The 57,671-nt window shown below is 38.3% G+C and carries 56 protein-coding genes, 1 pseudogene and 1 riboswitch (2 of these 58 cut by a window edge); of the genes and pseudogenes, 10 read left to right on the top strand and 47 right to left on the bottom strand.

Annotated features, from left to right (window positions below; genetic code table 11):
• Together DYD17_RS05970 and DYD17_RS05975 are read left to right on the top strand one after the other, a co-directional pair.
• A protein-coding gene (locus DYD17_RS05970) for an ECF transporter S component (RefSeq protein WP_003050916.1) crosses the window boundary here: on the top strand, nt 1–447 show its 3' portion. It extends 132 nt beyond the left edge of the window; the window shows 447 of its 579 coding nt (coding positions 133–579); the start codon falls outside the window, past its left edge; the stop codon is at nt 445–447.
• 162 nt (nt 448–609) lie between these two features.
• Nucleotides 610–2,328 carry a phospho-sugar mutase gene (locus DYD17_RS05975; RefSeq protein WP_115246018.1) on the top strand — a complete coding sequence of 573 codons (1,719 nt, stop codon included), beginning with the start codon at nt 610–612 and terminating at the stop codon, nt 2,326–2,328.
• 168 nt (nt 2,329–2,496) lie between these two features.
• On the opposite strand, the gene DYD17_RS05980 is transcribed toward DYD17_RS05975, so the two are convergent.
• The 8 genes from DYD17_RS05980 to DYD17_RS06015 form a co-directional block, all read right to left on the bottom strand.
• Nucleotides 2,497–3,453 (bottom strand): ABC transporter permease, encoded by a 957-nt coding sequence (locus DYD17_RS05980; RefSeq protein ID WP_003050920.1) that lies wholly within the window; start codon nt 3,451–3,453, stop codon nt 2,497–2,499.
• Between the two features lies 1 nt (nt 3,454).
• Nucleotides 3,455–4,519, bottom strand: a complete 1,065-nt coding sequence (locus tag DYD17_RS05985; protein ID WP_003050922.1) for an ABC transporter permease — start codon at nt 4,517–4,519, stop codon at nt 3,455–3,457.
• Entirely contained in the window at nt 4,512–6,044 is a 1,533-nt protein-coding gene (locus DYD17_RS05990) for an ABC transporter ATP-binding protein (RefSeq protein WP_115276403.1), read from the bottom strand. Before DYD17_RS05990 ends, DYD17_RS05985 begins: the two co-directional genes overlap by 8 nt.
• 131 nt (nt 6,045–6,175) lie before the next feature.
• Nucleotides 6,176–7,228, bottom strand: coding sequence for a BMP family lipoprotein (locus tag DYD17_RS05995; RefSeq protein WP_003050926.1), 1,053 nt, complete (start codon nt 7,226–7,228; stop codon nt 6,176–6,178).
• Between the two features lie 93 nt (nt 7,229–7,321).
• Nucleotides 7,322–7,711, bottom strand: coding sequence for a cytidine deaminase (locus DYD17_RS06000; protein WP_003050928.1), 390 nt, complete (start codon nt 7,709–7,711; stop codon nt 7,322–7,324).
• Nucleotides 7,698–8,360, bottom strand: coding sequence for a deoxyribose-phosphate aldolase (gene deoC / locus DYD17_RS06005; RefSeq protein WP_115252900.1), 663 nt, complete (start codon nt 8,358–8,360; stop codon nt 7,698–7,700). Before deoC ends, DYD17_RS06000 begins: the two co-directional genes overlap by 14 nt.
• A 15-nt stretch (nt 8,361–8,375) precedes the next feature.
• A complete protein-coding gene (locus DYD17_RS06010; protein WP_003050932.1) occupies nt 8,376–9,653 on the bottom strand; it encodes a pyrimidine-nucleoside phosphorylase in 1,278 nt (425 codons plus the stop codon).
• Nucleotides 9,640–10,239: a class I SAM-dependent methyltransferase gene (locus DYD17_RS06015; protein WP_037584951.1), complete on the bottom strand. Its 600-nt coding sequence runs from the start codon at nt 10,237–10,239 to the stop codon at nt 9,640–9,642. The genes DYD17_RS06010 and DYD17_RS06015 overlap by 14 nt, the downstream gene beginning before the upstream one ends.
• A 268-nt stretch (nt 10,240–10,507) precedes the next feature.
• Between DYD17_RS06015 and coaA the strand changes: the two genes are divergently transcribed.
• Together coaA and rpsT are read left to right on the top strand one after the other, a co-directional pair.
• The gene (gene coaA, locus DYD17_RS06020) at nt 10,508–11,428 is read left to right on the top strand and encodes a type I pantothenate kinase (RefSeq protein WP_003050936.1); all 921 of its coding nucleotides are present in this window, start codon (nt 10,508–10,510) and stop codon (nt 11,426–11,428) included.
• A gap of 53 nt (nt 11,429–11,481) precedes the next feature.
• Nucleotides 11,482–11,730, top strand: coding sequence for a 30S ribosomal protein S20 (gene rpsT, locus DYD17_RS06025; RefSeq protein ID WP_009881183.1), 249 nt, complete (start codon nt 11,482–11,484; stop codon nt 11,728–11,730).
• 157 nt (nt 11,731–11,887) lie between these two features.
• Here the strand turns inward: rpsT and DYD17_RS06030 are convergent, their stop codons facing one another.
• The 20 genes and pseudogenes from DYD17_RS06030 to DYD17_RS06125 all read right to left on the bottom strand — a co-directional run bounded on the left by DYD17_RS06030 (nt 11,888) and on the right by DYD17_RS06125 (nt 33,171).
• Nucleotides 11,888–13,198: a sensor histidine kinase gene (locus tag DYD17_RS06030; RefSeq protein ID WP_115252901.1), complete on the bottom strand. Its 1,311-nt coding sequence runs from the start codon at nt 13,196–13,198 to the stop codon at nt 11,888–11,890.
• Nucleotides 13,191–13,865 (bottom strand): response regulator transcription factor, encoded by a 675-nt coding sequence (locus DYD17_RS06035; RefSeq protein WP_003050941.1) that lies wholly within the window; start codon nt 13,863–13,865, stop codon nt 13,191–13,193. The genes DYD17_RS06030 and DYD17_RS06035 overlap by 8 nt, the downstream gene beginning before the upstream one ends.
• A gap of 204 nt (nt 13,866–14,069) precedes the next feature.
• Nucleotides 14,070–16,607: a M1 family metallopeptidase gene (locus tag DYD17_RS06040; RefSeq protein ID WP_003050944.1), complete on the bottom strand. Its 2,538-nt coding sequence runs from the start codon at nt 16,605–16,607 to the stop codon at nt 14,070–14,072.
• A gap of 199 nt (nt 16,608–16,806) precedes the next feature.
• Nucleotides 16,807–17,460, bottom strand: coding sequence for a phosphate signaling complex protein PhoU (phoU, locus tag DYD17_RS06045; protein WP_003050946.1), 654 nt, complete (start codon nt 17,458–17,460; stop codon nt 16,807–16,809).
• A 77-nt stretch (nt 17,461–17,537) separates the two neighbouring features.
• Nucleotides 17,538–18,296 carry a phosphate ABC transporter ATP-binding protein PstB gene (pstB, locus tag DYD17_RS06050; RefSeq protein WP_003050947.1) on the bottom strand — a complete coding sequence of 253 codons (759 nt, stop codon included), beginning with the start codon at nt 18,294–18,296 and terminating at the stop codon, nt 17,538–17,540.
• Between the two features lie 12 nt (nt 18,297–18,308).
• Nucleotides 18,309–19,112: a phosphate ABC transporter ATP-binding protein PstB gene (gene pstB / locus DYD17_RS06055; RefSeq protein WP_003050950.1), complete on the bottom strand. Its 804-nt coding sequence runs from the start codon at nt 19,110–19,112 to the stop codon at nt 18,309–18,311.
• Nucleotides 19,113–19,127: 15 nt separating this feature from the next.
• The gene (pstA, locus tag DYD17_RS06060; RefSeq protein WP_003050952.1) at nt 19,128–20,015 is read right to left on the bottom strand and encodes a phosphate ABC transporter permease PstA; all 888 of its coding nucleotides are present in this window, start codon (nt 20,013–20,015) and stop codon (nt 19,128–19,130) included.
• The gene (gene pstC, locus DYD17_RS06065) at nt 20,005–20,940 is read right to left on the bottom strand and encodes a phosphate ABC transporter permease subunit PstC (protein WP_003050954.1); all 936 of its coding nucleotides are present in this window, start codon (nt 20,938–20,940) and stop codon (nt 20,005–20,007) included. Before pstC ends, pstA begins: the two co-directional genes overlap by 11 nt.
• Nucleotides 20,941–20,950: 10 nt before the next feature.
• Nucleotides 20,951–21,817 (bottom strand): phosphate ABC transporter substrate-binding protein PstS family protein, encoded by an 867-nt coding sequence (locus tag DYD17_RS06070; protein WP_003050956.1) that lies wholly within the window; start codon nt 21,815–21,817, stop codon nt 20,951–20,953.
• A 139-nt stretch (nt 21,818–21,956) separates the two neighbouring features.
• The gene (locus tag DYD17_RS06075) at nt 21,957–23,264 is read right to left on the bottom strand and encodes an RsmF rRNA methyltransferase first C-terminal domain-containing protein (RefSeq protein WP_003050958.1); all 1,308 of its coding nucleotides are present in this window, start codon (nt 23,262–23,264) and stop codon (nt 21,957–21,959) included.
• Between the two features lie 18 nt (nt 23,265–23,282).
• Nucleotides 23,283–24,062: an inositol monophosphatase family protein gene (locus DYD17_RS06080; RefSeq protein WP_003050960.1), complete on the bottom strand. Its 780-nt coding sequence runs from the start codon at nt 24,060–24,062 to the stop codon at nt 23,283–23,285.
• Nucleotides 24,052–24,330: a UPF0223 family protein gene (locus DYD17_RS06085; protein WP_003050962.1), complete on the bottom strand. Its 279-nt coding sequence runs from the start codon at nt 24,328–24,330 to the stop codon at nt 24,052–24,054. The genes DYD17_RS06080 and DYD17_RS06085 overlap by 11 nt, the downstream gene beginning before the upstream one ends.
• Nucleotide 24,331: 1 nt before the next feature.
• On the bottom strand, nt 24,332–24,736 hold the full coding sequence (locus tag DYD17_RS06090) for a Spx/MgsR family RNA polymerase-binding regulatory protein (protein WP_003050964.1): 405 nt from the start codon (nt 24,734–24,736) through the stop codon (nt 24,332–24,334).
• Between the two features lie 42 nt (nt 24,737–24,778).
• Nucleotides 24,779–25,711, bottom strand: coding sequence for a bifunctional riboflavin kinase/FAD synthetase (locus DYD17_RS06095; RefSeq protein WP_003050965.1), 933 nt, complete (start codon nt 25,709–25,711; stop codon nt 24,779–24,781).
• Nucleotides 25,712–25,738: 27 nt separating this feature from the next.
• Nucleotides 25,739–26,623 carry a tRNA pseudouridine(55) synthase TruB gene (gene truB / locus DYD17_RS06100; protein WP_003050967.1) on the bottom strand — a complete coding sequence of 295 codons (885 nt, stop codon included), beginning with the start codon at nt 26,621–26,623 and terminating at the stop codon, nt 25,739–25,741.
• A gap of 115 nt (nt 26,624–26,738) precedes the next feature.
• Entirely contained in the window at nt 26,739–28,079 is a 1,341-nt protein-coding gene (locus tag DYD17_RS06105; RefSeq protein WP_003050969.1) for a DUF2130 domain-containing protein, read from the bottom strand.
• 91 nt (nt 28,080–28,170) lie between these two features.
• Entirely contained in the window at nt 28,171–29,127 is a 957-nt protein-coding gene (locus DYD17_RS06110) for an aromatic acid exporter family protein (RefSeq protein ID WP_003050971.1), read from the bottom strand.
• Nucleotides 29,128–29,137: 10 nt separating this feature from the next.
• Nucleotides 29,138–29,734, bottom strand: coding sequence for a restriction endonuclease subunit S domain-containing protein (locus DYD17_RS06115; RefSeq protein ID WP_115276404.1), 597 nt, complete (start codon nt 29,732–29,734; stop codon nt 29,138–29,140).
• 81 nt (nt 29,735–29,815) lie between these two features.
• Nucleotides 29,816–32,457 (bottom strand): annotated as a pseudogene (locus tag DYD17_RS06120) (FtsX-like permease family protein).
• A 12-nt stretch (nt 32,458–32,469) separates the two neighbouring features.
• Entirely contained in the window at nt 32,470–33,171 is a 702-nt protein-coding gene (locus DYD17_RS06125; RefSeq protein WP_115252904.1) for an ABC transporter ATP-binding protein, read from the bottom strand.
• A gap of 119 nt (nt 33,172–33,290) precedes the next feature.
• On the opposite strand from DYD17_RS06125, the gene DYD17_RS06130 reads away from it, so the two are divergent.
• A complete protein-coding gene (locus tag DYD17_RS06130) occupies nt 33,291–33,842 on the top strand; it encodes a TetR/AcrR family transcriptional regulator (RefSeq protein ID WP_003050978.1) in 552 nt (183 codons plus the stop codon).
• Nucleotides 33,843–33,956: 114 nt separating this feature from the next.
• On the opposite strand, the gene DYD17_RS06135 is transcribed toward DYD17_RS06130, so the two are convergent.
• The 8 genes from DYD17_RS06135 to pcrA all read right to left on the bottom strand — a co-directional run bounded on the left by DYD17_RS06135 (nt 33,957) and on the right by pcrA (nt 39,850).
• A complete protein-coding gene (locus DYD17_RS06135; RefSeq protein WP_003050979.1) occupies nt 33,957–34,598 on the bottom strand; it encodes a TrkA C-terminal domain-containing protein in 642 nt (213 codons plus the stop codon).
• A gap of 157 nt (nt 34,599–34,755) precedes the next feature.
• Entirely contained in the window at nt 34,756–35,244 is a 489-nt protein-coding gene (locus DYD17_RS06140; protein WP_003050981.1) for an Asp23/Gls24 family envelope stress response protein, read from the bottom strand.
• Between the two features lie 26 nt (nt 35,245–35,270).
• Nucleotides 35,271–35,468: a CsbD family protein gene (locus tag DYD17_RS06145; RefSeq protein WP_003050983.1), complete on the bottom strand. Its 198-nt coding sequence runs from the start codon at nt 35,466–35,468 to the stop codon at nt 35,271–35,273.
• A 40-nt stretch (nt 35,469–35,508) separates the two neighbouring features.
• On the bottom strand, nt 35,509–36,048 hold the full coding sequence (locus DYD17_RS06150) for an Asp23/Gls24 family envelope stress response protein (RefSeq protein WP_115252905.1): 540 nt from the start codon (nt 36,046–36,048) through the stop codon (nt 35,509–35,511).
• Between the two features lie 23 nt (nt 36,049–36,071).
• Nucleotides 36,072–36,260 (bottom strand): DUF2273 domain-containing protein, encoded by a 189-nt coding sequence (locus DYD17_RS06155; RefSeq protein WP_003050987.1) that lies wholly within the window; start codon nt 36,258–36,260, stop codon nt 36,072–36,074.
• 10 nt (nt 36,261–36,270) lie between these two features.
• Entirely contained in the window at nt 36,271–36,852 is a 582-nt protein-coding gene (gene amaP, locus DYD17_RS06160) for an alkaline shock response membrane anchor protein AmaP (RefSeq protein WP_115246035.1), read from the bottom strand.
• Nucleotides 36,853–36,914: 62 nt separating this feature from the next.
• Nucleotides 36,915–37,163 (bottom strand): GlsB/YeaQ/YmgE family stress response membrane protein, encoded by a 249-nt coding sequence (locus DYD17_RS06165; protein ID WP_003050991.1) that lies wholly within the window; start codon nt 37,161–37,163, stop codon nt 36,915–36,917.
• A gap of 368 nt (nt 37,164–37,531) precedes the next feature.
• Nucleotides 37,532–39,850 carry a DNA helicase PcrA gene (gene pcrA, locus DYD17_RS06170; RefSeq protein WP_003050993.1) on the bottom strand — a complete coding sequence of 773 codons (2,319 nt, stop codon included), beginning with the start codon at nt 39,848–39,850 and terminating at the stop codon, nt 37,532–37,534.
• Between the two features lie 314 nt (nt 39,851–40,164).
• Nucleotides 40,165–40,251, top strand: a riboswitch (glycine riboswitch).
• Between the two features lie 120 nt (nt 40,252–40,371).
• Here pcrA and DYD17_RS06175 point away from each other — a divergent pair.
• Complete coding sequence (locus DYD17_RS06175; RefSeq protein WP_003050995.1) at nt 40,372–41,709, top strand: alanine/glycine:cation symporter family protein; 1,338 nt, start codon at nt 40,372–40,374, stop codon at nt 41,707–41,709.
• A gap of 105 nt (nt 41,710–41,814) precedes the next feature.
• On the top strand, nt 41,815–43,050 hold the full coding sequence (locus DYD17_RS06180) for a cation diffusion facilitator family transporter (RefSeq protein WP_003050997.1): 1,236 nt from the start codon (nt 41,815–41,817) through the stop codon (nt 43,048–43,050).
• A 104-nt stretch (nt 43,051–43,154) separates the two neighbouring features.
• Here DYD17_RS06180 and DYD17_RS06185 read toward each other — a convergent pair.
• The 11 genes from DYD17_RS06185 to DYD17_RS06230 form a co-directional block, all read right to left on the bottom strand.
• A protein-coding gene (locus DYD17_RS06185; protein WP_115252906.1) for an IS3 family transposase occupies nt 43,155–44,305 on the bottom strand; the annotation gives its coding sequence in 2 pieces (ribosomal slippage) (nt 43,155–44,053 and nt 44,053–44,305; 1,152 coding nt in all).
• A gap of 366 nt (nt 44,306–44,671) precedes the next feature.
• Nucleotides 44,672–44,800 (bottom strand): hypothetical protein, encoded by a 129-nt coding sequence (locus tag DYD17_RS11390; protein ID WP_003051000.1) that lies wholly within the window; start codon nt 44,798–44,800, stop codon nt 44,672–44,674.
• 224 nt (nt 44,801–45,024) lie between these two features.
• Complete coding sequence (locus tag DYD17_RS06190; RefSeq protein WP_115252907.1) at nt 45,025–45,867, bottom strand: amino acid ABC transporter substrate-binding protein; 843 nt, start codon at nt 45,865–45,867, stop codon at nt 45,025–45,027.
• Nucleotides 45,868–45,879: 12 nt separating this feature from the next.
• On the bottom strand, nt 45,880–46,509 hold the full coding sequence (locus tag DYD17_RS06195; protein ID WP_115252908.1) for an amino acid ABC transporter ATP-binding protein: 630 nt from the start codon (nt 46,507–46,509) through the stop codon (nt 45,880–45,882).
• Between the two features lie 9 nt (nt 46,510–46,518).
• A complete protein-coding gene (locus DYD17_RS06200) occupies nt 46,519–47,160 on the bottom strand; it encodes an amino acid ABC transporter permease (protein ID WP_115252909.1) in 642 nt (213 codons plus the stop codon).
• Between the two features lie 105 nt (nt 47,161–47,265).
• On the bottom strand, nt 47,266–47,601 hold the full coding sequence (locus DYD17_RS06205; protein ID WP_003051011.1) for a zinc ribbon domain-containing protein YjdM: 336 nt from the start codon (nt 47,599–47,601) through the stop codon (nt 47,266–47,268).
• 199 nt (nt 47,602–47,800) lie between these two features.
• The gene (gene glmS, locus DYD17_RS06210; RefSeq protein ID WP_115252910.1) at nt 47,801–49,615 is read right to left on the bottom strand and encodes a glutamine--fructose-6-phosphate transaminase (isomerizing); all 1,815 of its coding nucleotides are present in this window, start codon (nt 49,613–49,615) and stop codon (nt 47,801–47,803) included.
• 182 nt (nt 49,616–49,797) lie between these two features.
• Nucleotides 49,798–50,355 (bottom strand): signal peptidase I, encoded by a 558-nt coding sequence (gene lepB, locus DYD17_RS06215; RefSeq protein WP_003051015.1) that lies wholly within the window; start codon nt 50,353–50,355, stop codon nt 49,798–49,800.
• A gap of 165 nt (nt 50,356–50,520) precedes the next feature.
• Complete coding sequence (gene pyk / locus DYD17_RS06220) at nt 50,521–52,023, bottom strand: pyruvate kinase (protein ID WP_003051021.1); 1,503 nt, start codon at nt 52,021–52,023, stop codon at nt 50,521–50,523.
• 61 nt (nt 52,024–52,084) lie between these two features.
• The gene (gene pfkA / locus DYD17_RS06225) at nt 52,085–53,098 is read right to left on the bottom strand and encodes a 6-phosphofructokinase (RefSeq protein ID WP_003051023.1); all 1,014 of its coding nucleotides are present in this window, start codon (nt 53,096–53,098) and stop codon (nt 52,085–52,087) included.
• Nucleotides 53,099–53,177: 79 nt separating this feature from the next.
• Nucleotides 53,178–56,288, bottom strand: coding sequence for a DNA polymerase III subunit alpha (locus tag DYD17_RS06230; RefSeq protein ID WP_115252911.1), 3,111 nt, complete (start codon nt 56,286–56,288; stop codon nt 53,178–53,180).
• A 186-nt stretch (nt 56,289–56,474) separates the two neighbouring features.
• Between DYD17_RS06230 and DYD17_RS06235 the strand changes: the two genes are divergently transcribed.
• The 3 genes in view from DYD17_RS06235 to DYD17_RS06245 are tightly spaced (at most 9 nt apart) and all read left to right on the top strand, a layout consistent with a single transcriptional unit that may run on beyond the window.
• Nucleotides 56,475–56,846, top strand: coding sequence for a GntR family transcriptional regulator (locus tag DYD17_RS06235; RefSeq protein WP_003051027.1), 372 nt, complete (start codon nt 56,475–56,477; stop codon nt 56,844–56,846).
• Complete coding sequence (locus DYD17_RS06240) at nt 56,846–57,544, top strand: ABC transporter ATP-binding protein (RefSeq protein ID WP_012767007.1); 699 nt, start codon at nt 56,846–56,848, stop codon at nt 57,542–57,544. The genes DYD17_RS06235 and DYD17_RS06240 overlap by 1 nt, the downstream gene beginning before the upstream one ends.
• 9 nt (nt 57,545–57,553) lie before the next feature.
• Nucleotides 57,554–57,671: the start of an ABC transporter permease gene (locus DYD17_RS06245; protein ID WP_115252912.1), read on the top strand. It continues 671 nt past the right edge of the window; 118 of the gene's 789 nt are visible here — the first part of the coding sequence; the start codon lies at nt 57,554–57,556; its stop codon lies beyond the right edge, outside the window.

Raw genomic sequence — 57,671 nt, forward strand, 5'->3', positions numbered from 1 at the left:
CCAGTTATTGTCGCCTCTATTATTTATGGTCCGCGTATCGGTACCATTCTAGGTGGCTTGATGGGAGTAATCAGTGTTGTAACCAATACTGTGGTCCTTCTACCTACCAGTTATCTCTTTTCACCTTTTGTGGATCAAGGAAATTTAGCTTCTCTCATGATTGCTATGGTACCTCGTTTGTTGATTGGTATTACTCCTTATTACTGCTACAAGTTTATTCATAATAAATTTGGTTTAGTCCTTTCTGGGCTTGTGGGCTCATTGACCAATACTGTTTTTGTCTTATCGGGTATTTTCGTCTTCTTCTCAACTGTTTTTGGTGGTAATATCAAAGCTTTACTGGCAACGATTGTCTCAACAAATGCTATTGTTGAAATGATTATTTCAGCACTCATTACCTTCACTCTTATCCCAACCTTATCGAAGTTAAATCGTAAATTGTCATAAACTAGTCACATGTCCTCCTGCACAAGAGGGCATCTTTTTTTAAAATCCTATTGATTATCTGAAAAATTGAAAAGAAGCTTGCAAACCCCTGCAAAAAATTAGTGATTTTTTCCTTTCAACGTGATATAATGAAAGCGGTTAAAAATATATAAGGAGACACCTATGACTTATACAGAAAATTATCAAAAATGGCTTGATGTTCCTGATCTGCCGACCTATCTAAAAGATGAATTGCTCCATATGGATGAAAAAAACAAAGAAGATGCTTTTTACACAAACCTTGAATTTGGAACAGCTGGTATGCGTGGTTATATTGGTGCTGGGACAAACCGTATTAATATCTATGTGGTTCGTCAAGCAACAGAAGGCCTTGCCAAATTAGTTGAATCAAAAGGCGAAACAGCCAAAAAAGCTGGGGTTGCTATTGCCTATGACTCACGACATTTTTCACCAGAATTCGCTTTCGAATCTGCCCAAGTATTAGCGGCCCATGGCATTAAATCTTATGTTTTTGAAAGCCTACGCCCTACTCCTGAGCTGTCTTTTGCTGTTCGTCATCTCGGAGCATTTGCTGGTATTATGGTAACTGCTAGTCATAACCCTGCTCCTTTTAATGGTTATAAAGTTTACGGTTCTGATGGTGGGCAAATGCCTCCAGCTGATGCTGATGCTTTAACTGACTATATTCGTGCGATTGATAACCCATTTGCTGTAGCCCTTGCTGACTTAGAAGAAGCTAAATCAACTGGTCTTATTGAAGTAATTGGTGAAGCCCTCGATGCTGCCTACCTTGAAGAGGTTAAAAGCGTTAATATCAACCAAGATTTGATTGACCAATACGGTCGTGACATGAAAATTGTCTACACACCCCTTCATGGTACTGGAGAAATGCTAGCACGTCGCGCTTTAGCACAAGCTGGTTTCGAATCTGTTCAAGTTGTCGAAGCTCAAGCAAAACCAGACCCAGACTTCTCAACAGTTGCATCACCAAACCCTGAAAGTCAAGCTGCCTTTGCCTTAGCTGAAGAACTAGGGCGTCAAGTCGATGCTGATGTATTAGTGGCGACTGATCCTGATGCTGACCGTCTCGGTGTTGAAATTCGTCAAGCTGATGGCAGTTATTGGAACCTTTCTGGTAACCAAATCGGTGCTCTTATCGCCAAATACATTTTAGAAGCTCACAAACAAGCTGGGACTCTCCCAGAGAATGCTGCATTAGCAAAATCAATAGTATCAACTGAATTAGTCACCAAAATTGCGGAAAGCTATGGTGCAACCATGTTTAACGTGTTAACAGGTTTCAAATTCATCGCTGAGAAAATCCAAGAATTTGAGGAAAAACATAACCATACCTACATGTTTGGGTTTGAAGAAAGCTTTGGTTACCTTATTAAACCGTTTGTTCGTGACAAAGATGCTATTCAAGCTGTTCTCCTCGTTGCTGAAATTGCAGCTTATTATCGTTCGCGAGGCCTAACTCTAGCTGATGGTATCGATGAAATCTTTAAAGAGTATGGTTACTTTGCCGAAAAAACCATTTCAGTTACCCTATCAGGTGTCGATGGTGCTGCTGAAATTAAGAAAATTATGGATAAATTCCGTGACAATGCCCCAAGTCAATTTAACCAAACTGATATTGTGCTAACAGAGGATTTCCTTGCACAAACTGCAAGTTCTAAAGATGGCCAGACAACGTTAACAACTCCTCCAAGTAATGTCTTGAAATATACATTAGCAGATGATAGTTGGTTCGCAGTTAGACCATCTGGCACTGAACCAAAAATTAAATTCTATATCGCTACAGTAGGTGATACCCTTAACAGTGCTGAAGAAAAAATTGCTAATATTGAAGCGGAAATCAACGCTTTTGTTGGTCAATAATAAGATAAAAGCTATCAGTAACAACTGATGGCTTTTTGATGTGTTGTTTATGCCTCATTGCACCGTTAACAACATTGCCATCAAAAAACACCCCTAATGTTAGCACTTTGATGTCTAACATTAGGGGTGTTACTATTAAAACTCATAAAGGGTTTAAATCTAATTCTTTTATTTTGATTTGATGTAATTGACACCATCCGCTTTTGGAGCAACAGCTTGTCCAAAAAAGGCTGCCAGGATAACGATAGTGACAACATATGGTGCAATTTGCAAGTAAACGGTTGGAATTTTTTCCAATACTGGCAATTGTGCTCCAATAACTGCTAAACTTTGCGATAAACCAAAGAAAAGACTAGATAGCATAGCGCCAACTGGATTCCATTTACCAAAGATCATAGCTGCCAAAGCGATAAATCCAGGACCTAAGATAGTTGTTACGGCAAAGTTAACTGAGATTGACTGAGCATAAACAGCTCCACCGATTCCCCCTAGGAAACCTGAGATCATCACACCATAGTATTTCATTAAATAAACATTAATACCAAGTGTATCTGCTGCCTGTGGGTGCTCACCAACTGAACGTAAGCGTAAACCAAATCTTGTTTTGTAAAGAACAAACCAAGCAAGGAATGAGAAGGCAACTGCAAGATAACCAACTAGACTAGTATTTTTAAAGAAAATATCACCAATCACAGGAATTTGTGATAGACCTGGGAAATCGAATTTCCCAAAAGATTGTTGAATATTATCCGTTTGTCCCTTACCATACATCACTTTAACCAAGAAGACCGCAAAGGAAGGCGCTAACAAGTTCAATACTGTACCACTGACAATGTGGTCAGCTCTAAAGTTGATGGTTGCTAAAGCATGAATCAAAGAGAAAATCAAACCAACAATACCACCGACTAAAACGGCCATCCAAGGCGTTGCTTTTCCAAACGTTTGAGCAAATTCAAGGTTAAAGACAATTCCTGAGAAGGCTCCCATAACCATAATACCTTCTAAACCGACGTTAACAACACCAGAACGTTCTGAGAAAGTTCCCCCAATACTTGTGAAAATGAGTGGTGTTGCATAAATAAGCATAGATGACACCAATAAGGCAAAAATCGTTACTAAACTCATCTTATTTACCACCTTTCACTAATTTTTTAGGGCGAATAATGTAACGTTCAATGAGGTAATGGGCACCAACAAAGAAGATGATGGAAGCGGTCACTACCTTAACAAGTTCTGGTGGAATACCTGCAATATTCATTCCTGGAGCGCCAATATTTAAGACACCAAATAAGAATGAAGAGAAGAAAATACCGATTGGAGAATTTGCTGCAAGCAAGCTTACCGCCATACCATCAAAACCAACTGCTAAAGAAGATCCTTGAACAAAGACATTTTCAAAGGTTCCTAGTCCTTCAACCACTCCTCCAAGACCTGCTAGGGCTCCAGAGATAATCATTGATAAAATGATAGTACGTTTTGATGACATCCCTGCGTATTCTGAGGCATGTGGGTTAAGCCCTACCGAACGAATTTCAAATCCAAGTGTTGTTTTGTTCAACAAGAACCAAATCACTGCAATAGCTACAATGGCAAAGAAAATACCAATATTAATCCGCGAGTTGTTTGTTAAAGCAGATAACCAGTGAGTTTGGTAACTTGCATTATCGCTCACCTGAATCGTTGAGTCAATACTTTGTTTGACACTTTCCGGATATCCTTTTTGAATGATAGCATTACCAACATAAAGAATAATATAGTTCATCATGATGGTAACAATAACTTCACTGGTACCAAGGTAAGCTCTCAAAATACCTGGAATAGCGCCCGCAATTCCTCCAGCAATCATACCAATTAAAACAGTCATGATAATCATAAGAGGGCGCGGCATGTCTGGATTAACTAATGCAAACCATCCGGCAGCAATCCAACCTGCTAAGGCTTGACCTGATAATCCGACGTTGAAGAAACCAGCGCGACTAGCAACTGTAAATCCGAGTGCAATTAGAATCAGTGGCCCCATTGCTCGGAAAATCTCCCCGATATTTTTGACACTACCAAAAGCGATTTGGAACAGGCCTTCGTAACCCCAAATTGGGTCGTAGCCAAAGATAAACATGATAATGGCGCCAAGTAAAAATCCTAATAAGACGGAAATCATTGGCACAGCAATTTTTTGTGCATTTTTAGACATGACTTTCCTCCTCATGAATTGAACCACCAGCCATCAAGATACCAAGTTCTTGCTTGTTAGTATCTTGTGGTAATACGATACCTTGAATTTTACCATCATGAATAACTGCAATACGGTCTGATAAATTCAATATTTCATCAAGTTCAAAACTAACGACGAGAACAGCTTTGCCTTTATCACGTTCTTCGATCAGACGCTTATGGATATATTCAATAGCTCCAACATCTAGCCCACGTGTTGGTTGGCTAACAATCAATAAATCAGGATCGCGGTCTACCTCACGAGCAATGATAGCTTTTTGTTGGTTACCACCTGAAAACCCTCGAGCAGGAACCAGTTCATTAGCACCACGAACATCAAATTCACTCATCAAGTTACGGGCGTATTCATTGATTTTATTATAGTTTAGAATACCATTTTTACTTAGCGGTTCTTTGTAGTAGGTTTGCAAGGCTGTGTTTTCAGCTAGTGATAAATCCAACACCAAACCATCTCTATGACGGTCTTCTGGGACATGTCCTACTGATAACTCAGTGATTTTTCGAGAAGTCAAATGTGTTACTTCTTGATTTTTAATCATGATACTCCCTGATTTCACCTTACGAAGACCAGTGATAGCCTGAATTAATTCTGATTGACCATTACCATCAATACCTGCAATACCAACGATTTCACCTGCCCTTACATCCAAAGACAAGCCTTTAACTGCTGGAACCCCACGGTTTTCATCTACTTCTAGATTTTTAATAGACAAAACAATGTCCTTAGGTTCAGATGGTTTTTTAGTCGTTGTAAATGAAACAGAACGCCCAACCATCATTTTCGCTAAATCTTTTGAAGTCGCACCAGCTACATCAACTGTTTGAATACTCTTACCACGGCGAATAACCGTAACTCGATCCGCAACAGCTCTAATTTCATCTAACTTGTGTGTGATTAAGACAATTGATTTGCCTTCTTTAACCAAATTGCGCATGATGCCCATTAATTCTTGAATCTCAGCTGGCGTTAAAACAGCTGTAGGCTCATCAAAAATCAAGATATCTGCACCGCGATACAAGGTTTTTAAAATCTCAACACGTTGTTGAGCTCCAACTGAAATATCAGCAACTTTAGCTGACGGATTGATTGCAAGGCCATATTTTTCAGACAGTTCTTTAATTTCTTTCGATGCTTGTTTAAGATCCAAGCGACCGTTTTTCACCTTTTCGTTACCTAAAATAATATTTTCTGCAACTGTAAAGGCTTCTACCAGCATAAAGTGCTGATGGACCATTCCGATACCAAGTTTAGCGGATTTAGACGGCGAATCAATCAGAACTGGCTTTTCATTAATGACAATTTCTCCACTAGTTGGCTCCAAGAGACCAGCTAGCATATTCATCAAAGTTGATTTACCTGCCCCATTTTCACCCAACAAGGCATGAATCTCACCTTTTCTGACATTCAAATTAATGTGGTCATTTGCAACAAAATCACCAAATTTTTTCGTGATTTCTCTCATTTCAATGACATGCTGTGTCATAGGATAATTTCCTTTCAATTCAATCTTCTATTTCAGTAAAGCTTGTCATTTGTCACAAGCTTTACTGAGATAAAAGTTATCTCAGTCCAAAAAGGGCGACCGACAAAGGTCGCGCTTCTTGTTTTTAAACATTATTTTTCAGGAACTTTAATGTCACCAGATTTAATTTTTGCTTTCGCTTCTTCGATAGCTTTAAGAGCTTCTTTTGAAACATTTGTAGTTGCGATTTCAACACCACCATCTTTCAAACCGTAAACAGTTGTTTTTCCACCTGGGAATTTTTTATCTGCTACTTGTTTGTTGATCAACTGAACAGCTTTACCAACTTCTTTGATTGATGATGCAAGTACAAAGTTTGCTTCTTTACCATCTTTAGAAGTGTATTTTCCTTCATCTTTTTGGTCACGGTCAACACCGATTGCCCAAACTTTATCAGCTTCGTCACGTTTTTCGTTAACAGCTTTCGCTTCGTTGAAGACACCTGCTCCAGTTCCACCTGCTACTTGATAGATAACATCTGCACCTGCTGCGTATTGAGCTGCTGCAATTGTTTTACCTTTAGCAGCATCACCGAATGATCCAGCATAATCTACTTTGATTTGGATGGAATCATCAACAGATTTAACACCTGCTTCAAATCCTTTTTCAAAACGAGTAATAACAGTACCTTCCATACCACCTACAAAACCAACAGTTTTAGTTTTAGTGGTTTTTGCTGCTGCAATACCTGCAAGGTAAGCTGCTTCGTGATCGGCGAAAGTAACACTTGCAACATTGTCTTTACCTTCAATTACGTCATCGATGATAACGAATTGAACACCGTCATTGTCGCCAGCTGCTTTGGCAATAGCATCTTTCAAAGCAAAACCGATACCATAAACAACTTGGTAGCCGCTTGAAATTGCTGTATCAAGGTTAGTTGCATACTCAGATTCACTTGTAGATTGGAAGTAATCAAAACCAGCACCTTTTTTAAGGCCCATTTCTTTACCCCAAGCTTGTAAACCTTCCCAAGCTGATTGGTTGAATGATTTATCATCAACACCACCAGTATCAGTAACCATTGCAACTTTTAAATCAGTTTTCCCTGCTTCTCCACCTTTAGAAGCACCACGGTTACCACAAGCAGCTAAACCTAGTAAAGCTACTGAAGCTAAACCAAGACCAATAAATTTCTTGTTCATGAATATGAACCCTCCTAAAAAATATTTCTAGCAACCTGGTTGCTGAAAGTAAATATAAAGCCAAGACGGCTAGATAACAAGAATTAAGCCAGATTATGATAAATCTGTAAATGAATAGGGAAGTAAATCACCAACAGTCGTTTCAAGGGTTTGACCATTTTGGGCAATTAAGGTAACAAGAGAGCTTGGTTCAAAGAACTCAACCATTACTTGTCGACAAGCACCGCAAGGAGAAACAGGTTCCTGTGTTTCACCATAAATCGCAATTTCTGCCAGCTCTTTATGCCCGTCAGAAACAGCTTTAAAAATAGCTGTCCGCTCACCACAATTGGTTAATCCAAAACTAGCATTTTCAATGTTACAACCAGTATAGATTGTGCCATCTTTTGTTTTTAAGGCTGCACCAATAGGGAAGTGGGAATAAGGAACATAAGCGTGTTTACTGGCATCAATAGCTAAAGAAACTAAATCAGTAGCCACCATTTGCAACTTCACCTTTCATAATGGTTACGCCAGCAGACGTTCCAATACGAGTAGCACCTGCTTCGATAAATGCCATAGCGTCTTCTAACGAACGCGCACCACCAGCAGCCTTAACGCCGATATCAGAACCGACTGTTTGACGCATCAATTTAACATCTGAGATTGTTGCTCCACCAGTTGAAAATCCTGTGGATGTTTTAACAAAATCAACGCCTGCTTTAACAGCCAATTGGCATGCTCTAACTTTCTCTTCATCTGTTAGAAGGCAAGCTTCAATGATGACTTTCACAAGTTTGTCCCCACTTGCTTCAACAACAGCTCGTATATCATCTTCAACAGCTTGATCATCGCCTTGTTTCAAAAGACCAATATTAATCACCATGTCAATTTCGTCAGCGCCATTTGCAATTGCATCTTTTGTTTCAAAAGCTTTAGTTGCTGATGTTGTTGCTCCTAGAGGAAAACCGACAACGGTACAAACTTTAACATCAGAATCTTTTAGTGCTTCCGCAGCATAAGCAACCCAACATGGATTCACACAGACACTAGCAAAATCATAAGTCTTTGCTTCATCAATCAATTGATCAAATTGTGATTGAACGCTATCTGCTTTTAGCAACGTATGGTCGATGTATTTATTAATTTTCATTGTGATAATTCCTCCTTAGGAAATGATTTTAATGATCTCTTTAGGCTCAAATTGTTCTGCACCTATTTTAACATTTTTTTCGAATTCTGTAAGCACTTTTTTCGGTAAAACTTCTTGTGAAAAGATGACAGCAATGCGGTCTCCCTTGCTTACAGGGTCACCAATTTTCTTATCAAAAACAATCCCTGATTCATAATCCAATGGGTCAGTTTTTACTGCTCGACCAGCTCCTAATCTCATCGCAAAGAGTCCAAATTCTAGTGCTGGCAATTCTGTGATATAGCCATCTTCATCAGCAAACACTTCTGTTTGAACAGGTGACGCTGACTCTCTATAAAGGTCTTTGAGATTACCACCTTGATAGGTAACCATTTCTTCAAATTTCGCTAAAGCTGTTCCATCAACCAGATTTTTTCTGATGTCTTCTAGTGACTTATCAACACCTGCTAGACGTAACATAATCTGAGCCAGTTCACAAATGAAATGGGTGATATCCTCACGTCCCTTACCTTGCATGATTTCTAAAGCTTCTAAAACTTCAAGACGGTTGCCAATAGCTCGCCCTAGGGGCTGACTCATATTAGTAATGACAGCAACTGTTTTACGACCAACTTCTTTTCCTAAATCTACCATTAGACGGGAAAGCTTTTCTGCGTCTTCTATGGTCTTCATGAAAGCCCCATCCCCAACAGTAACATCTAAGAGAATGCTATCCGCACCGGCGGCAATTTTTTTACTCATGACTGAGCTTGCTATTAGAGGAATAATATCAACGGTTGCCGTAACATCTCTTAGAGCGTATAACAGTTTATCCGCCTTAACCAGTTTATCGGATTGACCTATAACAGAGATGCCGATGTCTTGCACTTGTTTAATAAAGTCATCTTGACTACGGTCAATTTGAAAACCTTTAATGGCTTCAAGTTTATCTAAGGTTCCTCCAGTATGACCTAGGCCACGACCGCTCATTTTAGCAACTGGAACATCAAAACTTGCTACAAGCGGAGCTAAAATCAAGGTTACCTTATCGCCCACCCCACCTGTGGAATGCTTATCTGTTTTAATACCAGCAATTGCTGACAGGTCAATCTGTTCTCCAGTCTCAACCATACTCATGGTTAAATCTCGTGTCTCACGGGTTGTCATTCCTTTGAAATAAACTGCCATAGCAAAAGCAGCCATTTGGTAATCTGGGATCGTACCATCAGCATATCCCTTAATTAACCAATTGATTTCCTCTGTGGTCAGTTCCCCTCCATCACGTTTTTTTTGAATTAAATCAACTGTTCTCATGTTTTGTACTCCTTAGAATATAGTAGCCTTTATCTTTTTTGATAATGTCAACATTGCCAAAAATATTTGCCATCTTTTCTTTGGCGCTAGGTGCCCCTTGTTTCTTTTGAATCACAATGGTTAAATCACCCTGATCATCTAAAAAATCAATACTTTTTTCAATGATCTCATGGACAACCTTCTTACCCGCTCGAATAGGAGGGTTACTAATGATATGATTGAATGATCCCCTAACGTTTTCATAAATGTTAGACTGAAAAATAGTAACGTTAACTTGGTTTTGACGTGCATTTTTTTTAGCCAAATCAATCGCTCGATTATTAATATCAACCAAAGTAGCTTCTACGTCTTGAACTTTGGCTAGGCTTATTCCCAGAGGGCCATAACCACAACCTAAGTCTAAAATCCGCTCACCTTTATTAAAACGAAGTGTGTTTAGTAATACTTGGCTGCCAAAATCAATCATTTTCTTTGAAAAAACACCAGAATCTGTTAAGAAAGTAAACGGAAAACCGAGTAATGTTACATTCAATTCATGAATATCATGAAGACTATCTGGGTTCTCGTCGTAATACATGTTTGTCATCGTTTTTCCTATCTTTTTAAGATGCTTTTTCATTCTATCACACTTTGAAATGGTTTACAAGACGCCTGTTTTTAAAGGTTCCCAAGGTGATTAATCGGTAAAACCGAACATTAACTGCACGTTTTTTAATTTTCAGAAAAATACCCAGGGAATGTTCGATATTTTTCTCGAAATACTACACATTTTCACACGAATTCAAACGAAAAATTTTTCATTTTTTTCCTTGAAATGTTATAATGTAAGCACTGTCAAATGATTAGGAGTTAGTATGTCAAACGAATTTATCAACTTTGAAAAGATTTCAAGAGAATCTTGGAAAATGTTGCACCAAAAAACCAAACCTTTATTGACACAAGAAGAACTTAAAAGTATTACGAGTCTAAATGATAATATTAACATCACAGATGTGGTTGATGTTTATCTCCCTTTGATTAATTTAATTCAGATTTATAAAATTGCTCAAGAGAACCTTTCCTTTTCTAAAAGTCTCTTTCTAAAGAAAGACATTCAATTGAGGCCCTTTATTATTGGAATTTCTGGCTCTGTCGCTGTTGGTAAATCAACAACCAGCCGACTGTTACAATTACTTCTCTCACGTACTCACCCAAGTAGTCGTGTCGAACTAGTTACTACTGATGGTTTTTTATACCCTAATCAGGTTCTGATTGAACGAGGAATCCTCAATCGTAAAGGCTTTCCAGAATCCTACAATATGGAACTGTTGTTGAATTTTTTGGATACTATTAAAAGTGGGCAATCAGCTACCATACCACTTTACTCTCATGATATTTATGATATTGTCCCTGATCAGGAACAAACGGTTGACAGTCCTGATTTTCTAATCGTCGAGGGTATAAACGTTTTCCAAAACCAGCAAAATAACCGCTTATATATGAGTGATTATTTTGATTTTTCTATTTATATTGATGCTGATAGCGCCCATATAGAATACTGGTATATTGAACGCTTTCTAAGTATTTTGAACATGGCAAAACAAGATTCTAACAGTTACTATGCTCAATACACCACTCTTCCTCAGGATGAGGCTGTAGCCTTTGCTCGCAATGTTTGGAAAACAGTTAATTTAGAAAATCTTGAAAAATTCATTGAACCGACGCGAAATCGAGCAGAATTGATTTTACACAAAGCCGCCGATCACAAAATTGATGAAATTTACCTCAAAAAGTGATAAAGGGTTGCCAAACACATATATTTTCTATATAATAATGTAGTTAGATTAATTTGGAGGTGAAAACATTGGCAAATATTAAATCAGCTATTAAACGCGCTGAACTTAACGTTAAAGCAAACGAAAAAAACTCAGCACAAAAATCAGCTATGCGTACTGCTATCAAAGCATTTGAAGCTAACCCATCTGAAGAGCTTTTCCGCGCTGCTTCTTCAAGCATCGACAAAGCCGAATCAAAAGGTTTGATTCACAAAAACAAAGCAAGCCGCGATAAAGCACGTCTTGCTGCAAAACTTGGCTAATAAATATCCAATGAAAACTCCAACAGGAGTTTTTTCTTTTTGATTTATGAAAAGAAGGCTATTCGACGTCTTCTTCAACTTCTTCAGTCGTTAAATAAGTAAAGATTTAATTAAACATAGTAAAAGCGCAACCAGATAGGCTGCCCTTTTACTGTGTTTATAGTTTGACTTCAAAGATACTACCCTTAGGAAGGTTATCCTTAACGCTGATACTTCCTTTGAGTGATATCACAATCTGTTGAGCTAAGGCTAAGCCTAAGCCAAAGCCTCCAGTCTGACGGGTTCTAGCTTTATCAACGCGATAAAAACGGTCAAAAATCTTTTTCTTTTCCTCATCTTTAATTCCTGGACCGTTATCAATGACTGAAATCAAGAGATTTTTCTCTGTTGTCTTGACCTTAATGTCAACAACGCCTTCTTTATCCGTGTATTTAATCGCATTATCAAATAAAATCGTCATCAATTGCTTCAAAAGAGCCTTGTCCATTTTCAAGGTGCGGTTAACTTGATTTTCGAAAAGAAATACCTTGCCATTTTCTTCAGCAACTAGCTGATAATTCTCAAAAACAGCATCAAAAAAGGTAGCGTCCAGGTCAGTCCACTGGGGGTTGATCCCATCGTCACGTCTTGCTAAATTTAAGAGATTAGTTGTTAAAATACGCATATTTCGAACTTCATCTAGACTCGAAGCCAAATGTTCACTATTTTCCAATATGGTTTCATTAGGCTTCCGGAAAAGGGACTCTAAGCGATTTTGCAAAACAGCCAATGGGGTTCTTAATTCATGACTAGCATTTTCCACAAACATTTTTTGTTTTTCGTAACTTTCCAAAATCGGCTTTCGACTCCACTTGGACAAATAAATACTTGCCAAAATAGAAATTAACCAGAAGATAATCATCACAATGATAATAATTTGTTCGTAGCGTTCGTTGGCACTGTCCAACTGCTCAACGTTGACAACTGCCATCATATATGCCACAGCTGGGTAATTTCTAATATGAACCCTTACTGTTATGGTATGATACTTCTCCTCTTGACCGTAAAAATTCATCAGGCTAGTGGTAACAATCGTCCCTAATTGTCGCTTGTCTAAATGAAAATTTTGATAATTGGAAAAAGCATCAAAGGAATTCAAAATTGTGCCATTGGCACTAAATAGGATAATATCTGTATTTGCCGCCGGTGTTCCTACTAACTTTGAATTGTCTGAATCAGGCAAAGGTTTAATGACATTATTTTCTGCATCAAAGTAAAAAGAAGATATTCTAGCCATAGTACGATTGGCATAACTGCTTGCATTATTACTAACAGAAATCAGACTACTATCGACAGAAGAATACACACCAAATCGCATAATCTGCAAAATAATGATGGTCATCACAACAAAAATACCTGTAAAAACCGCAAAAAAATGAAAAAAATGGGTGTATTGATCAGAGAGGACTTCTTTTTTTAATTTATTCATGGCTTTTTAGAATATACCCCACACTTCTTAATGTCTGAAGTTTGTCCACAAGATCTGTACCTTTCAGTTTTTTTCTAATTTTAGAAACGTAAACTTCAACTACTGAAATGGTCGTATCGCTATCAAAACCCCATAAGCGATCAAAAATTTGTGTTTTAGGTAAAATAACATTCTGATTTTGTAAAAGGTAGACCAACAAATCAAACTCTTTACCTAATAGTTCTATCGGTTGGCCATCCACTTGAACTTCTTTTTTTCCTAAATCCACTACGACGTTCCCAAAGGCTAGATTTTTATCCGTGAATTTCCCCGTACGTTTTAACAGGGCTTGAATTCGCATCTTGAGTTCCTCCAGGTAAAAAGGCTTAGTGAGGTAATCATCTGCTCCTAATTCAAAGCCATGTCCCTTATCATCTAGGCTTTCTTTGGCTGTCATGATCAACACTGGAATTTTAATATCTTTTTCTCGCAATTCTTTCAAGACTTGAAAACCATTTTTTTCTGGCAACATAAGGTCAAGTAAAATCAAATCGTAAATGCCACTTTCGGCTTCATATAAGCCTTCATCTCCATCAAAAACTTGTGTGACATCAGCAAAATCATCCAAAAAATCGAAAATGGAATTGGATAAACTTAAGTCATCTTCTACTAATAATAGTTTGAGCATGTTTCTACCTCTTATCAACGTCACTGAAGCAGCTATGACAACAGTTTATGACGTTCTTACTTTATTTCATTTCTATTGAGACTATATCATAGAAAGCTTAACTTTTACTAAATATTAACACCATCTTTTCTATTCTATCTAAAGATATGACGATTATATTAAGGGAAAAGAGCTGGATAAGACTCTCCAACTCTTTTTATGGTTTTAATAATGACTGAGAACTTCTATAACAGCTGCTTTTTCTTTAGCAATAAGAGCAACGCGTGCTTCAATCTCGTTAATTCCCATCGCAATATTACGACTAATAGCCATATCCTCTAGTTGAGGCTCAAAAAAGGCTTTAAATTCATCTAAACGCTCTTGGGTTTTAAAATTACCTGCAGGGTAGATGACAAATTTATCAAAACTCATGTCTCCACCAAGGGCGGCTTTAATCCAGTCCCAATTTTCTCTCGCCCATTCCCAAATGGTTTCTTGGGTGAAAGATTCTCCCAGTAGTACATTGTACCAGAATGATAAGTCTTGAGGTTTAATGATATCTTTGTCTTTCAAACTCACCAAGATACGTTTTAAGGTTGATGACTGACTGGTTTTACTTAAAGCAACCGTCAAATCATGACGCAAGTTATTATCAGTTGTCGCTACGTAAGTGTCGAAGTAGGTATCCACTAACTGTTCAGTCTCGAAATGTTTCATCTGATTAGCTAGAACCAAGCGGCGAACAGCAGCTGGAATGCTTGCAAGATTATCGGTGTATGCTTCAAAAATAGCCTTGGCACCATCAATAACAGCTTGATTATCTGCTAGCCATAACTGGCCTAACGCAACTTGACGCGTCATTTCATCTTGGTCTGATTCGTCTACTTTTTTCTCAAAACCATGCTGGTAAAAATCTTCTTGATAAATAGAGGTTACAAGACGGTTAAAGGATTTCTCAGCCAAACTTCTTTCATCTACAAAGCGTTTCAATCCAGTGACAACTTGTTGCACAGCTTCAGCTACCATGTAAGACTTAGGAGCGTCTAATTGGGCAACCAAGTCTACCAATTCTGCGTAAGAAATCAACCCACTATCGGCCAATAGTCGGCGCTCTTGAATAACTTGAAGAGCAGAGGTATTATCTAGATGAGACAAATCGGTTACTAAGGCATCTAATAGTGCTCCTTGGTAATCCGTGATATAATGAGCAGTATTTTCTGTATTGAACCTTAGTGCTCCTTGGTTTTCAGCCGCTAATTGACTAAAGTTTGGAATGATGACTTCAGCTTCTGTTAGAGTTTCAGGGAGGCCTTTCCAATTGCTGTTGAGTGGAATCGGCCAGAGGCGACCTTGATCTTTACCCTCACCAATAAAGAATTGTTTTTGGCTAAGAATCAGTTGGTCATTATCAAGACGAGCAGTTAACACAGGATAGCCTGGTTGTTCTAGCCAAGCGTCCATAAAGGCAGCCACATCTTTTCCTGAAGCGTCCGACAAGGCATCCCACAGGTCACGTCCAACGGTATTACGGTACTGATGCTTGTCAAAATAGTGTTGTAAGCCCGCGGCAAAATCACGATCCCCAATCCAGCGACGTAACATGTGCATGAGACGGCTACCTTTGGCGTAAACAATAGCAGGATCAAACAAGGTATTAATCTCGTCTGGATGATTGACGCCTACATGGACAGATTGCACTCCATCAGTGGCATCACGTTTCAAAGCTAATGGAACGCCTGCTGTTTGAAAATCTTCAAATATGTTCCAAGATGGCTCAATAGCGTCAATAGCCACATATTCCATCATGTTGGCAAAACTTTCATTCAGCCAAAGGTCATCCCACCACTTCATAGTAACTAAATTACCAAACCATTGGTGAGCAATTTCATGTGCGACAACAAGGGCCACCTGTTGTCTACTCTGAGCTGTAGCGTTATCATCAACGAGCAAATAAATCTCGCGGTAAGTAATCAAGCCCCAGTTTTCCATGGCACCAGATGAGAAATCTGGAAGGGCAATATTAAGTGATTGCGGAATAGGGTAATGAACACCAAAATAATCTTCATAAAAATCAATAGCACTTACAGCAATGTCTAATGAAAAATCAAGAGAACTAAGGGGGTGAGCTGTAGTGGCATAGGCACCTACAATAGTTCCTCTTTTACTCTTTACAGTCTTTCCATGAAGATTCCCTAGAGCAAAGGCTAGCAAGTAAGATGACATTCTCGGAGTGGTATCAAATGTCCAAAGGCCAGTTTCCTCACGGCGATCGACATTGATTTCTGGCATGTTAGATAAGGCGATGTCACCAGCTTCTTGATCAAAGGTCAAACTTAAGTCAAAGGTCGCTTTTGCATGCGGTTCATCAATACATGGGAAGGCTTCACGTGCAAAGTGACTTTCAAACTGAGTTGAAATCACTTCTTTTTTCACACCATCTTTAGTGTAATATGACGGGTAAATCCCTGTCATATTATCTGTGATATGACCTGAAAACTCAATAACAAGTGTCATCATTCCCGTCTCTGGCAATTCGACACGAACAACTTCATTGTCGTTATCTACTTGATAAACAACAGCTTCGTTATCGAGTAAAATAGACTTGATATCTAAATCTTTTTGGTGGAAAGCCACATGATTATCTAAAGCTTCACCATTAATCGCAACATTTCCTGTAAATGTTTTTGTCTGACGGTTGATATCTAAAAAGATATTATAGTTTTCAGGGACAAATGTCTCGATGAGATGTTCTACTGTCTTCATATAACTCCTTAATTCTAATAACAAGGAATAGTAGGCTAAGAGATGATATCAAATATCACCTTTGTCTTCTTTCCTTGTTAACCCAGCAAAATCACGATTGGCAAAAGCTGGTTTATTTTGTTGATTCTATTTAACTTGCCTATTTCGTATAAAATTAGGGACTGGCAAGTTTTTCCCAGTCCCATTATAGCATATTTTCTTATAATTCAATAATTTTTCCAGTTTTGAGGTAAACAACCCACTCACAAATATTACGAGCATAATCCCCGATACGTTCCAAATACATTAGAACTTGGAAGTACTCTTTACCTGCAAAAACAGCGTCTGGAGATTTACGGATTTCCTCTACTGCCAAAGCTTGGATTTCACGGAAATAGTTATCAATTACTTCATCAGAAGCTGCAATTTCATAAGCCTTAGCATCGTCCTCATTGATGTAGGCGTTCAAGGCTTCTTCAACCATGTGTTTAACGGCTTTACCCATCAGATTGATTTGTTCTTCAACCACTGGGATACGCTCTTCACCTTTCATACGAATGGTGGCCTTAGCAATCGATGAAGCATGATCCCCCATACGTTCAATATCACTTGAGGCTTTCAAAACAGTGATGACGGTTCTAAGGTCGTTTGAAACGGGTTGTTGTAAAGCGATGATTTCAAGCGATTTCTTTTCCAATTTGGTTTCAAATTCATTGATGGTATCATCCTCTTCGATAACTTCCTTAGCCAACTCACGATCATGGCTTACAAAAGCACGTACCGTTTTATTGATTTGGGCTAATACTTCTGTCCCCATCGAGTAAAATTGATTGTGTAATTTGTCTAATTCTTCTTCAAATTTCGTTCTTAACATCGGTTTAACTTTCTATGATTTCTTGATCATTGCTATAGGGCTAACAGGTGTTTGACACAACCATCTACTAGTGATGATTAGCCAAATTTACCAGAGATGTAATCTTCAGTTTCTTTACGTTTAGGGTTCATGAACATAGCTTTTGTAGGGCCAAATTCTAGCAAATCACCTTCTAAAAAGAAACCTGTTCGATCTGATAAACGTGATGCCTGTTGCATGGAGCGGGTAACGATAACCATGGTATAATCTTTTTTCAATGAGAAAAGAGTTTCTTCGATTTTACCAGCTGAAATTGGATCGAGAGCTGAGGTAGGTTCATCTAAAAGAATGATTTTAGGACTTGTTGCAAGCACCCTCGCAACACAGACGCGCTGTTGCTGACCTCCTGAGAGGCCGACCGCAGAATCGTGTAGACGGTCTTTTACTTCATCCCAAATCGAAGCCCCTTTAAGAGAACTTTCAACGGCGTAATCTAAAGTTGCCTTGTCCTTAACACCTTTTAAGCGCAATCCATAAACAACATTTTCATAAATAGACATTGGAAATGGATTCGGTTGTTGGAAAACCATTCCAATTTCTTTTCGTAAATTGACAGTATCTGTTCTTGGACTATAAATATTGTGTCCATTATAAACGATCGACCCAGTAATCGTCACTTCGGGGTTCAAATCATTCATACGATTGATAGACCTCAAGAGAGTGGTTTTTCCAGATCCAGAAGGTCCAATTAAAGCTGTTATTTCATTCGGATAAAAATCTAAAGAGACATCTTTTAATGTTTTCTTTTGGTTATAGTAAACAGAAAGGTCTCTGATTTGTAAAATAGGTTCTGTCATCATGTCCCCTTTCTAACCAAAGTGCCCAGAAACATAGTCGTTTGTTGACTGACACTTAGCATTTTGGAAAATATTACGTGTCTTATCGTATTCAATGAGGTCCCCCAAATAGAAGAAGGCAGTGTAGTCACTAGCACGAGCGGCTTGCTGCATGTTATGTGTCACAATAATAATCGTATAATTCTTCTTCAATTCAAACATGGTTTCTTCCAGTTGCATCGTTGCAATTGGATCCAAGGCTGATGCCGGTTCATCCATTAATAGAATATCAGGTTTCACAGAGATAGCTCTCGCAATACACAAGCGCTGTTGCTGACCTCCTGATAAAGTGAAAGCTGATTTGTGAAGGTCATCCTTTACCTGATCCCAAAGAGCTGCTTGCTTAAGAGATGTCTCTACAATCTCGTCTAAAACTTTCTTGTCTTTAACACCAGCTCTTTCATGAGCAAAGGTAATGTTTTTATAAATAGATTTTGCAAAAGGATTAGGTCTTTGGAAAACCATTCCCAAATGCTTCCGAATTTCGTAGACATTCATGTCTTGACGGTTAACATCAATTCCTTGATAAAGGATTTCACCTGTAACCTTGGCAATATCAATGGTATCATTCATACGGTTAAGACTGCGAAGATAAGTTGATTTGCCACATCCAGACGGACCAATCAAGGCGGTAATTTTATTTTTTTCAAACTGCATATCAATCCCTTTGATAGCTTCCTTCGCACCATAGTAGACATGTAAATCCTTGGTAGCTAGAGCAATCGTTTCTTCAGGGAAGGTAATGATATGACGTTCATTCCAATTATATTCTGTCATGATTTCTCCAATATCTTATTTCGCTGCTGTCATTTTAGAATGAAGTTTCTTCCCAATAAAGCGAGCTGAAAGGTTAAACAAAAGAATAAACACTAACAGTACTGCTGCACTTCCTGCGGACACAAGTGTGGCGTCAGGGATTGTTCCTTCGCTGTTAACTTTCCAAATATGAACAGCTAGGGTTTCCGATTGACGGAAGATAGAGATTGGGCTAGTGACACTAAGCGGGTTCCAATTTGACCAATCAAGGGCAGGTGCTGATTGACCTGCAGTGTAAATGAGAGCTGCCGCCTCACCAAAAATACGGCCAGAAGCCAAGACAATACCAGTTACAATTCCTGGTAATGCCTCTGGGATAACCACATGGAATACTGTTTCCCAGCGTGATAGCCCTAAAGCTAATCCTGCTTCACGTTGTGTGTGGTGTACATGAAGTAAACTATCTTCAACGTTACGGGTCATTTGAGGAAGATTAAAGACCGTCAAAGCCAGAGCCCCTGAAATAATAGAAAAGCCATATTCAAACTGCACAACGAAAATCAAGTAACCAAAGAGCCCAACAACCACAGATGGCAGAGAAGACAGAATCTCAATACAGGTTCTAATAAAGTTGGTAACAGGTCCTTTCTTGGCATATTCAGCCAAGTAAATCCCCGCTCCAGTTGAAAGAGGAATAGAAATAATCAAGGTAACAATCAATAGGAAGAAGGAATTATACAACTGAATACCAATTCCCCCACCAGCTTCGTACGAAGACGATTTTCCTGTTAAAAAGGACCAGCTGATTTGTGGCAAGCCACGGACAAGAATATACAGAATTAACGAAGCCAAAATAGCTACAATAATTCCAGCAATGGTATAGAGGGTACCCGTCGCTAATTTATCGACTTTTTTAGCGTTCATAATTTCTCTTTCTCTCTTTCGTGATTAATTTGACAAGGGAATTGAAAGCTAGGCTCATTAATAACAAGACTAAAGCAAGTGACCAAAGGACATTATTTTGAACAGTTCCCATAACCGTGTTACCAATACCCATTGTCAATACAGACGTTAAGGTTGCGGCTGGTGTCGTTAGTGAACTTGGCATCACAGCAGAGTTACCTACAACCATTTGAATGGCTAAGGCTTCACCAAAAGCTCTCGCCATCCCAAAAATAATGGCAGTAAAAATACCTGGACGAGCTGCATTAAGAACAACACGCCAAATGGTTTGCCAACGTGTCGCTCCCATAGCCATCGATGCTTCACGGTAATGACGAGGCACAGCGCGCAAGCTATCTGTTGTCATAAAGGTTACAGTTGGTAAAATCATAACAAATAAGACACAAACCCCAGATAAAATCCCGAAACCTGTACCACCAAAGATAGAGCGCATAAAAGGAACGATCACTTGTAAGCCAATAAACCCATATACCACGGAAGGAATACCTACCAAAAGTTCCACTGCAGGTTGTAATAGCTTAGCGCCATATTTGGGTGAAATTTCTGTCATAAAGACAGCTGCTCCAATGGCAAATGGTGTTGCAATAATGGCAGATAAAATAGTGACCAAAAAAGACCCTGTAATCATTGGTAGCGCCCCAAGATAAGGAACACCAGCTGCATTTTTAACACTAGGTTGCCATTCTTTCCCAAATAAGAAATCAAAAAAATTAATCTTGTCCACAAAGAAAGTTGATAGACCTTTCTGAGCAACAAATATTAGAATCATTGCAACGATAAAAACAATCAAAGCCAAGCACAAAAATGTGATGGTACGGCCAAAAGTTTCTAGCCTTGAATTCTTTGATGGTGAAACTAATTTTTTAGCCAATTCCTGATTTTTCATAATTCCCCCATTATTTATCCATGACTTTGCCATCATGTGTTTTGATGACCTTCATGTCAGTTGTCGAAATATAGCCCATATGGGTAACTATTTTGTTTTGGACTTCATCTGATAACATGTAGTCGAGAAATTCTTTGGTCAATCCTGTTGGTTTACCTTTAGTATACATGTGTTCGTAAGACCAGATTGGCCAATCATTTGTCGCAACATTTTTTGCATCCGCCTTAAAACCATTTAACTGTAATGATTTCACTGAGGAATCAACATAGGCGAATGAGAGGTACGAAATAGCGCCTGGTGTCTGAGAAACAATGGATTTAACCATTCCGTTGGAATCTTGTTCTTGGCTTTGTTTAGCAGTGACACCTTTCATAATAACACTATCAAAGGTTGCTCGTGATCCAGAACTCGCCGCACGATTAATAACTGAAATCTCAAGATCTTGCCCCCCAACTTGTTTCCAGTTAGTGTATTCCCCTGAAAAAATCTTTTGTAACTGCTGGCTACTAAGGTTAGAAACTTTAACTTTAGAGTTGGTAATGACAGCAAGACCAGCAACAGCAACTTGATGATCGACTAGTTTATCAGCATCAATCCCATCTTTTTCTTCAGCAAAGACATCACTATTACCAATTTGAACAGCTCCTGATTGGACTTGAGATAATCCTGTACCTGAGCCACCTCCTTGAACATTAACTGATTTCCCTAGGTTACTGCTTCCAAATTCATCAGCTGCTGCTTCTACTAAGGGTTGTAGCGCTGTCGATCCTACGGCAGTTATCGACTCACCTTTATCAATCCAGCTAGAACATGCAGATAAAAAGAGAGTTGATAGGCCCAAAAGACTTAACAAAAAGAATTTCTTTTTCATTTTCATTATTGTATTTCCTATTCGTAAAAATAAAGGGTATATATGTAGAAACTAAATTCCACATATTCTTTATAGTAACATATCTACCTATGCTTTGAAAGATTTTTTTATTTAAATTTGCAACATTTTAATCTCATTTTTTTCGCTAAAAACGAAGCCCTTTCGGGAAATGATTTTTAACGGTCTTATCGACAACTTTAGCAAAACCTAATCCATTACCATCGATAAGCAGCTGGTACCATCCCGTTGGATAAGATTGAGGTAAGTTGATGGTATGACCAGAGACATAGTGCTTAAAGTCATCCTCTGTTAACGTAATGGAGGATTTCACGTCGTTAGAATGAAGGGCTAATCCTAAAGCATAGGAAGGTTCAAACCGTTTCTTCTTGAAGACTCCCAGTTCTAAACCATTTCGAGCAATTTTTAAGCCCTCTAAGGCAGGAAGCCCATCTGGTAGGAGATATAAGTAATCACCAAAGGTTTGTAAAATCCCCGACAACACAAGGTTTAAATGGTCTTTTTCGAAAGTTTTCCAAAGTTGTAATTGTTCCTTGTTCAAGTTGCTTTTCGGCGCTTTACGCTTTGGTATAGACTCAGGCGGACGCTTATCCTTGAACTTGGCAACAAATTGTCCTTCTCCTTTATAGCGATGCGGATACATTCTCGCAGGTTCTGAAAAACCAATTCCTTCCACCATACCATTTATTTTGGGAATGTCGACCAATTCTAAAAAGTCATAAGTCTCTAATAACCATTTGACTACCCCTTCGTTTTCTTCAAGAGACCAGGTACAGGTGGCATAGATTAACTCTCCGCCAGGTTTCAACATTGATAAGGTATCTTCTAAGATGGACTTTTGAAGGAAAGCACACTCTATAGGGTAATCTTGATGCCAATACTGAATGGCATCTGGGTCTTTACGAAACATTCCCTCACCAGAACATGGACCATCAAAAACAATCATATCAAAGTATTGCGTAAAGACCTTTGCAAGACGATCTGCGGATTCGTTCATTACAATGACATTTCGTGCACCAAAGCGTTCAATATTCTCAACCAAAATCTTACTGCGCTTCTTAGAAATTTCATTGCTGACCAGAAGTCCGGTGTTATCTAAATAAGCAAGTAAGTGAGTTGATTTTCCTCCTGGTGCAGCTGCCAAGTCTAAAACACGGCTACCCTTTTTGGGAGCCGCTACTTGGGCTACCATTTGAGCAGCCGGTTCTTGCGAATAAACTAAACCAGAAACATGTTCAGGTGACTTGCCAGAGACTTTCCCATAATATCCCCATAGTGTATTGGGGATGGGGTCTTCAAAGGATTTGGACTGTTTTTTTAAAGGATTAACTCGAAAAGCATTTACCGCTTCTTGTTGAAAACTAGCCAAAAAGGCTTGAGTTTCATGGCCTAAGATAGAGTGATAAGTATCAATAAATTCTTTTGGTAATGGCATCATTTTTACTACTATTTATTATTCTGTGATAAATGAGTCAGTTTTTAAAAAGGACTCAATCTTAGTAAGCTGACATTTTGGAACAAACATTATTTTTTGGCGCGATTTAAAGTCAGGTTCCTCACCGTTCAAGGCTAAAAGAACATACCCCAACTTTTCACCCAAAACTTTTGCGGCTGCGTAGTCCCATGGTTGAATGGTTGAAAAATAGGCTAATAATTCCTGCTTCATTACCTTGACCATGCAAATACCTGCCCCGCCATAGACCCTTACTCCTAGAGTGTGGGAAATCAGATTGGCAAGGTTGTTGTCATTCCTAGCAAACATCCCTGCATTGCAGCCAATTAAACTACATTCTAAAGGCCTTTCTTGGTAGACAGGCAATTTATCACCGTTTAAAGTGACATCAAAGTTACCTCCACCAGCTAGCAATTGATCTGCCATAACATCATAAATGAGACCAAATTGGCCTTGACCTTCTTCATAATAGGCAATCATGATAGCAAACTGTGAACCTTGTACGATAAAATTAACGGTGCCATCAATGGGATCAATCACCCAAACATTTCCTTGATTAATTGGATGACGGACATCATTTTCTTCAGCTAAAATAGCATCATCAGGATAAGACGACTTGATACGGTCAATCAAGAATTGTTGAGTATCTTGATCCACATTTGTCACCAAATCATCAGATTGTGTTTTCACTTGTATGTCTAACTGTTGCGTCATCTTACTTTTGATAAATTGCCCAGCTTCTCTGATGATTTGCTTGGCAAATACGTATTTAGTTTCCAAGTGAAAAGAATCCTTTCTCTATAGCCCTTGCTTTTTTAACCGCTTGATAAGTGGAATAACCACTTGCTTTTTGGAAATCACGGTCGATTTGTTTTTCTTGCGCTTTACTTCTGACAATCTCTTTATAGGCTTTGTAACTCTCTAAAAGGTCTTCTGCCTTGATCTTGTCCTCGTAAGCTAATTCCACTCTGGTCAAAAAATGAAGCACTGAGGAAATTTCTTCAGTGCTCCAACTCAAGTCAAGTGGATAATGATAATTACCTGACATATTATCCCTCAATCTCTGCTTTTATAGTCGCTTGACGTAATTCCTGTTTACGGTAATCTCTTGGTAAAAAGGCTCTAATTTCGTCTTCGTTAAATCCGATTTGCATGCGTTTTTTATCCATAATGATAGGACGGCGAAGAAGGCTTGGGTTTTTAGCAATTAAGTCGATTAAATCTGAAATCGACAGTTCTTCCACATCAATATCAAGTTTTTGAAAGACTTTTGAACGCGTGGAAATAATATCTTCCGTCCCATTTTCTGTAAAAGAAAGAATGGACATGAGTTCGTCACGGCTCAATGGACTTGTGATAATATTATGTTCTTGAAAGTCAACTTCGTGTTTTACTAGCCACGCTCTTGCTTTACGGCAACTCGTGCAACTGGGTGATAAAAATAAGGTAACCATATTTTTCCTCTGTCAAATTTACTTACCTTATTATACAAAAAATTAAATCAGTTGGCTATCTTTTTTCCAATTTAATGCTGTTTCTTTATCAAGTTCTAACCGCTCTACTAAATCTTCAATGCCATCAAATTTAGCCATGTCCCTAATCTTGTCTAACCAAATAATCTCGATGGATTCGCCGTAAATATCTCCTTCAAAACCGAAAATATTGGCTTCTAAACGCAACTCCTTTCCGCCAAAGGTAACATTTTTCCCAATACTCGTCATGGAACGGTATTTTTTCCCATTAACAAGTACGTCTGTTACATAAACACCATCAGCTGGTAAGTAGGTCCTATCAATAGGAGCCAAATTAGCTGTTGGAAAACCAATGGTTCGACCGCGCGCGTCACCGTGTACAACCATTCCCCGAGTAGATAGCTCATATCCTAACAAGTGATTCACTTTTGCCACTTCACCTTCTAAGATTAATTTCCTAATCCGTGTTGAGGAAATCTTTTCCTGATCCTCGGTGACTTCTGGAATCATGTAAACATCACCATCAAAGTTTCGCGCTAAATAATCACTATCCGTACGATTATGACCAAATTTATAATCAAACCCAACAACAATATGTTTAGCTTTGAGAAGTTTGAGGTAATGGGCAATAAAATCATCCGAAGATACCATTGAAAAAGCAGACGTGAAATCAATCAGATACAGCCGATCAACACCGTACTCTGCAAATTTTTCATGCCGTTTTTCTGGATAAGTAATATGAAGTAGCAAATCAGGTGAAAATCGAGAAAACGCTAATCTAGGAGATTCGTTAAACGTTAAGGTCACGACTGCTAAGTTTTCCGCCCTTGCAATTTCTTGTGCTTTATCAAATAAGGCCTTATGCCCTCGATGTAAGCCATCAAAGTACCCCAACACTAATACGGTATTTTCTTCTTGATGAATATCTTGATAGCCTTTAATATATTCAATGTCCATAATTTTCCATTCTACATATTGATAGTTTTAAATGAGAACTTTTCGTGGTTTATAATCTGAATCACGTTTTTCTAAAATGGCAATTAATTTTTCGCCATGAAAAACTGCTAATAACGGTTCCTGACTAGGCAAGGCAAGTCGTCGGCCGTATGAAATTTCCGTCATCTTGTTTTCGTCAATCACCATTCTAGGCAAGTCATTGACTCCGTATTCAATCGGCAATAAAAAGCGCATGTCATTCTGAGACAATAACTCAGCAATTTCTCCCAAAGTATAGGCAGTCTCCAGGGTTAATCCTGCTGAAGCTGATCGCTGCAAGAAGGACATATGACTCTCTACCCCTAGAGCTCGACCTAAATCAACTGCTAAGGTCCGCACGTAAGTCCCCTTGCTACAAGCAACTTTAAAAGAGAATCGGCAGAGACCATCTTCAGTAATACTCAAAGAGCTGGTGCGTTCAAATTGGGAAATGGTCACTTCTCTTCTAGGACGTTCGACACTTTCACCCGCACGCGCATACTCATACAATTTACGGCCATTAACCTTTACGGCTGAATACATAGGTGGGGTCTGTGTGATTTTTCCAAGAAAAGTCGTCATCGTTTGATCAACGAGTTCTTCTGTTAGCGTCGCTGGCAAAGAGGACCTCGCAACTACCCCTCCACTAGCATCCTCAGTCGTTGTTGAGTAACCAAGAGTAACTTGCCCTTCATAAACTTTACCAGCTTCTGTCATGTATTCGATGACACGAGTAGCCTTACCAACTGCAATTGGTAGAACACCGACCACATCAGGATCTAAGGTCCCTCCATGTCCGATTTTTTTCTCTTGTAATAACTTTCGTAATTTAAAAACTGCGTCATGAGAGGTCATGCCGGCTTCTTTTTTTAAATTAATGATTCCATTTATCATGTCTGTTTTTCTCTCTAATTAGTAATTGTTACTGATTCTATTCTACCGCTTTATCATCAGTCTTGCCAAAATAAACGCTTAACCAATTTTAGCAAGGAAAGACTCACTTTCAGCCTTACTGGTCCTTGAGTGCTTCAAATTTCCCTCGCATGGTTGGGTTTTGGCGGGTCAGTTTTTTAACTGAAACATCATCTAATTTATTATTAGCTAAGCGTAACTGATTTTCACTAGTGGTTAAAAAGCGTTTCACTTCCTCCATGCGTTTAATCGATTTATCAATCTCGTCAACGGCCTTTTTAAAGTTGTTGCTGGCAGACTGATAGTTCTTGGCAAAGGCATTCTTGAATTGTTCCAAATCCTCTTCGAAGTGAGTGATGTCAATATTTTGTTCCTTAACTAAGGCCAACTCTTGCTTATAATGTAAACTATTCAGGGCCGCATTTCGCAGAATCCCTATCAACTGAATAAAGAGTTGAGGACGAACCACATACATCTTTTGATACTCATGACTGACATCAACAATCCCTGTATTGTAATAATCATTATCAGCTTCTAACATGCTTACCAAAACAGCATACTCACAACCTTTTTCACGACGGTCTTTATCTAACTCCTTGAAAAAATCACTATTTTTATGTTTAGTTTTGGTGGTGTCTGCCTCGTTTTTCATTTCAAACATGATAGAGAGGATTTCTACACCATTGACATCAACCTCTCGATAAATATAGTCCCCTTTTGACCCACGACTGGATAATTGATTATCTTTGGCAAAGCTAGCATTAGGAAAAGCATAACTTCTTACTTTATTGAACTCAGTTTCAGCATAGAGTTCTAGACTCTCTCCGATTGCTTTGGTAGATTGCTGCGCTTTGAAATTTTTATAAAATTCAACTTGCTCGTTAATAGCTTTTAGCTGGGCTTCGTAATCACTGCGCACCGAAGCCAACGATAATTCACTTTCTTTAGCTTGAAGCGCCAATTGGTTTTTAATCCCATCGCGTTCTTTTTCGATTTTAGCCAGTTTTGAATGAAACATGGCATCTTTTTCAAGTGCTAATTTGTCCAGCTGATTGGTCAAGCTAGCCACTTCTTTGTCCTTCTCAGCTAATTGATTGGCCAGTTCCAAAGCATTTTGTGAAGCTAATTTATCTAATTTTGCTACTAAGGCTGCGATTTCTTGGTCTTTCTTAGCCAGTTCTTCTTGTCTGAGGTAAGCTTGTTCTTTTTCAATTTGCTCTAATTGATTTGTCAAGGTGGTAATAGCTGTCTCTTTTTTTGCAACAACCTCATGCAATTGATGTTTCGCTTTTTCTTCCAACAAGGCTATCTCATTGGTTAACCGTTTTTGTAATTCTTCATCAAAGGCTTGTCCCCTGACTTGTTCCAATAATTGACTATACTCTGACTCATTGATAGTAAATAGGGTATGACAATGAGGGCATTTAATTTCGTTCATCTTGTCTCCATTCTGAGATTCTTCTTTTTATTATAGCAAAAAAGCTCAGGAAGTTAAGTCCCAAGCCGTCATAGAGAGAGGTATCATAGAGTTAGTCATTTTGATAATTCTGATAAAATTCTACCTTTAGCAATATAAAACGCTCTAAGTCTTGTAAGAGCTGAAATAAAACCGCACGTCGCTCAAATTCCTCCCGAGTTTGAGGAAGATCACGTTGACGAAAGGTTTCAAGTAATTGTTCGATGTCATCAATCAAGGTTAAAGCCGAATTTTCTTCACTTAACTGACAAGCTGTTTCATGAAAAAGATGTGATAGGAGAATACTTTCCCGACTCTGACTAGTAATCTTATCAACATTGATGGCCATTTGTCCTAATAACCTATTTTGCTGGCGTCGCATTTCAAAATAATGCACTTGATAGTTTGTTTGATGGAACAGTCTGTTGTGACGCTCACGGTAAACTAACTGAAGTGCTTCTTCTAATGTCTTATCCAGTCCCTTAACCATCAACCCATCATTTTGCCCTTGTCCTTCCAGTAAAAACTTTTCAAAACGATACAAGATAGCCTTTAAATCATCCTCAACTATTTGATGGTAACCCCGAATCTCTTTATCCTGAGAACTCATGTAAGTATTGAAAAGTAGGGCAACTCCAGTTCCTATAAAGAAAAGTAAACATTCATTCCATAAGACTGGCAACTGAATACTCTTTTCAGCAATTAAGTGAGTGACTAGGACTGTAATAGGGACCAGCCCTGCTTCAATTCCAAAACGATAGAGTAAGGGAATGATAACCACTAGATAGAGAGCTAAGGCTAGCGTTGTGTAGCCAAAAAGGCTAAAGCAAATCATCGCAATCCCGAAAGCCAGGAAAAAAGACATCAAGCGGTTTCTAGCCACCACTAAACTGGACTTACGGGTATCTAAAACACTTAACAAGGCAATAATCCCCGCTGAAATCGCATAATCCAAATGAAGTTGGTAGGCAATTAAAATAGCAACAACGGTAGCCAAGGTCATTTTTAATGTACGTTCAACTGAACCCATGACAAGACTCCTAACCTAATCCTTTTTGGATTTCATTCTGAATATATTCCCATTCCTGTTCTGCTCGCTTGAGTTTACGATGATAATCTGTTAATCCTCTCAAGTAGTGATTAATCAAGCAATCCTGTTTCACTAAGGGAATAACGGGAATTGGAATATCCAACAATTCTTTCGTTGAGAGATTGATCACATCTTTGCCATGATCCGCTGCGTCCAAGAGCGCTTGACCAATAGGTGAGTCCAAAAAGAACTTGATATAGTAGCCCCTTAACAGTTTTTGAGGACGTAAGACAGTGATATTTGATGACGCCACCACATCTCGATTTTGCTGATGAAAGACACAAACTTTTTTCAGGGTTCCCTTAGAGGCGATTAAAACATCTCCATCTTCTAAAAGGTAACGTAAGAGTTGTCGACGATCCATCTGGAAAGTTCTTAATTGGTGATATTGAATCCCTAAGGTTCCCATATCCGATAAATTAATCAATCCCACATCACCGGGCTCTGCCTTACTCGATACTGCTTTTCCTTTAAAGCAGTCTACAGCATCGCCTAACGCTACCTTTTCTTTGCCATTTGTTAAGTAGGCCTCAATGTTATTGTTCATGTTTAGTATCTTTCTATTACAATATAGTATTTAGATACTATCATATTCTATCCTACATTTCAAGAGCTATTTTTTAAACACCTAGTCAATTGATTTTAAAGCTTCTAACATGTCCACCTTCTTAAGATGCTGATGGACCCAAATCCCCAATACTAGCAATAAACTCAAAATAATGACAATAGGAACCAAATAGACATAGCTATCAACCTTATTACCGAACTGAATATCCCCTGTAGAAATCATTCTCATGATATAGGTATGTAGTGCTTTCCCTAGAAGAATTCCTATCAAAATGCCTATCAGCGATAAGGAAATGGTTTCCCGGTAAATGTAGAAGGTCACCTCTTTATCATAAAAACCAAGCACCTTAACGGTTGATAATTCTCTAATACGCTCAGCAATATTAATACTGGTTAAATTGTAAAGAATAACAATAGCTAATAAAACAGACACGATAACTAGGAGAGACATAACCTGGTCCAAAGAAGCAACCATTAGCTGAACTGCTTGAACCTGGTTAGCATTTTGTGACACGACTGTAATGGCTTTTAAGACCAGCATTTTACTAGCAAGCTGTTTGACCTTCTTGTGGGATGAGTGTTTTAGATTAATAAAATAAGCAGGGCTAGTTTCTAAATTATTAAACTGTTTAGCATAATAAGTATCCGACATGATCAGATAATGCCCAACAGTCATATCAATAACCTGCTTAACTTTAAGCTTTATCTTATCGTTTTCGAGACCCTTATCCTGCAGCCACAGCTCATCTCCTGCTTTTACATGGTAATAAGAGGCTAATTTCTCAGAAATCAAGACCCCAGACTTTGGAATAGCAACGGCTTTTTGCTTTTGACTATCTAACAAATTAACATAGGGAGAGAGTGTTTTAGCTGGGGTTGAGAGAATAGAAATCGTTTGCTTATCAGTAATACCTTTTATAGGAAGAGTCAGCTGAGCATAAGAAATCTTTTTTGTCTTGCTATTTTCTTTCCGGTGAGAAACTTCTGTAAAGAAGCCTCTTCTGCTAGTGTTGACTTGCTTGCACCTACTGCTAAAATATCATAGGTCGTTAATTCTCCAAATTGATGGTCAATAACCTTTGCTAAGGACGATTGAATGCCTAATCCTGCAAACAGGAGAGCAACCGAGCCTGCAACACCAATAATAGTCATTAGCATCCTTTGTTTATAGCGAAATATATTGCGAATAGTAACTTTATGACTAAACGAGAGACGTTTCCAAATAATAGTAATATGCTCTAACCATATGTTAGCGCCTTTGCTTGGAGGCTTAGGAAGTAACAGCTGAGCCGCATTGAGGAATAACTCTTTCTTCACAACAAGGTAAGCTGGTAAGACAGTCGACAAGAGGGCCAGTAAATAAGCTAAGGCGCTATAAGCATCATAAAAATAAAGGTGGGTTTTTCCGATAGTCAGAGGTGCCGTCAAAATGTCTGAAATCAAGGCTGGTAAAACATAGGTCCCTCCAAGAACCCCTAAGCTGGTTCCTAAAAAACTAGCTAGTAGACCATAACCTAAAAATTTTAAACTGATCTCCCTATTAGAATAACCGAGAGCCTTTAAAAGACCTGAGGTTGTTCTTTCTTCATCCACATAACGCGTCATGGTCGTAAAGGCCACGAGCGCAGCTACTAAATAGAGAACTAAGGGAAAAATATTTCCTACATTTGAAATAGAACTTATGGAAGTCGCATAAGTGCGATAACCTTCTGCTCCTGGCAGTGTTGATCGATTGTAGGTAGTATAATGTGGTCTTTCTAGCTTACTTTGAGCCAGTTCAACCTGTCTTAAACGACTTTTTTCCTGTGCCAATGCCTTATGAGCTTGTTCTAGTTGGTTCTTAGCTTCTTGCAAAGCACTACCCTCAAGAAAAGCTAATTCCTGTTCTCTATCCGCTAAGGTTGCTTGTTCAGACTGTAGTTTTGCTTTACCATTCGTTAAAGCAAGTTTATATTGGCCTTGTAGTTCTTCGTAACGACGTTGGCTATTGTCTTGGAGTAGCTGATCCAACATCGTCTGGTTTTGAGTTACAGTTTGACGGTACTGTTTGGAAAAGGCGTTCGCAAAACGAAGATTATTAAATCGGAGACGTAGAATATTGACATCCCCTTTAAAAACGTTGGGCCGACTAAAAGCATAAGCATAGAGGCTACCATCACCTGCCGAAGCCCCTCCTAAATTGCTTTTGGACCAAAGTTCAGAAGAATGGGCAAAGCCGACAACTCGAAACCGCTCTGAAGTCAGTAGTCCTTTACTAGGCGGTGTTACCCTTATCGTGTCTCCTAGCTGATAGCTTTTTTCAAGCGTGGTAGATAAGACAATTTCTGTGTCTTGCTTTGGCCAATGCCCCTCAACCAAAAGTGGTTTTGACAGCTTATTTGGAAGACTGTATAACCTAAGAGCTTGCTGGTTTTTTGTTATATTAAGATCTATGAGGTGACCGTATTCTAAAACCACATCCTTTAAGGTATTCAGCTCTTTGCGATCTTCTTGAGAAAATTGATGAGAAGCTAGGACTGCCATATCCATAACCTGTTGCTTTTCAAGATAATGACTAGCTGTACGTTCCATATCTGGACCTGTAACATTCAGACCAACCAGAGCAAAAGACCCTAAAGCCATTAAACACATTAAGGAAAAGAAACGTCCCTTACTCTTTTTAATAGCTCTTATCATATCTTTCCATAAAGTTTTCGTTATCATCATAAAAGCCTCTTAATAATCAATCGTGTCAATGCTAGCAGGTACTTCATTGACAGTGATCTTAGTAACCTGTGCATCATGAAGATGGATTACACGATTAGCAATGGGAGCAATCGCAGCATTATGAGTGACAATAAGAACAGTAGTTCCCTTATTATATGCCATCTGTTGCAAAAGGTTTAGAATTTGTTTTCCAGTCTGATAATCCAACGCACCTGTTGGCTCATCACAAAGTAATAACTTAGGATTTTTTGCTAGAGCTCGCGCGATAGAAACGCGCTGCTGCTCTCCACCTGATAACTGTGTTGGAAAATGATTTAGGCGATGACCAAGTCCAACTTCCTTTAACATCGTTACAGGATCTAAAGCATCCGATACAATATCAACAGCCAACTCTACATTTTCTTTGGCTGTTAAATTAGGGACCAAATTGTAAAATTGAAAAACAAAACCAATATCATGACGGCGATACTCTGTCAAGGCACGAGAGTTATAACTTACAATGTCCTTACCATCGATGAAAACATGTCCATCATCTGCAGTATCCATTCCTCCTAAGATGTTTAACACTGTGGACTTACCTGCACCAGATGCTCCTAGGATTACCACTAATTCCCCTTGGTTAATGTCAAAAGTAACGTCACGATTAGCATGTACAAGGGATTCTCCAACCCTATAGGACTTTGACACATTTTTCATTTCAATAAATGCCATGAGGTTCTCTCCTTTATATGAACATTGTGTTGATTTAAGTACAAACTTATTATATAATGGCCTCAACTATTTAACAAGGACAAATCCTAAGCAACTGTTGATTTAAGGAGCTCTTCTATATGACACAAAGAAAAACTGAAACCAAAACTTATTTAAAAGCTGCACTCACGGCTTTACTAGTTGAAAAACATTTCGAAGACATTACGGTTTCTGACCTTACTCAAAAAGCGGGTATTAACCGTGGCACTTTTTACCTCCATTACAAAGATAAATTTGACATGATGAATCAGTTGAAAAACGAGACCTTAGATGACTTGTATTGCCTGTTAAACCAAACAGCCATTTATACTGATACAAGAGCCGTTCTGATACAGACTTTATCTTACCTTCTCTCGCACCGAGAGTTTGTAACTGCACTAGCAACAACCTCTTATTTAAATTTCCCTCAATTGATTAAAGATTTCTGTTATCAATTTCTAACCACTATTGAAGAATTTCAAACCATTGTGGTGAATCAATATCATATTCCTTACCCTTATGCCTTGGAAGTTTATTTAGCAAGTATTGAAAGTATTATTACCTACTGGATTAATAACGACTATCAGGAATCTCCTCAAGATGTAACCGATATTATTCTCAAAATAGTTGCTCTTGATTCACTACCATCCTAAAAAAACATCCGAATCTTTTCTGTCCTCATGTATGTGTGACATCACAAGTTTGAGTAAGATAGATGATGCTTTTTTCATTTCTAAAAATCAAAAAGTTTGAGGATATCCTCAAACTCATAAGCCTTTTCGTAAATTGAAGAAGGTCTTCATTCGTGAAATCACTGACTCATCTCCTACAAAATAAATATGATCCCCTTTTTCGATCACTGAATAAGGGCCAGGTGAAATAACAAAGGTACCATTGTGTTCAATAGCAACAATAGTTGCACCTGTCTGATGCCAAATATTGAGGGCACCAATGGATTTTCCAAAGTGTTCGGACTCATTGTTACAAATAATCTCATAAGGCGCTAGCGGATACTGCTTACTAATGGATTGACTTTGCATTAAGAAATCATTAACCAAGATAGCCATTTTTTCCATAGCTCTCTCTTGCTCATGAATAGTGTCTCGAATCTTTTCTTTGATCATAGCGATGGAATGTGTTGACTCATACTGATTAATAAAGTCAATAGCTTTTTCTTTTGATAAGACAATAGCTCCACTCCCATGCTTTAGGGTGAGAATCTTTAAGTCTGCTAAGATATTTAACCCTTTGCGAGCTGTTTCCGGAGATACATTAAAGGTAGATGCTATTGTCGTTCTTGACTTTAATTTTTCTCCTACTTCATATTCCCCTTTTGCGATACGTTCAGCTACTGAAATAGCAATTTTTTGATACTTTGAGCTTTTTATCTCCTTTTTACGGTTTGGCATCATTATACTCCTTAACTTAACATTCTTTCATGTTCCTATTAATTAAAACACATTTCTCCTTATAAAACAATCATCATTTTCTTATCGTAACAAAAAGAGCTGGTTGATAACCAGCCCCATAACGTTAACACTTAGCAATGTTGCTATGCAAGTTCACTTATTTAGCTGCTTCATCACTAGTAACAGTATTAGAAACAGTATCTTTTAGTTTTCCAGCTTGTTCTGATACAAATTGTGAGGTCGATGAAGCGGCACTAGTCACACGATCTTGAACGGTAACACTAGCTTCCTCATGTTCAGCTTTGGTACGAATATCAACAACATTCACATTTACTTCAATAACCTTAAGATGTGTCATGCTAGCTACGTTTTGGGCAACAATAGCTTTGATAGATTCAACAATAGCTGGGATATCTTTGCCATATTCTACGACAATGGCGAGATCTACGGCAACTTCCTTAGTTCCGACCTCAACCGAAACACCGTCTGTAACAGAATCAGAATTCACCAAATTATTTTTGATATTTGAGAAAAATCCACCTGTCACAGCCAGCAAACCGCCGACATTTTCTAAGGCATGACCTACAATTTTTTCAATCACTTTGTCGTCATAGGTAAGCGTACTTTTAATCTGATTTGTTTCCATCGTGTCTCCTTTATTGTTATTGTTGTCTATTTGTTATCGTCTAAACCCTTCTTGAGCCCTTTTAAGGAATCTTTGGCATCTGCCGCGACTTCTTTCACTTTTCCAGCTACCTGGTCAACCTTGCCCTCAGTCTCCAAAGATTTATCTCCAGAAACCTTACCAAGACCTTCTTTTAATTTACCACCAGCTTGGTCCAATTTTGCATTCCATTTTTCATCTGACATAGCCAATCCTCCTTCAAAGTATTTCGTTAAAGTATTACTATTACTGAACACGTGGTTCAGCTTGTTGATCTTGAAGTTTTTCAACTCCTGCTCCAACTGATGTTTTCACATTTTCAACTTGGTGACTTGTAAATTCAGAAGTTGAACGTGCCATATCAGTCACTTTATCTTGTAAACTTACTTTTTCAGCATCAAATTGTGCTTTTGTTTTAATGTCAACTACCTTGACGTTAACTTCAATAACGTCCAAATCTGTCATTTTTTTAACTTCTTTTTCAACGATTGCTTTAATAGCATCATAAATAGTTGGAACATGTTTTTGGTACTCTGCTACAATATCCAAATCAACGGCAACTTGTTTTTTACCAACTTCAACATTCACGCCGTCACGAACAGATTCTGTATTAACCAATTTATCTTTTAAATTAGCTAAGAAGCCACCGTTAACACCTAGTAAACCATCAACGTTTTCAAGAGCCAAACCGACAATTTTTTCAATTACTTTGTCTTCATAAGTCAATTCACCACGAATAGACGGTGCTAAATCTTTAGTTGTGTTCTTAATATATGTTTCAGTCATGATATGTCTCCTTTGTTGATTATTTACTTACGACCAAGAAATTGATCGATGATTCCCGTTTTCTTGGCATACAGGCCGCCATATACTCCTAAGAGAATAAAAATGATTGCTAGCAGTGTTTTAAATAGGCCAAAAGACATGAGCAATATGGCAATGATTAACCCTACCAGCCCCCCAATAATGGGATACTTGAATCTTTCATAAAATTCCATCAGACATCTCCTATTCTACACGTTTCCTTGCAACACGCTTGCGGTCAGAATCAGCAATATCTTTCACATAAACCCTGAAATTAACCGGGCGATCAAGTCCAAAGAATTCTTTCAAACCTGTCTCAATACCTTCTTTAATCCCGTTAACTTGGTCAGTTACGCCTACTCGTGACGCTAATTGCCCGCTAACATCAATTTTAAATTTACGCTTATAGAGTTTAGCGTTAACGTTAGGATTAGGCATGAGCCCCGCTACTTTAATAGCAGTTGCAACATACTTTTCAATAGCAGATTTTTTCAACAAGAGTTTTCCATTCTTGTTACGCAATTGAATTTCAGTATAAGTACGAGGGTAAAAAACAACGGCTAAAAGGATGATTAAGACGAGCACAAACATCACAATCGCCGTCCAGAAATAATAATAGTATAAAGCTGGATCTAGGAAATTGGGAAGTCTATCAATGTCCCAACTTAACCAGCGATAGCTATAAGGTAAGCTAATATAATCTCCGGTCGTCCCTATTACCCATCCGAGGATGGATAATAGGACGAGGCCGATGAGACTATATGTTATTTTTAAAAATTTTGACATACAAACCTCTTTCCTACTTAATCGACTTTATTGTCATTATTTACAAGTAAAGTAGAGGGAAACTAGTTATTAGTTTTGCTTAGTACAAAAGATGTGATAATCACGACGATAACTGCACCAATAATAGATGGAATCAAAGCCATACCAGCTAATGAAGGTCCCCATGTACCAAGTAGGGCTTGACCAACGTAAGAACCAATTAAACCAGCTGCAATGTTAGCAATCCAGCCCATTGATCCACCTCTTTTAGTAAGAGCTCCAGCAATAACACCAATAAGTGCACCAACGAGTAATGTCCAAATAAGTCCCATAATAATTCTCCTTTTCAGATACTCCCGTATCTATTTTCCAATGAAACATAACCGTAATCATGCTTCGAGTGATTGTCAACAATAATCACTTTTAAAGTGACTATATAAACCAAATTATGAAGTGTTAGCTCTTTTATTCGTCAGAATAAAGATACTTATAAAACGAATACAAATCCTTTATAACAGAGTTTTTGTAAAGTGACCACTCGTTATTTAATTTATATTGTTATTATACACCTTTAGATGTAAAATGCAACTGATATGCTCCTGAAACTTAAAATTTTTTACTTTTATTTGAGAACGTCTCTTATAAAGAAAATAAAAAAATAAGCTCCCTACACACTTATATAGTAGGAAACTCATTTTTCTTATTTTTTCTCAATAGGAGCAACACTTGCTAGTAATTTCTTTAACCCAACTTCTGGGAATTTGATTTTCAATTCCATCGTTTTTCCAGATCCTGAAACCTCCAGCACAGTCCCATCTCCCCATTTTTTATGGTGAGCGATATCCCCTGTCTGCCAAGTGACCTCTTCTAAAGAGCGATTAGAACCAAACGATAAACCTGAGCTAGTTGAAGCTGATGATATCGTACGTGCCTGCATTGGCTGTGGTGATTGTCTTACTTGAGCCTGAGCCTTTCGAGCTTGCAGGGCTTCTGATAGGCTCATCCCCTGTCCAAACTGTGTGTGCTTGTCAGTAGAGAAACGCACGCCAAATGAAGATTGTGCTGGTCTTGCCAATCCTTGATAAGAGAGTAGTTCTTCTGAAATTTCTTTTAAGAACCGCGTTGGACGGTTATAACTACTTTTACCAAAGAGAGTTCTGGTATTTGCATTAGTCATAAAGAGAACTTCTTCTGCCCTTGTTATCCCCACATAGGCCAAGCGTCTTTCTTCCTCTAATTCATCAGGATCTTCCGAAGCCCGTGATAAGGGGAAGACACCTTCTTCCATACCAATTAAGAAAACAACAGGGAACTCCAAACCTTTGGCAGCATGTAGGGTCATTAAGGTTACTTCAGCAGCTTCTGTTTGGGAATCATCTGTATCAGCAATCAGTGCTAAATCATTTAAAAAACGTCCCAAGCGATCAACACCAGTTTCGTCTTCTTCTTGAGAGGCACTTGACTTATCAAAATTTTTGGTAACAGATAAGAACTCTTCGATATTCTCAATGCGAGCCTGACTTTCCAAAGTATTTTGCAGACGTAAGCTATCTAGATAGCCTGTTTTTTCTAACAATGCTTCTGCTAAGTCAGTGATACTCATCTGATCTAGGTCTTGACGTAGCTGCCCGATAATATTGGCTAAGTCCATGATAGATTGTGCTGCTTTACCTTTCAATGGGGACATCAATAGATTTGAAGCTGCTTCTAATAAAGACTGGTCACTCTCATAGGCAAACTGACGAAGTTTATCAAGTGTTCCTGGACCAACACCTCGTTTAGGTTCATTCACAATCCGCTCAAAGGAAATATTATCAGCTGGGTTAGCGACAATCGTTAAGTAGGCAATTAAATCGCGAATTTCTTTACGGCTATAGAACTTAGTTCCGCCAACCATGGTGTAAGGAATGTTGGATTTTAAGAGCGCTTCTTCAATCGTACGGGATTGGGCATTGGTACGATATAAAACAGCAAAATCTTTGAAGTTTTTCCCGAGCTCTTGAGCCATGTTGCTAATGGTAGAAGCGACAAATACTGCCTCATCTCGCTCATCATTTGCCCTATAATAAACCAGTTGTTCCCCGTCTGCATTTTGTGTCCAAAGTTTCTTAGGACGGCGATTACGGTTATTGTTAATCACGTCGTTAGCTGCTTGCAGAATTTTCTTGGTAGAGCGATAGTTTTCTTCTAAAAGCACTACCTTAGCATCTGGGTAATCTTTTTCAAAATCAAGAATATTTTGCATGTCAGCTCCCCGCCAACCATAGATAGACTGATCAGCATCTCCAACAACGCAAATATTTTTAAAGCGAGAAGCTAGCAACTTGACTAATTGATATTGGGCATGGTTGGTATCTTGATACTCGTCCACATGAATGTATTGGTAGCGCTGCTGGTAATAAGCTAATACGTCAGGATTACTATCAAAAAGGCGTAGAGTCATCATAATTAAATCATCAAAGTCCAATGCTTCACTACGTCGTAATTCTTCCTGATAGGCTTTGTAACATCTCGCTACTATTTGACTATACATATCAGCAGCCTGCGCCTCGTATCCCTTCTCATCAAGTAAATCATTTTTAGCATTTGAAATGGTTCCTAAAATAGAACGCTCATTCCACTTTTTAGGGTCCAGGTTAAGTTGCTTCAAAATGCGTTTCATCAAGGTTCGTTGCTCACCTGTATCAATGATGGTAAAATTACGATTGTAGCCTATATGATCCGCTTCACGCCGTAAAATCCGTACACACATGGAGTGGAAAGTTGCAATCAAAGTGTCCTTAGTAGCTGGATTTAAAGCCAAGGCCCTTTCTTTCATTTCACGCGCAGCTTTATTGGTAAAGGTTATGGCTAATATATTCCATGGGTTCACGAATTTTTCATCAATGAGGTAAGCGATTCTGTGGGTTAAAACCCGTGTCTTACCGGATCCTGCTCCTGCCATAATGAGTAAGGGACCTTCGGTCGTTTGAACCGCCTGAGCCTGTCGATCATTCATTCCATTTAATAAAGGATTCATGTTTTCTCCTCAATTTTTTCCTTAACATCTCTTTTAGTAACCCTAAAATTATATCACGTTTCTTTGTAAAATAGCAAAGGAGATTTCAAACGCCTCTGAGAAGATTTGTCCCTTTTTAGCGATAAGCGGCTCATAATGATAACGGTTTCTCAAAAAAATCCTTATTATTCCTCTATTTTGATTGACTTCATTCGTATTTTCCGGTATGATAGACATAATTTAATAAACCGAATGATGTCATGCAGGAGAAGAAAATTATTTCGCCGAAGGAGTTATACTCTCAGGTGTCCACCTATTGGACGGGACTGTTTGATGGACGGACTTCTGGAGAGACCTTATTAGGCGCCGAAGGGGCAAGGCAAACTGCTCAATCTCTCAGGCAAAAGGACAGAAGATAAGATAGAAAAACCATTAAGTCAACACTTAGTCTTTTTGCGTTTGCTATATTATCATTGCTTCAGAAGTTGTCTCTCAGAGATAGCTTTTTTCTTTTGTCAACTTTAATAATTTAGGAGAAACAAATGATTACAATCGCTAAGCTAATGGATGACTTTGTCTGGGGACCGCCCTTGTTAATCTTACTGGTTGGTACTGGTATTTACCTTACGAGTCGTTTAGGACTCATCCAAATCTTAAAACTACCAAGAGCTTTTAAACTTATTTTTTCAGATGATGATGGTCACGGAGATATTTCATCCTTTGCTGCTCTTGCAACCGCACTTGCTGCTACTGTTGGTACAGGAAATATTGTCGGAGTCGCCACTGCTATCAAATCAGGTGGCCCTGGAGCGCTCTTTTGGATGTGGGTAGCCGCTTTTTTTGGAATGACGACTAAATATGCCGAAGGAGTATTAGCTATCAAATATCGTACCAGAGATGCCAATGGCCATATTTCTGGTGGACCTATGTACTATATCGTTAACGGTATGGGACAAAAATGGAAACCGTTAGCTATTCTTTTTGCTGGGTCAGGTATTCTTGTAGCCCTCTTTGGCATTGGTACCTTTGCTCAAGTAAATTCCATTACTTCCTCTCTAGGTCACAGCTTTGGCTTATCACCACAGATTGTGAGTATCATCTTAGCTATATTTGTCGCTACCATTATTTTCGGAGGTATCCATTCTATCTCCAAAGTAGCTGAAAAAGTCGTTCCTTTCATGGCTATTTTCTATATTCTTTCAAGTTTGGCTGTTATTTTTATGCATTATCAGCACATCGTTCCCGTTATTCGTTTAGTGCTCCAATCTGCTTTTACACCAACCGCTGCTATTGGAGGATTTGCAGGTAGTATGGTTAAAGATGCTATCCAAAAAGGGATTGCACGCGGGGTTTTTTCAAATGAATCTGGACTAGGCTCTGCTCCTATTGCAGCAGCGGCAGCTAAAACCAACGAACCAGTTGAACAAGGGTTAATTTCGATGACAGGGACCTTTATAGATACCATTATTATTTGCACTTTAACAGGATTGTCAATCCTAGTCACTGGGCAATGGACTGGTCCTTTAGAGGGAGCACCTTTAACGCAATCTGCCTTTGCTTCAGTTTTTGGCAATTTAGGAACTTTTGGACTGACCTTTTCCCTTGTTCTTTTTGCTTTTACAACAATCTTAGGTTGGAGCTATTACGGTGAACGCTGCTTTGAATTTCTCTTTGGTATTACTCACCTAACTTACTTCCGTATTGCTTTTGTTTTAATGGTAGGTCTTGGTGGATTCCTCAAATTAGAGCTTATTTGGATTTTAGCTGATATCGTGAATGGTTTAATGGCGCTCCCTAATCTTATCGCCCTTTTAGCCTTATCTCCTGTGGTCATCCATGAAACAAAACATTACTTTCTCAAGCATCAATTCAATCAGTAACACCAAAACCTGCCTAGCCTTCTTTCATCTATTTCAAAGGGGTTAAGCTTTTTAGTTCAACTAGTTTTTATGGTATAATACGGTATTGATATCAAAGGAGTAACCATGACACAAGACCCCATTGAAAACTTAAAATTGGCCAAAAGAGGTCCAATTGTCAGCATTATGGCCTATCTGTTGCTAAGCATTGCTAAGCTATTAGCTGGCTATCTGCTCAATGCTAGCTCGCTGATTGCTGATGGCTTTAATAATTTATCAGATATTGTAGGAAATATAGCTCTCCTTATTGGACTTCACTTAGCTAGTCAGCCAGCTGATGCCAATCACAAATTTGGCCACTGGAAAATTGAGGACCTCTCAAGCCTTATCACCTCTTTCATTATGTTTATTGTTGGTTTTCAGGTCCTTATCCAAACCATACAAAGTATTTTTAGTGGTGAGCAAACGCCAATTGATCCTATCGGTGCTATTGTTGGTATCCTCTCTGCCCTCATTATGTTTGGTGTATATGCTTTCAATAAAAGACTCTCCAAGCGTGTTAAATCAAGTGCCCTTGTTGCCGCCTCTAAAGATAATCTATCTGATGCAGTGACTTCTCTTGGTACTTCTGTTGCTATTGGAGCAGCCTCATTACAATTTCCCATTATTGATCGTCTAGCTGCATTGATTATTACTTTTTTCATTCTCAAAACCGCTTTTGATATTTTTATGGAAAGTGCTTTTAGCCTATCTGATGGTTTTGACAGTCGTCATTTAAAGAAATACGAACAAGCCATCCTAGAAATTCCTAAAATTGTTGCTGTTAAATCGCAACGCGGTAGAACCTATGGGAGTAATGTTTACCTTGACATCGTTCTTGAAATGAGTCCTGATCTCTCTGTTTATGAAAGTCATGCTATCACCGAACAGGTTGAGCAATTACTCAGTGATCAATTCGCTATTTATGATATTGATATCCATGTGGAACCAGCCATGATTCCCGAAGACGAGCTTTTTGATAATGTCGCCAAAAAGCTCTACCGCTACGAAAAATTAATTTTGAGTAAGGTTCCTGACTATGACCACTACATTGCTAAGTCTTTCCAACTGATTGATGCGAATGGCCAAACAGCTAACTATGAACAATTTTTGAACCAAGAAATTTATTATCCAAGTAACTTCAACCATTTTCAAATTGAATCCATTAGTCAAAAAACGATGTTAGTGACCTACCAGTTAAATGGGAATTGCCATACTAGCATCTGGAGACGTCATGAAGTTTGGTGTCTACTCTTCCATCAAATCACTCCTATTCAACAAGAGCATCACCTAAAACGCCATTATCGAATTGTAAAAGGGTAAACAGATAAAAAACCACTAATCACCAGGCACTGCACCCCATTAATGGGACAGAAGAAAAACACTTTTAGGTGGACTTGTCAAGAAAAAATAGACATAAAGTTAAGCTAATTAGTAACTATTTTTTCAAATTCTACAGGTGAGAGATACCCTAAAGCTGAATGCAGACGTTTAGGGTTATAGTAAGTCTCAATATATTTAAAAATCTCAAGCTGAGCTTGCTCAATAGTTGCGAAATGAGCATCATTGACAAGCTCTCTTTTTAATGTTTTATAAAAGGCTTCCATGAGTGCATTATCGTATGGATTACCTTTTCGACTCATACTGGACTTACATTTTTTCCATCTAAGTAGGACCTGAAATCGTGCCCCGGTATATTGAGACCCCTGATCTGTATGGACGATTACCCCTTCTTTAGGCTTTTCTCTATCATAAGCTTGATTGAAAGCCTCTGTTACCAACTTGTCTTGCTTACGTCGGCCCATTGCCCAACCAACAATCTTTCTACTATAAATGTCTATAAAGACAGATAAATAAAGTATTCCTTCTTGTATAGGGATATAGGTTAAGTCTCCTAGCCATAATTTATTCTTACCAGTTGCTTGGAAACATTGATTAACAAGATTGGGACGAGTTAATGAAGAACGTCGACGGTTATAGTATTTATAGTTATATCGACTTCCTTTAGCATAGAGACCTAACTGATGAAGGAGTCTACCAACACGTTTATGATTGACATGCATGCCACGTCTACAAAGTTCTTGGGTAATTCGTACACTTCCGTAACGCTCTTTATGTTCATAGAAAATGGCTTTAATCATTTCCTTCAAAGCTTCATTCTCAACATGCCTTGAAGATGGACGACGTTTTAAATAAGCATAGAAACCTGAACGGGAAACTTGAAGAGTTTGACAGGCGTGATGACTATTCAAGCTAACACTATTTTCCTTCAGAAACCGAAATTTTATTTCCGGTTTGGCTTCAAGAAGACCTGGAACTTTTTTAGAAGAGCTAATTCCTCCTGCAGCAGTTTGTTCTCTTTTTCAAGTTTTTTTATCTCAAATTGAGCATGACGAAGTGCGCTCCCGTGTCCTGGGAACGCACTTTCTCCATATTTTTCATATCCTTGAACCCATCGATAAAGACTATTGGGATGAATTTCTAAAGTTGAACTAATCATTTTTACAGACTGCTCTTCCTCAAGGATGAGTTTGACAGCAGAGAGTTTGAAGGCTTTATCAAAGGTTTTTCTTGGCATAATGACTTTTCCTCGTTTCCACTTAATTTTGTGTCTACTTTATTATACCAAGCCCATTTTTGACAATATCTGTTACACTATCTTTAGTTAAGTTTCTTCAGTTATGGAGATAGAAAGCGGAGCATTTGACACCGAAATAGTCCAAGATGAGAGCTACAGGATAAGTTTCCTTATACTCTTCCACTAGCTTGATAAGAGTCATTTTGTCGATTTTCTCATCAAGCTCCGATACTTTTTTAGAAGATTAACCTGCAAACATAACTGCTCGAATTCAGATTCAGACAGTTGATCCGTACCTTTACCATAGGTATATTGTTTACCTACAGATTGGTAGAAACGGTATAGCTCATCATTCTGATACCATTTCTACCAGATTTTGACTTGACTAATATGCTTAATCCCTAAGGTTTCCATAATGACTTTATTGGATTTACCTGCTTTTTTCATCTCAATGCAAGCTAACTTAGTTTCTACCGAAGATGCTTTTTCGACCATAATAAAACACTTCTGTCTCTAGTTTACTCGATTTCAACAGGAGTGTTTTTCTTGTGTCTCATTTTATGGATGCAGTGCCACCAGATCAGTGGTTTTTGTCAGTTACCATATATGGCTTCTTGCTAATAATACGACTGACAAAGGAAGGAATCATCATTCCTAAGCGATCATATAACTTCTAATCGACCATTTGTAGGAACACAAAAAAGAGACAATAGTCTCTTTTAGTTTTTGATTTGAGTTGTAGCAACATCTTCTCCAAACCATTTTTGAGAAATGGCTTGGAACTCACCATCTTGATACATTTTTTTCAAGGCTTCATTAATTTTCTTCTGCAAGGTCTTGTCTTCTTTTCTAAGCCCTACAGCAAACTGTTCATTGTCAAATCCGGTCGAGACCAGCTGGTAATCATCTAACTGATTTTCTTGCTTTAGGTAGTAGTTAGCGTAAACTTTATCAATGAGTAAACCATCAATACGATTCGTTTTTAGATCAATAAAAGCTTGCGTAAACGTTTCATACTGAGTTGCATCTTGGTCTTTAATCAAATCTTTTAAGACTTTATGATGTCTTGTCAAGGCATCATAACCAGACGATCCGGATTGAGCTCCTAGGATCTTATTTTTCATGTCAGAGGTGTCAGTAATTCCAGATGATTTTTTAACCACAATCACTTGCTCATTTTTCATGTAAGGAACGGTAAACGCTACTTTAGCCTGACGTTCCTGCGTCATAGAATAGCCATTCCAAATCATATCGATTTTACTATTTTTTAACTCGGCTTCTTTCAAATCCCAGTTAATAGCTTGAAAATTAACGGTAATGCCATATTGCTTAAAGACTGCCTTAGCTAAATCGATATCAAACCCCTTATTGTCTCCACTCTCATCTTTATACCCCATCGGAACAAAGGTATTGTCGAAACCTAAAGTAATGTTTTTTTCTTTTTGGTATGTTTTCCAAGCATCTCCTGATTTTGCGGTTTTATTAGCTGTTCCACAAGCTACTAACAGTAAACTAATAGCTGCTAAGAAAACGATTCTTATACTTCTTCTCATGGTTATCATATCGCTCCTCTTCTATTTAGGATTAACCCTAATAATACGATCTGAGATGGCTTCGGCAAAAACAAGATCGTGAGTGACTACAATTTGAGTTATTCCCATTTCACGGTTTTGAACAATCAAGGCTTCTACCGTCTGACGTAATTCTGGATCTAGAGCACTGGTCGGTTCATCATAACCAATAATTTGAGGATCAATCATCATGGCTCTTGCCAAAGCAACCCGTTGTTTTTGACCTCCAGATAAAGAGTAGGGATAAACCTTGGCATGTTCTTTTAATCCTAAATGTGCCAGTATATCCAAAGCCTTTTCTTTAGCATCAGCCTTTTGCTTGCCCATTGTAATTGTTGGAGACAGCGTTAGATTGTCTAAAACGGTAAGATGAGGAAACAATTGAAAATCTTGGAAAACAAATCCAAACAAGTTACGATTTTCTAAATGATCAATACCAACATCTTCTCCATTGTAAAAGACTTGACCTGAATCAATAGATTCAAGACCGGCCAACATCCGTAAGAGTGTTGTCTTACCGCCACCTGACGGGCCTACCAAAGAGAGCACTTCTCCGTCTTTGACAGTTAGATTAAAGCCATCAAAGATGGTTTTTTGACCAAACTTTTTGGAAATATTTTTGAGTTCTAACATGAAGCCTCCTTACTGATAATAATTAAACCGTTTTTCAACTTGTTTTGAAATAATAGTGACCAGTCCAATTAAAAGCAAATAGATAAGGCCAGCAATAAACATAGGGGCTAAGGTTGCATCCCTATTGGCTGCCGTCTTACTTGCTAATAAAAGATCTCCTACACCTAGTACATAGACAAGGGAAGAATCTTTGACCAAATTAATGACTTCATTGAAAACACTTGGTAACACAATTTTAAACACTTGAGGCAAAATAATATAACGAATGGTTTGAAGAGGTTTTAACTTTAATACTTTAGCTGCTTCATATTGACCTTTTGGAATAGCCTCAATCCCACCTCTAAAAATTTCAGCAAAGTAGGCAGCATAATTCAAAGTAAACGCCAAAATAGCAGCTGGCATTCGATCAAAACTAATCCCAACACTTGGCAAAACATAATAGAAAAAAATCAATTGAAGTAGTAAAGGTGTCCCTCGCATCATCCACACGTATAAGATCAAAAACCACTGGAGCGGTTTAAAGGGAATCTTCATCAAGAAAGCTAAAATAGCCCCCAAGGGGATAGAAAGAATGATAACAATAAAGAATACTTGTAAGGTCACCAAGGCACCATCTAATAAGCTGGGTAAGACTTGCTGAATATAGGTCATGTTGCCTCCTAAAACTGAATATTTTACTATTATACCAAATTTGAACGTATTTGGGGAGAGATTTTTTATAAAAATACAACCAGATCAGCTGATTGCGTATTATTATTAGATTTTCTTGACAAATTCTGATTTCAATTTCATCGCACCAAACCCATCAATCTTACAATCAATATTATGATCACCTTCCACCAGGCGAATATTTTTAACGCGAGTCCCTTGTTTCAGATCTTTTGGAGCACCTTTAACTTTTAAATCTTTAATAACAGTGATAGTATCGCCATCAGACAATCGAACACTATTGCTATCTAAAACAACAAGCCCTTCTTCTTTAGTCTCTTCCTCACCTAATGTCCACTCAAAAGCACACATAGGGCAGATTAATAAATGGCCATCTTCATAAACGTATTCGGATTGGCATTGCAAACAATTTGGTAATGACATCTTGCTCTCCTAAAAAATTTCTTAATGGTATCATTTTACTTTAGAATGCAGGTTTTGACAAGATGAATACGTTATCATATTTGCTTTTCCTGTCCTCAAATAAGGCTTCATTTCCCTTTTTTACTGCCTTGATGATGATGATTAGGTAAAAAATAAGGCAGTCGCTAACTAGCGACTACCTTATTACGGTTAACCCTCATTACTCCACTGTAACAGCCTTAGCTAGATTACGCGGTTTATCAACATCAAGTCCACGTTGTAACGAAGCGTAGTAAGCAATCAGTTGAGTTGGAATTACCATAGCAATTGGCGCCAAGAAAGGATGAACCTTATTGACAATAATGTCATCTCCCTCACGGTCAAGCCCTTCTTCCACAACTGTTAAAACATGAGCCCCACGAGCAGCAACTTCTTGAATATTACCACGTGTATGAGAAGCAACCAACTCACTAGATGAAATTAAACCAATGACTGGAGTTCCCTCTTCAATTAAAGAAATGGTGCCATGTTTCAATTCACCAGCCGCAAAGCCTTCACATTGAATATAAGAAATCTCTTTTAATTTCAAAGCAGCTTCCATTGAAACGTAATAATCATTGCCACGCCCAATGTAAAAAGCATTACGAGTAGTAGCTAGCAAAGCTTCTACTTTTTCTGCCACAACGTCTTTTTCTGTCAAAGTCGCTTCGATAGATTGAGCTACTAATGACAACTCACGAACCAAATCAAAGTCAAGAGCTTCTGACTTACCATTTGCCTCACCAACCGCTTTAGCTAAAAAGGCAAGAGCAGCAATTTGTGCAGTGTAAGCTTTTGTAGACGCAACAGCAATTTCAGGTCCAGCATGAATCAACATGGTGTATGTTGATTCACGTGACAAGGTTGATCCTGGAACGTTAGTTACTGTCAAACTCGGAATATCCATAGCATTTGCCTTAACTAAAACTTGACGACTATCTGCTGTTTCTCCTGATTGGCTTAGTAGGATAAACATTGGCTTCTTGCTAAGTAGAGGCATGTGGTAACCCCATTCAGAAGCCACTCCTAACTCAACTGGTGTATCTGTCAATTGCTCAAGCATCATTTTAGTTGCAAAACCAGCATGGTAAGAAGTCCCTGCAGCTAAAATATAAAGGCGGTCAGCCTCTTGGATAGAGGCAATGATAGCTGGATCAACTTGCACGTTACCCATTTCATCTGCATAAGTTGAAATTAATTTACGCATTACAGTTGGCTGCTCATCAATTTCTTTCAACATATAGAAAGGATAAGTCCCTTTACCAATATCAGATAAGTCTAATTCAGCAGTGTACGAATCTCGTACTAGCTCGTTACCATCATAGTCTGTAACAGTTACCTTATATTTGGTTAAAATAACCAGCTCTTTATCATGAATTTCCATAAATTCACTGGTTTCACGAATCATGGCCATAGCATCCGAACAAACCATATTGTAACCTTCACCAAGACCAATCAACAATGGAGACTTATTTTTAGCCACATAGATAGTATCTGTATTCTGGCTATCCATTAACGCAAAGGCATAGGAACCTTCTATAATTCCTAGAGCTTTTTTAAAGGCTTCTAACACTGATAATTGCTCTTCTTCTACAAACTTTCCGATTAGATGTACCGCAATCTCAGTATCTGTTTGACCCTTGAAATCATGTCCAGCCAAGTACGTTGTTTTGATGTGGAGATAATTTTCAATCACACCATTGTGAACGAGGACAAAACGTCCTGTTTGTGACGTGTGAGGATGGGCATTATCTTCTGTTGATTGACCGTGAGTTGCCCAACGTGTGTGACCAATCCCTGTTGAACCAGCAACATCTATGCCAATCTTAGCACGCAAATCCGCGATGCGTCCAACTGATTTAATCAAGTTTGTTTGATTGTCATTAGCCACAAAAATACCTGCTGAATCGTAGCCACGGTATTCAAGCTTCTCAAGACCTTGCATTAAAATATCTGTTGCGTTACGGTTCCCAACAACTCCAACAATTCCACACATTGTAGTTACCTTAGTAAGTTTCCTTACTACTTTCTTTCAAAATTTAATTAATTGGTATAGTCCTTATACACCAACAAAAATATTATGTTTACAGTATATAACATCATCAAATGCTTGTCAAACACAAAATTGGTATAGCCTGATTGACAGATTATGGACTAAAAAAGAGAGCAGTTAGTTAACTACTCTACTTCCACAAATCCAAAATCGCTGAGAGGCAGAACTCTAAAAGTTACTAACCCTTTAATCTGCGAGGTATCTATTAACCCAAAGCGACGACTGTCATTCGTATTTTTCCGGTTATCATTTAGAAGAAGGTATTTTCCTTTAGGAACTTTTTGATACTTGTCACCAGTAATAGTTGAAATTGTAAAATCTTCAGTGTATAAAGTTCCAAGAGGAGCGTTATTCAAGTAACGTGTCTTCATCTTTTCAAGATAGGCTTGTGATTCCACCATATTATTGAGGTAAAAAATATCATCCATATAGGTGACACTATCTCCCTCGACAGCAACAACGCGGCTCACATAGTCCTTTTTATCAACCCTGTAAACCACAAAATCTTTGTATTTAGGTTGAATATTTTTCTTAATGGTGATTAAATCACCATTCTTCAAATAAGCATTAGCCGTTTCTGGGGTCACCTTAAAAGTTGAGAAAACAAAAATTCTCAACAAAATGGCTCCAATAATCACAATTAATAACAATAATATATTTCTTATAAAATCTCGCTTTACCATATTAACTCCTAGTCTATTCTCTTATTATACCATGTTATAGATCAGAAAAAAAGCAAACAATTTCTAAGACAAAAGAGTATGCATTGTTAGGGTAACATTTCTCTTCCAATAAAAAAGAGATTAGAAGAAAAATCTTCTAATCCTCAATCAGTTACTTTGACAAACTTATTTTACAGTACGAACACGCATTGTGTTTGTTCCACCAGTACCAACTGGAACACCTGCAACGATAACAATGTTATCACCAGATTGAACCAAGCCAGTTTCAAGAGCCACACGTTCTGCTACTTCAAACATGTCATCAGTAGATGCAGGTTTTTCAGCAAGAACTGGAATAACACCCCAGTTAATCATCAAAGCACGTTGTACTTTTTCATCAAATGTTACAGCTAAGATGTCCGCATCTGGACGGAATTTAGAAATCGCACGTGCAGTATTACCAGTTTCGGTAATTGTAACCACAAGTTTGATGTCCATTGAATGAGTTGCATCTTTAACCGCTGAAGCAATCACATCGGTTTTGTTTGTACGTGGGAATGCAGATGAATCTAAACGACCATATTCGTTAAGAAGATTTTGTGCATTACGATCAATAGTCGCCATTGTACGAACAGATTCAACTGGGTATTTACCATTAGCTGACTCTCCTGAAAGCATTGTTGCATCAGTACCATCGATAACAGCATTGAATACGTCAGATACTTCAGAACGTGTCGCACGTGGTTTTTCAGTCATTGTTTCAAGCATGTTTGTTGCTGTGATAACTGCTTTACCAGCTGCATTCACTTTAGTGATAATCATTTTTTGGAAAACTGGAACCATTTCAAATGGTACTTCGATACCCATGTCACCACGTGCAATCATGATACCATCAGCAGCTTCGATGATTTCATCAAGATTATCGATACCTTGTTGGTTTTCAATCTTAGCAAATAATTGAACATGGTCGTTACCAGTTTCGCGACAGATTTGACGAACTTCCTCAACGTCTTTGGCTGTACGAACAAATGAGATTGCAATAAAGTTAAGTCCTTGTTCAAGGCCAAAACGGATATCAGCATTGTCGCGTTCCGCAAGCGCTGGGAAAGGAATTTTAGTGTTAGGAATGTTAACACCTTTTTGCTTAGCAATAATACCGTCGTTTTCTACTTCAACGATAAACTGACGTGTTGCGATATCTTTGTCGATAACTTTCAAACCAAGTTTACCATCATCGATAAGAATAGTATGACCTACTTCTACTTCATCGTAGATGTCAAGGCTACCAGCAACGTTCAAAGCAATAACATCACGAGTTGATTGAATACCTTGTGTAGTCGCTACACGGATTTTTTCTCCAGTAACATAGCTGAACTCTTTAGCATCGTCTGCAAATAATTCAGTACGCATTTCAGGACCTTTAGTATCCAAAAGGAAACCAACTTTTTGACGAGCAATTTCTTCTGCCAGACGAACAGTTGCCATACGGTCACCCTGTTCTTTGTGGTCACCGTGTGAGAAATTGAAACGGAAAACATTCGCACCAGCTTCAATTAATTCAGCGATTTTTTTTGCTGATTCTTCAACATCAAGTTGACCAGCCCAGTAGCCATCTTCTCCGTATTTTTTACCACCACGGATTTCAACCGCAGGACCAAGTGTTGCAACAATTTTTACGCGTTTATTCATTTTACTCTGAAACTCCCTTATTTTTTGTCAATAATTGACGATTTAACAATTTTAACTAAACTTATTGTGACAATGAACGGTTCAAAGCTGCAAAGTCTAAACGAGCTTTGTGTGGATTATTAACAATAATCTTGCCTTCTTCAGTCAAGCTGAACAAAGCACCTTCTTCTGCAGTACCAAGGATTGGGCTTTCAACAAGTTCTTCATTGTGAATACCAACAGCCAAACCACCTTTGCCTTCTTTAAGTAGCTCAACGGCGTGTGAACCCATCCAAGAAGCAATGACACGGTCACGAGCAGTTGGTGAACCTCCACGAAGAATGTGACCAAGATTTGTCACACGAAGGTCACTCTTATCACCAGCTTCTTTAAGTTTTCGAGCAAAAGCTTCACCGCTCATAACACCTTCAGCTAAGACGATGATGTGGTGATTTTTACCTTTGTGTTCAAAATCATATTGGATTGTTGATACCACTTTTTCAATATCAAATTCTTCTTCTGGAACAATGATTTGATCAGCACCACTAGCAATACCCGCCCAAAGAGCAATATCACCCGCATTGCGACCCATTACTTCAACAACAAAGGTACGTCCGTGACTTGATGAGGTGTCACGAAGTTTATCAATAGCTTCAACTGCTGTGTTAACTGCTGTATCAAATCCGATAGTGTAGTCAGTTCCCGCAATATCGTTATCGATTGTTCCTGGGATACCTACCGCTGGAAAGCCGTGCTCTGTCAATCGCATAGCACCATGGTAAGAACCATCTCCACCGATAACAACAACACCTTCAATACCATGTTTTTTAAGTTGCTCAATACCAGCCAATTGACCTTCAAGTTGAGCAAACTCTGGATAACGAGCTGAGTATAAGAAAGTCCCACCACGTGAAATTTTATCTCCCACTTCTTTTGAACCTAATGGGAAAATATCACCGTCAACCATGCCTGCGTAGCCACGGTTAATACCATAAACTTCCATTCCTTCTGAGATTGCTTTACGAACGACTGCACGAATAGCAGCATTCATACCAGGAGCGTCACCGCCACTGGTTAAAACAGCAATACGTTTCATTTTTTGGTACTCCTTTAATTAATTTAACGTTTTTATTATAGCACATTCGTTTGCAAATTACTTCACTATTCGACTATTTTTATCGAAAAACCGTTTTCAAAACGTAGCTATGAAGCTTTTCTTCCAAGGTAGGGTTCAGTTGAACTTGGAGATTAGTTAATTCAATTGTTTCCTTATTTTCTTGATAGTGAATGACAACCGGAGTTTTTCCGGGGAAAGCTGCCAAAACTTGTGAAATCTGTGAATCAAACTGATGGTTTTCAACTAATAACCAATATTTTTGGCTAATAGCCATTTGCACTTGCTGACACACCATCTGCAGCCGGTGATCTCTTTCTTTAATTCTACCTTTTAGGTAATAGAGTTCACCTTCTTTCAGTTGGTCTTTATAAATGGCATATTCTTCTGGAAAAAGGGTGACATCAAGCTTTTTCTTAGTGTCATTAACTGATAGGAACGCCATTTGCTGCCCGCTTATTTTTGTCCTAATCGTTCTGATGCTATCTACTTGAACCAGTATGGTTGCTTCCTTATCCTTGACTAACTGTGAAATGGGAGTAAAAGCTTGAGTACTTTTCTCCGCAATGTCAATTAAGGGATGCTTACTCATACCAACCCCAATGAGTTCCTGTTCAAAAGAATATTTTTCAGTTGTTGAGTAATCTTCTGTGTCAACCCAGTTAAAGGAAGAGTCCGCAAATAAAGACCCCAGTTCATTGACAAACACTATTAACCCCTCTAAATTTTCTAAAATCTTTTTTCGATTAGGGTCAAAGCAGTCAAATAATCCTATTTTAATTAAGGGTTCCAAAAAGGCTATCTTTTGGTACTTTTCAGGTACTCGGGTCAAGAAATCTTCTACACTGCTAAAGGATCTCTGTTCAATAATCCAATAAGCAAAATCTCTTGGTAATCCCTTGATGTTTTTTAGGCCCATGTAGATACTATTAGCCTCAATTTTATCAGTGTAAGGGATACTATTAATAGTAACTTGTGCCACTTGAAAGTTCGATTCTAGAGCGTCTGTAATGTAATCGCTGCTAGAGTAATTCATCATGATATCGTAAAAAACCGCAGGGTAGTGAGCCTTGAAATATGCTAATTGAAAAGCTAAGGCTGAGTAAGCAAAGGCATGACTACGGTTAAAGCCATAACCCGCAAATTTTTCCATCCGCTTAAAAAGTAACTTAGCTGTTTCTTCGGATCTTCCTAATTGCTTAGCACCTGCAACAAAAGCCTCTTCCATTTTCTGCATTTCAAGGAGATTTTTCTTAGACATAGCACGGCGTAACAAGTCGGCTTTTCCAAGCGTAAAACCTGCATAGGTCTGAGCAATCTGCATGACCTGTTCTTGATAGAGCATAATCCCATAAGTAGACTCTAAAATAGGCGCAATAACAGGATCAATTAAATCTATCTTTTCTTGTCCCTGGCGTCGCTTAATAAAATTCACAGTGTAATCACTGGCACCCGGTCTATTTAAACTGGTTGTCGCCACAATTTCTTCAAAACGTTGAGGTTTAATGCGTTTTAAAAGATTGATAGCCCCATTTTGTTCGAATTGGAAAATACCTCTGGTATCTCCTTTAGCAAACAGGGCTAATGTTTGGGAATCTTCTAAGTCAATTGCTGCAATGTCAATTTGTTGACCATACTCTTTAGCAACCTTCTCTTGCATTTTTTGAACAAACGTTAAATTTCTAAGCCCCAAGAAATCCATTTTTAAAAGACCATTTGCTTCAACAGCATTAGCATCATACTGGGTGACCATCATCTCATCACCTGCTTTTAACGGGATATGATTTGTTAGGTTATCATCGCTCATCACAATACCAGCCGCATGAATAGAGGTCTGTCTTGGATTCCCCTCAATCCGTTGAGCTATAGCAAACGCCTTCTGAAATTCAACTCGACTATTAATAGTTTGTCTAAAGGAAATATTCTTTTCATACACTGTGGCTAGACTATCTTTAAAACCAATCTTTTTAGTGAGATTAGTTAATTCATATTCTGGAACGCCAAACCGCTTAAAAACATCACGAATCGCTTGTTTGGGACCGAAGGTCGAAAAGGTGACAATCTGGGCAGAATGATCACTGCCATACCGATTACGCACATAGCGAAGAAATTCTGAACGGTAGATATCAGGGAGATCAATATCAATATCAGGCATGCTATAACGTTCTTTATTTAAAAAGCGTTCAAAAAGCAAATCATGTCGCACCGGATCAATCCCTGTAATGTTCAGAGCATAGGCAACTAAACTTCCTGCGGCTGAGCCACGCCCCATTCCCATATAATAGCCCTTACTGCGTCCAAAACGAAGTAAATCCCACACAATAAGGAAATAATCATCAAAGCCCATGTCAGAAATAACAGTTAATTCATGAGCTAACCGTGTCTGATAAGGCTCGTGCCATAAGCCTTTAGCCACTAAACCTGCTTGAGTCAGTTCTTGCAGTTCTTGTTTAGCGGACTTATCACGATTAAAACGAGGCAATTTTAAGTCTGTATCAAAGTCATAGTGGATTCCTGACACTAAGTCTTCTAAATTCTGTAAAGCTTGGGGGCAGTGTGCTTGATAGAAGGCAGTTAATTGTTGACAATCTCCTAACTCTTGATCACTTTCTACTACAGGGGTCTCCACCAGACTCAGGTTATCTCGAATGGCATGCAGCATGTGTAGGGTTTCCATATCATCTTGTGCAAAATAACGAGCTGTCCTTAGGGGAATAAACTGCCTCTTAGAGTCCATACTAGAAAAATCAGTATACTGATCAACACTGATATAATAGTCAAAGGGAAACGATAATGTATCGGTCCAGACCCTATTAGGAATAATAACCGCTAACCCTTCCAAATGTTGACAGAGGTAGTCCATATGAAGCTTGCCCGACATTTTTGCCGTGGAAATTTTCAAAAGCTGATGATAGCCTTGTGTATTCTTGGCGATTAAGTTAAGGAGCACCTGCTGCTCTTGATAGACAACCTCTACTTCCAAACCTAAAACAGGTCGAAGTCCATGTTTTTGGCAGCCTCTAATAAAATGATAAGCTCCGTAAAGATTATCCCTATCCATAATTCCTATAGTTTGGTAGCCAAGTTGTTTTGCTTGTTCAAAGTAGTGACTTAAATCAATCAAACTATCCATAAATGAATAAACGGTTTTGGTATCTAATTGAGCAAACATGAACTTCTCCTTTACTTGTCATATTACCTATTATACTATGAAAAAGCTTTTACTGCTTTTATTTTCCTTTATGTCTATTAACTTACTATTATATATGAAGAAAATAGCATAAAATTTGACATTTTAGCGTTTTTCCTGTACCATTTATTTAGTACAATTATCTATAATATTTAGAGAGGAAACCACATGTCTTGGAAATTTGATGAAAAATCTCCTATTTATGCGCAGATAGCTCAGCACGTGATGATGCAAATTATCAGCCAAGAAATCAAGAGTGGAGACCAACTCCCAACTGTTCGTGAATATGCTGAAATTGCTGGTGTCAATCCTAATACCATGCAAAGGGCATTTACTGAGCTTGAACGTGAAGGAATGGTTTATTCGCAACGTACTGCTGGCCGTTTTGTAACTGACGACCAAAAGCTAATTGCCCATAAAAGACGCGAATTAGCAATTAGTGAGTTAGAATCATTTGTCAATAACATGACTAAAATGGGATTTGATCGCACCGAAATTATTCCAGTTTTAACAACCTTTTTAGAGGAGGCTTCAGAATAATGGCACAACTATTGCAACTGCACCATGTCTCAAAATCTTACCGAGGAAAAAAAGCGATTGACGATTTGACTGTTACGATTCCAAGCGGTAAAATCATTGGCTTATTGGGACCAAATGGAAGCGGCAAAACAACCCTTATCAAACTAATAAATGGTCTTTTACAACCAAACAAAGGTGATATCGTCATTGATGGTTATCGCCCATCTGTCAATACCAAAGAAATTATCTCTTACTTACCTGATACCACTTACCTGAATGAAAACATGAAAATCAAGGACATGTTAGATTTCTTTAGTGATTTTTACAAGGATTTTGATAAAGCCAAAGCCACTAGCCTTTTAAGGGATCTGGAATTGGACCCTGAAGACCGATTTAAAAATCTTTCAAAAGGAAATAAAGAAAAAGCTCAATTGATTCTTGTCATGAGCCGTAAAGCAAAACTTTATATTCTAGATGAGCCTATCGGTGGTGTTGATCCTGCTGCTAGAGATTATATTCTTAAAACCATTATTAATAACTACTCTGAAGACGCATCGGTTATTATTTCAACCCATTTGATTTCAGACATTGAACCTATCCTTGACGAAGTGATTTTCTTGAAAAAAGGAAAACTTTGCCTATGTGGAAACGCTGATGATTTAAGACAAGAACATCAGCAGTCTATTGACTCTCTCTTTAGGGAAACTTACAAGGTCTAGGAGGTTAGCATGTTTGGAAAATTATTAAAATACGAATTCAAATCTATCGGTAAATGGTACTTTGCTCTCAACGCAGCTGTTATTGCTATTGCTGCCATTTTATCATTTACCATTAAACAGTTTACAC

Source organism: Streptococcus dysgalactiae subsp. dysgalactiae, from assembly GCF_900459225.1.
Classification (GTDB): Bacteria; Bacillota; Bacilli; order Lactobacillales; family Streptococcaceae; genus Streptococcus; species Streptococcus dysgalactiae.

Coding starts and splice junctions, on each gene's coding strand:
- DYD17_RS05975 (WP_115246018.1), top strand. CDS start 610: ATGACTTATACAGAAAATTATCAAAAATGGCTTGATGTTCCTGATCTG.
- DYD17_RS05980 (WP_003050920.1), bottom strand. CDS start 3,453: ATGAGTTTAGTAACGATTTTTGCCTTATTGGTGTCATCTATGCTTATT.
- DYD17_RS05985 (WP_003050922.1), bottom strand. CDS start 4,519: ATGTCTAAAAATGCACAAAAAATTGCTGTGCCAATGATTTCCGTCTTA.
- DYD17_RS05990 (WP_115276403.1), bottom strand. CDS start 6,044: ATGACACAGCATGTCATTGAAATGAGAGAAATCACGAAAAAATTTGGT.
- DYD17_RS05995 (WP_003050926.1), bottom strand. CDS start 7,228: ATGAACAAGAAATTTATTGGTCTTGGTTTAGCTTCAGTAGCTTTACTA.
- DYD17_RS06000 (WP_003050928.1), bottom strand. CDS start 7,711: ATGGTGGCTACTGATTTAGTTTCTTTAGCTATTGATGCCAGTAAACAC.
- deoC (WP_115252900.1), bottom strand. CDS start 8,360: ATGAAAATTAATAAATACATCGACCATACGTTGCTAAAAGCAGATAGC.
- DYD17_RS06010 (WP_003050932.1), bottom strand. CDS start 9,653: ATGAGAACAGTTGATTTAATTCAAAAAAAACGTGATGGAGGGGAACTG.
- DYD17_RS06015 (WP_037584951.1), bottom strand. CDS start 10,239: ATGACAAACATGTATTACGACGAGAACCCAGATAGTCTTCATGATATT.
- coaA (WP_003050936.1), top strand. CDS start 10,508: ATGTCAAACGAATTTATCAACTTTGAAAAGATTTCAAGAGAATCTTGG.
- DYD17_RS06030 (WP_115252901.1), bottom strand. CDS start 13,198: ATGAATAAATTAAAAAAAGAAGTCCTCTCTGATCAATACACCCATTTT.
- DYD17_RS06035 (WP_003050941.1), bottom strand. CDS start 13,865: ATGCTCAAACTATTATTAGTAGAAGATGACTTAAGTTTATCCAATTCC.
- DYD17_RS06040 (WP_003050944.1), bottom strand. CDS start 16,607: ATGAAGACAGTAGAACATCTCATCGAGACATTTGTCCCTGAAAACTAT.
- phoU (WP_003050946.1), bottom strand. CDS start 17,460: ATGTTAAGAACGAAATTTGAAGAAGAATTAGACAAATTACACAATCAA.
- pstB (WP_003050947.1), bottom strand. CDS start 18,296: ATGACAGAACCTATTTTACAAATCAGAGACCTTTCTGTTTACTATAAC.
- pstB (WP_003050950.1), bottom strand. CDS start 19,112: ATGACAGAATATAATTGGAATGAACGTCATATCATTACCTTCCCTGAA.
- pstA (WP_003050952.1), bottom strand. CDS start 20,015: ATGAACGCTAAAAAAGTCGATAAATTAGCGACGGGTACCCTCTATACC.
- pstC (WP_003050954.1), bottom strand. CDS start 20,940: ATGAAAAATCAGGAATTGGCTAAAAAATTAGTTTCACCATCAAAGAAT.
- DYD17_RS06070 (WP_003050956.1), bottom strand. CDS start 21,817: ATGAAAATGAAAAAGAAATTCTTTTTGTTAAGTCTTTTGGGCCTATCA.
- DYD17_RS06075 (WP_003050958.1), bottom strand. CDS start 23,264: ATGCCATTACCAAAAGAATTTATTGATACTTATCACTCTATCTTAGGC.
- DYD17_RS06085 (WP_003050962.1), bottom strand. CDS start 24,330: ATGTCAGGTAATTATCATTATCCACTTGACTTGAGTTGGAGCACTGAA.
- DYD17_RS06090 (WP_003050964.1), bottom strand. CDS start 24,736: ATGGTTACCTTATTTTTATCACCCAGTTGCACGAGTTGCCGTAAAGCA.
- DYD17_RS06095 (WP_003050965.1), bottom strand. CDS start 25,711: ATGGACATTGAATATATTAAAGGCTATCAAGATATTCATCAAGAAGAA.
- truB (WP_003050967.1), bottom strand. CDS start 26,623: ATGATAAATGGAATCATTAATTTAAAAAAAGAAGCCGGCATGACCTCT.
- DYD17_RS06105 (WP_003050969.1), bottom strand. CDS start 28,079: ATGAACGAAATTAAATGCCCTCATTGTCATACCCTATTTACTATCAAT.
- DYD17_RS06110 (WP_003050971.1), bottom strand. CDS start 29,127: ATGGGTTCAGTTGAACGTACATTAAAAATGACCTTGGCTACCGTTGTT.
- DYD17_RS06115 (WP_115276404.1), bottom strand. CDS start 29,734: ATGAACAATAACATTGAGGCCTACTTAACAAATGGCAAAGAAAAGGTA.
- DYD17_RS06125 (WP_115252904.1), bottom strand. CDS start 33,171: ATGGCATTTATTGAAATGAAAAATGTGTCAAAGTCCTATAGGGTTGGA.
- DYD17_RS06130 (WP_003050978.1), top strand. CDS start 33,291: ATGACACAAAGAAAAACTGAAACCAAAACTTATTTAAAAGCTGCACTC.
- DYD17_RS06135 (WP_003050979.1), bottom strand. CDS start 34,598: ATGCCAAACCGTAAAAAGGAGATAAAAAGCTCAAAGTATCAAAAAATT.
- DYD17_RS06140 (WP_003050981.1), bottom strand. CDS start 35,244: ATGGAAACAAATCAGATTAAAAGTACGCTTACCTATGACGACAAAGTG.
- DYD17_RS06145 (WP_003050983.1), bottom strand. CDS start 35,468: ATGTCAGATGAAAAATGGAATGCAAAATTGGACCAAGCTGGTGGTAAA.
- DYD17_RS06150 (WP_115252905.1), bottom strand. CDS start 36,048: ATGACTGAAACATATATTAAGAACACAACTAAAGATTTAGCACCGTCT.
- DYD17_RS06155 (WP_003050987.1), bottom strand. CDS start 36,260: ATGGAATTTTATGAAAGATTCAAGTATCCCATTATTGGGGGGCTGGTA.
- amaP (WP_115246035.1), bottom strand. CDS start 36,852: ATGTCAAAATTTTTAAAAATAACATATAGTCTCATCGGCCTCGTCCTA.
- DYD17_RS06165 (WP_003050991.1), bottom strand. CDS start 37,163: ATGGGACTTATTTGGACATTACTCGTTGGTGCACTTATTGGTGTTATT.
- pcrA (WP_003050993.1), bottom strand. CDS start 39,850: ATGAATCCTTTATTAAATGGAATGAATGATCGACAGGCTCAGGCGGTT.
- DYD17_RS06175 (WP_003050995.1), top strand. CDS start 40,372: ATGATTACAATCGCTAAGCTAATGGATGACTTTGTCTGGGGACCGCCC.
- DYD17_RS06180 (WP_003050997.1), top strand. CDS start 41,815: ATGACACAAGACCCCATTGAAAACTTAAAATTGGCCAAAAGAGGTCCA.
- DYD17_RS11390 (WP_003051000.1), bottom strand. CDS start 44,800: ATGGTCGAAAAAGCATCTTCGGTAGAAACTAAGTTAGCTTGCATTGAG.
- DYD17_RS06190 (WP_115252907.1), bottom strand. CDS start 45,867: ATGATAACCATGAGAAGAAGTATAAGAATCGTTTTCTTAGCAGCTATT.
- DYD17_RS06195 (WP_115252908.1), bottom strand. CDS start 46,509: ATGTTAGAACTCAAAAATATTTCCAAAAAGTTTGGTCAAAAAACCATC.
- DYD17_RS06200 (WP_115252909.1), bottom strand. CDS start 47,160: ATGACCTATATTCAGCAAGTCTTACCCAGCTTATTAGATGGTGCCTTG.
- DYD17_RS06205 (WP_003051011.1), bottom strand. CDS start 47,601: ATGTCATTACCAAATTGTTTGCAATGCCAATCCGAATACGTTTATGAA.
- glmS (WP_115252910.1), bottom strand. CDS start 49,615: ATGTGTGGAATTGTTGGAGTTGTTGGGAACCGTAACGCAACAGATATT.
- lepB (WP_003051015.1), bottom strand. CDS start 50,355: ATGGTAAAGCGAGATTTTATAAGAAATATATTATTGTTATTAATTGTG.
- pyk (WP_003051021.1), bottom strand. CDS start 52,023: ATGAATAAACGCGTAAAAATTGTTGCAACACTTGGTCCTGCGGTTGAA.
- pfkA (WP_003051023.1), bottom strand. CDS start 53,098: ATGAAACGTATTGCTGTTTTAACCAGTGGCGGTGACGCTCCTGGTATG.
- DYD17_RS06230 (WP_115252911.1), bottom strand. CDS start 56,288: ATGTTTGCTCAATTAGATACCAAAACCGTTTATTCATTTATGGATAGT.
- DYD17_RS06235 (WP_003051027.1), top strand. CDS start 56,475: ATGTCTTGGAAATTTGATGAAAAATCTCCTATTTATGCGCAGATAGCT.
- DYD17_RS06240 (WP_012767007.1), top strand. CDS start 56,846: ATGGCACAACTATTGCAACTGCACCATGTCTCAAAATCTTACCGAGGA.